33 protein-coding genes are annotated in these 43225 nt (G+C 47.1%); 18 read left to right on the plus strand and 15 right to left on the minus strand.

Annotated features, from left to right (window positions below):
- The first annotated feature begins 340 nt into the window (after positions 1-340).
- On the plus strand, positions 341-985 hold the full coding sequence (rpe, locus tag OCU21_RS08705) for a ribulose-phosphate 3-epimerase (protein ID WP_261807026.1): 645 nt from the start codon (positions 341-343) through the stop codon (positions 983-985).
- A 240-nt stretch (positions 986-1225) separates the two neighbouring features.
- Positions 1226-2161: a ribokinase gene (gene rbsK / locus OCU21_RS08710; RefSeq protein WP_261807027.1), complete on the plus strand. Its 936-nt coding sequence runs from the start codon at positions 1226-1228 to the stop codon at positions 2159-2161.
- 146 nt (positions 2162-2307) lie between these two features.
- On the opposite strand, the gene OCU21_RS08715 is transcribed toward rbsK, so the two are convergent.
- The 12 genes from OCU21_RS08715 to OCU21_RS08770 form a co-directional block, all read right to left on the minus strand.
- Entirely contained in the window at positions 2308-4017 is a 1710-nt protein-coding gene (locus tag OCU21_RS08715) for a lectin-like domain-containing protein (protein WP_261807028.1), read from the minus strand.
- 389 nt (positions 4018-4406) lie between these two features.
- Positions 4407-5006, minus strand: coding sequence for a WxL domain-containing protein (locus OCU21_RS08720; protein ID WP_261807029.1), 600 nt, complete (start codon positions 5004-5006; stop codon positions 4407-4409).
- A 144-nt stretch (positions 5007-5150) separates the two neighbouring features.
- A complete protein-coding gene (locus OCU21_RS08725) occupies positions 5151-7376 on the minus strand; it encodes an L-type lectin family protein (protein WP_261807030.1) in 2226 nt (741 codons plus the stop codon).
- Positions 7377-7954: 578 nt separating this feature from the next.
- A complete protein-coding gene (locus OCU21_RS08730; RefSeq protein WP_261807031.1) occupies positions 7955-8623 on the minus strand; it encodes a WxL domain-containing protein in 669 nt (222 codons plus the stop codon).
- Between the two features lie 495 nt (positions 8624-9118).
- The gene (locus OCU21_RS08735) at positions 9119-11326 is read right to left on the minus strand and encodes a lectin-like domain-containing protein (protein ID WP_261807032.1); all 2208 of its coding nucleotides are present in this window, start codon (positions 11324-11326) and stop codon (positions 9119-9121) included.
- Positions 11327-11597: 271 nt separating this feature from the next.
- Entirely contained in the window at positions 11598-13877 is a 2280-nt protein-coding gene (locus tag OCU21_RS08740; protein WP_261807033.1) for a WxL domain-containing protein, read from the minus strand.
- A gap of 79 nt (positions 13878-13956) precedes the next feature.
- Complete coding sequence (locus OCU21_RS08745; RefSeq protein ID WP_261807034.1) at positions 13957-15024, minus strand: WxLIP family cell surface protein; 1068 nt, start codon at positions 15022-15024, stop codon at positions 13957-13959.
- Positions 15025-15122: 98 nt separating this feature from the next.
- Positions 15123-15806 (minus strand): WxL domain-containing protein, encoded by a 684-nt coding sequence (locus tag OCU21_RS08750; protein WP_261807035.1) that lies wholly within the window; start codon positions 15804-15806, stop codon positions 15123-15125.
- A 31-nt stretch (positions 15807-15837) separates the two neighbouring features.
- On the minus strand, positions 15838-16440 hold the full coding sequence (locus OCU21_RS08755) for a WxL domain-containing protein (protein WP_261807036.1): 603 nt from the start codon (positions 16438-16440) through the stop codon (positions 15838-15840).
- A gap of 96 nt (positions 16441-16536) precedes the next feature.
- Positions 16537-17130, minus strand: coding sequence for a WxL domain-containing protein (locus OCU21_RS08760; RefSeq protein WP_261807037.1), 594 nt, complete (start codon positions 17128-17130; stop codon positions 16537-16539).
- A 16-nt stretch (positions 17131-17146) separates the two neighbouring features.
- Complete coding sequence (locus OCU21_RS08765) at positions 17147-17494, minus strand: EF2685/EF0750 family sortase-dependent surface protein (protein WP_261807038.1); 348 nt, start codon at positions 17492-17494, stop codon at positions 17147-17149.
- A gap of 356 nt (positions 17495-17850) precedes the next feature.
- Positions 17851-18843, minus strand: a complete 993-nt coding sequence (locus tag OCU21_RS08770; RefSeq protein ID WP_261807039.1) for a LacI family DNA-binding transcriptional regulator — start codon at positions 18841-18843, stop codon at positions 17851-17853.
- A 210-nt stretch (positions 18844-19053) separates the two neighbouring features.
- Between OCU21_RS08770 and OCU21_RS08775 the strand changes: the two genes are divergently transcribed.
- The 7 genes from OCU21_RS08775 to galT all read left to right on the plus strand — a co-directional run bounded on the left by OCU21_RS08775 (position 19054) and on the right by galT (position 28365).
- Complete coding sequence (locus OCU21_RS08775; protein WP_261807040.1) at positions 19054-20364, plus strand: ABC transporter substrate-binding protein; 1311 nt, start codon at positions 19054-19056, stop codon at positions 20362-20364.
- A 109-nt stretch (positions 20365-20473) separates the two neighbouring features.
- Positions 20474-21355: a carbohydrate ABC transporter permease gene (locus OCU21_RS08780; protein WP_261807041.1), complete on the plus strand. Its 882-nt coding sequence runs from the start codon at positions 20474-20476 to the stop codon at positions 21353-21355.
- Positions 21352-22194: a carbohydrate ABC transporter permease gene (locus OCU21_RS08785; protein ID WP_261807042.1), complete on the plus strand. Its 843-nt coding sequence runs from the start codon at positions 21352-21354 to the stop codon at positions 22192-22194. Before OCU21_RS08780 ends, OCU21_RS08785 begins: the two co-directional genes overlap by 4 nt.
- A gap of 4 nt (positions 22195-22198) precedes the next feature.
- Complete coding sequence (locus OCU21_RS08790; RefSeq protein ID WP_261807043.1) at positions 22199-24394, plus strand: alpha-galactosidase; 2196 nt, start codon at positions 22199-22201, stop codon at positions 24392-24394.
- 130 nt (positions 24395-24524) lie between these two features.
- Positions 24525-25517: a UDP-glucose 4-epimerase GalE gene (gene galE / locus OCU21_RS08795; RefSeq protein ID WP_261807058.1), complete on the plus strand. Its 993-nt coding sequence runs from the start codon at positions 24525-24527 to the stop codon at positions 25515-25517.
- 31 nt (positions 25518-25548) lie between these two features.
- Positions 25549-26736 (plus strand): galactokinase, encoded by a 1188-nt coding sequence (locus OCU21_RS08800; RefSeq protein WP_261807044.1) that lies wholly within the window; start codon positions 25549-25551, stop codon positions 26734-26736.
- Positions 26737-26859: 123 nt separating this feature from the next.
- Entirely contained in the window at positions 26860-28365 is a 1506-nt protein-coding gene (gene galT / locus OCU21_RS08805; RefSeq protein WP_261807045.1) for a UDP-glucose--hexose-1-phosphate uridylyltransferase, read from the plus strand.
- 206 nt (positions 28366-28571) lie between these two features.
- Here the strand turns inward: galT and OCU21_RS08810 are convergent, their stop codons facing one another.
- Positions 28572-29924, minus strand: coding sequence for an FAD-dependent oxidoreductase (locus tag OCU21_RS08810; protein WP_261807046.1), 1353 nt, complete (start codon positions 29922-29924; stop codon positions 28572-28574).
- Positions 29925-31077: 1153 nt separating this feature from the next.
- Between OCU21_RS08810 and OCU21_RS08815 the strand changes: the two genes are divergently transcribed.
- The 7 genes from OCU21_RS08815 (at position 31078) to OCU21_RS08845 (ending at position 35934) form a co-directional block, all read left to right on the plus strand.
- Entirely contained in the window at positions 31078-31791 is a 714-nt protein-coding gene (locus OCU21_RS08815; protein WP_261807047.1) for an MgtC/SapB family protein, read from the plus strand.
- A 17-nt stretch (positions 31792-31808) separates the two neighbouring features.
- Complete coding sequence (locus tag OCU21_RS08820; protein WP_261807048.1) at positions 31809-32321, plus strand: DNA-3-methyladenine glycosylase I; 513 nt, start codon at positions 31809-31811, stop codon at positions 32319-32321.
- A 58-nt stretch (positions 32322-32379) separates the two neighbouring features.
- Positions 32380-33075 (plus strand): NAD(P)H-dependent oxidoreductase, encoded by a 696-nt coding sequence (locus tag OCU21_RS08825; protein ID WP_261807049.1) that lies wholly within the window; start codon positions 32380-32382, stop codon positions 33073-33075.
- Positions 33075-33248 (plus strand): hypothetical protein, encoded by a 174-nt coding sequence (locus tag OCU21_RS08830; RefSeq protein ID WP_261807050.1) that lies wholly within the window; start codon positions 33075-33077, stop codon positions 33246-33248. The genes OCU21_RS08825 and OCU21_RS08830 overlap by 1 nt, the downstream gene beginning before the upstream one ends.
- Positions 33249-33337: 89 nt before the next feature.
- Positions 33338-34111, plus strand: a complete 774-nt coding sequence (locus tag OCU21_RS08835; RefSeq protein WP_261807051.1) for a MerR family transcriptional regulator — start codon at positions 33338-33340, stop codon at positions 34109-34111.
- Between the two features lie 314 nt (positions 34112-34425).
- Positions 34426-34746 carry a DUF898 family protein gene (locus OCU21_RS08840; RefSeq protein ID WP_261807052.1) on the plus strand — a complete coding sequence of 107 codons (321 nt, stop codon included), beginning with the start codon at positions 34426-34428 and terminating at the stop codon, positions 34744-34746.
- Positions 34747-34800: 54 nt separating this feature from the next.
- Positions 34801-35934 (plus strand): YdcF family protein, encoded by a 1134-nt coding sequence (locus tag OCU21_RS08845; protein WP_261807053.1) that lies wholly within the window; start codon positions 34801-34803, stop codon positions 35932-35934.
- 381 nt (positions 35935-36315) lie between these two features.
- Here the strand turns inward: OCU21_RS08845 and OCU21_RS08850 are convergent, their stop codons facing one another.
- Entirely contained in the window at positions 36316-39579 is a 3264-nt protein-coding gene (locus OCU21_RS08850) for a bacterial Ig-like domain-containing protein (protein WP_261807054.1), read from the minus strand.
- A 1192-nt stretch (positions 39580-40771) separates the two neighbouring features.
- Between OCU21_RS08850 and OCU21_RS08855 the strand changes: the two genes are divergently transcribed.
- Both OCU21_RS08855 and OCU21_RS08860 read left to right on the plus strand, forming a co-directional pair.
- Entirely contained in the window at positions 40772-42298 is a 1527-nt protein-coding gene (locus OCU21_RS08855; protein WP_261807055.1) for an ABC transporter permease, read from the plus strand.
- Positions 42299-42342: 44 nt separating this feature from the next.
- The gene (locus OCU21_RS08860) at positions 42343-43002 is read left to right on the plus strand and encodes an ABC transporter ATP-binding protein (RefSeq protein ID WP_261807056.1); all 660 of its coding nucleotides are present in this window, start codon (positions 42343-42345) and stop codon (positions 43000-43002) included.
- Here the strand turns inward: OCU21_RS08860 and OCU21_RS08865 are convergent.
- A partial coding sequence (locus tag OCU21_RS08865) for a hypothetical protein (protein WP_261807057.1) occupies positions 42970-43225 on the minus strand: 256 nt, incomplete at its 5' end. The genes OCU21_RS08860 and OCU21_RS08865 overlap by 33 nt on opposite strands.

Here is a 43225-nt window from a genome sequence, read left to right on the forward strand (position 1 = left end):
TTGAGATTCGCGTACTTGGCGAAGCTCAAAGTGACGCCCACAGCGAGCTCACCCCGAACCACGCAGTGGAAGTTACGACCAAGATACAGGAGCCGAAGCACAGCGAGCTTGCCCGCCACACGCAACGCAGACCGCGGCCAACAGCCATCACAGCAAGCTCACCCCGAACCACGCAGTGGAAGTTACGACCAAGATTGAAACGGTACAATTGCCCGCAGCCAATATGTGTCAAAATCAGTTGTAACCAACCAATATTTTTTCAAAAAGCGCTTGCAATTGACCGCTGAACTAGCATAAGCTGAGAGTAGTTCTTTAACTTTAGTTTGATGGAGGAATTATCATGCCAATTATTTCACCTTCATTGCTGGCCGCCGACCTTTTTCAGATCGGTCAGCAGATCAAAACGATCGAACAAACGGATGCGCGCTATTTACACGTTGATATCATGGATGGTCATTACGTTCCGAATATTAATTTCGGTGATAAGATCGTTGGCGAATTGAAGCAACATACCGACTTGACGCTGGATTGCCATATCATGGTCGATCGTCCGGAGCAGGTAATTGTTGATGTGGCAGCGGCTGGCGGGGATCTTTTGACCTTTCACCCAGAAACTTCGCAACATCCTTATCGTCTGATCCAAGAGATCCATCGTTTGGGTAAAAAAGCGGGGATCGCTTTTGATCCGGGGATCGCGTTGGACACTTACGCGGATTTGTTACCATTGGTCGATCAAGTGCTGGTGATGACCGTCAGTCCGGGATTTGGCGGGCAACATTTCTTGGCGCCGATGGTCGATAAGGTTGCGGCGGCCAAACAGATCCGTGACGATCGTGGTTATCATTATGATATCGAGGTCGATGGCGGCGTCAACGCGACCACCGGACAACAATGTGTCGCGGCCGGGGCCAATGTTTTAGTCGCCGGATCTTACGTTTTCAAAGGTGATATCAGCGCGAATATCAAATCATTAGCAGTTTTATAAAAAGAGTGCGTAGAGGTGCGATCAGACCGTGAGCATTAATTTATCTGATTGACTAAGCCGCAAAGCGGATTGGGCAAGCAGATACTTTAAGGCGCAGCGGTCTGCACCTCGTAACACGTTTCAAATAAGAGCGCCTAAAATAAGGGGCTGGTGGCGGGGTCGAAATTGACCGCGCTTTTTGGTCAGAAGTGATTTTTGGCGTGATGAGCTTTGCGAATACGGGAAAATGAGGTTGGAGAGATGACGAATAGAGTAACGGTATTGGGCAGTATCAATGTTGATCGAATCCTGCACATCGAAAAACTACCGCGCCCCGGTGAAACGATCAAGATGAGTCAATTGGACTTAGCGGCTGGTGGAAAAGGGGCCAATCAGGCGGTGGCGGCGGCTCGTTCCGGTGCGGCGACCACTTTTATTGGCGCGATCGGTGCTGATGCCGAAGGTGAAATGATGTTGGCCAAATTGGCGGCCGAGAAGATCGACGTTACTCAGGTGGCCCAAGACGCGGACGCGGTAACTGGTCAAGCGTATATCTTGTTACAGGCTGGCGGACAAAACTCGATCGTCATCAACGCGGGCGCTAATGCCCAAGTCTCAGCGGCGCTGGTCGAGAAAAGTTCGGCGGCGCTCAGTCAGGCTGATTTCGTGATCACCCAATTTGAAACACCAGTAACCGCGGCGGTCGCTGCCTTCACGCAGGCACGGGCGCAGGGAGTGGTGACGATCCTCAATCCGGCGCCAGCTAGTGAACATTCCGAAGACGACCTGTTGCGTCTGACAGACGTGATCGCGCCAAATGAAACTGAAAGCGAACGTTTGACGGGGATCAAGATCACTGATGACACAACATTAGCCGCCAGCGCCGCTTACTTTCATCAGCGGGGTGTTAAGGCGGTGATCATTACCCTAGGCGAGCAGGGCGCCTTTTTCTCTTACGCCGGTCAGCAACAACACTTGCCCGCGTTCAAAGTTGCAGCAGTCGATACCACCGCGGCTGGTGACACCTTTATCGGCGCGATGGCGGCGCGGTTGAAACCGGATCTAAGTAATTTGCCAGCTGCGATGACCTACGCGAGTCAAGCGGCCGCGCTGACCGTTCAGAAATTAGGCGCGTTCCCCTCGATCCCGGCGACGGCGGCTGTCAATGCGTTCGCTGCCCGCCAAGGTGACTGCTGACTGATATGGCGTCATGAGCGCGTAGCTTCAAATCAATGGGATAAAGTCTCATCAACGTAAAAAACGCTGGTCAATGAATTGTGATCGTCCACAGCTCATTGATCGGCGCTTTTTAGTGTTCAATTTTTAGTGGTTATGGCGCGTGATCAAGGCGTATTGCTCAAAGTCCACGTGATCGTACTTTGATAATGGCCAGCGATCGCATTACTATTCAAATGCAGGAGGATACCTTGATCAGCGGCCCAATTCTGTTGCCATTGCCGCTCAGTAGTACTCACGATCGGCACGTTTGTATTTTCCAAGTTGGTGGTCATTCCGCTGTTAACAAAAACCAGATAGCCAGCGCTTCGGTTTTGACCATCAACGACGGGGGTCGCCTGAACGGCTAAAGCCCAACCAGTTGTGGCAAGGCGCCCATCAGTGACGGTGATCGTCCAAACACCACTACGCTGGACCAATTGAGAAGCGCCATTCAAGCGCGTGGTCAGAAAATTAACGCTGGGACTGACCACTAAACTTAATTCATTGGTCAAAACATTGATCGTGGTAGTTTCTGACGCGCTTTGATGACCGTAAGCATCGCTGATCGAATATTTTAGCTGATGTTGACCCAACGTTAACTCATCCTTAGGCAGCGTCACCGTAAAATCAGATGTTGAGGTCAACGGCACAGTTTGCTCAGCTTGCTTATCTAAGGCCCAATGCAAGGTCAAACCATCAGCCTCGTTGAAATCGCTGATCAGACTTGTCGGTTCGCCACTATTATCAGTACGTTGATAAGTGAAGCCGCCGTTTTCCGACCAATCCTGATTTTGCGCGACTTGGTTCGTTGCGGCTAAAGGCTTGGTGATCGTAAGTTTGCGATTGGTGTATTCTACGCCGGGCACGCTGATCAAGCGGATCTGGTTCTTCTGGTCGCCGGGCATGGCGCTGTTCGTCGCCCCAGTGAACCCCCAGTAGACCGAGGTGCCATTCAATTTGCTGGCGTCAATGGTATAAGAATTGGTAGTACTATTGTCAAGCGTTAGTGCCATAGTGCATTTACTAGTATCACTAGAATTATAAGTCCATTTTAGTTTAACATTATGCCAATTGCCATTGGTCAAATCGAGATTTCTAAAACGATTGCTAGCACCTTCAGCTGTTAGGGTGTTCGGAATAGTATTGCTAAAAAGAGCCATGAAGCTACTTCCAGTGGAAATGTCATTGACAGCTTGATAGACCTGAGGCCGTCCGGGGTAACTAGCCTCAAGGTGTTGACCGGCAGTACTAAATTTATAGTCAAGTGCAGCACGCTTAGTCATCGCGTTGTTGATCATTGTGTCAAACTCAAATGCCACAGAATTCTGGATAGCGGTTCCCGCCATCATGATTTGATCTTTGCTTAGGGAAGAGTCATATTCAAACTTATCGACCCCCCAAACGCCCAGCGATTGGCCGTCTAGTGTTTTCTCATAATGGGCGATGGCGTTGGCGCCATTGGCATCGTTTTGGAGGACGAAGGCCATGCCTTCATTGCCGCTGGTGCTCGTGCCGAAGTTGAGTTCGAATTCAAAAGTTTGATCTTGGGTCAAGTCGATTTTTTGGGTCGACCAGACAGCGCCGGTACTGCCGCCGTCAGTGTTGGTGTTGTTGGCGCCAGTGGTCAGCGCGATACTGTCGCTCTGAAAAGTCGCGTCATTGCTATGGCCAGTATCAGCCAAATTTCCCGCTTTTAGAAACGCGCTGGGATTGAGATAGTCGGTCGACGCGGCCTGAACGGGTCGGGCGACTAAAGCGGTCACTAATAGGGCGGTCCCCAATAAACCACCTAGAACGATGCGATAAAGTTGTGATAGTTTCTGTTGGTAGTGCATTGAACTTCCCTCCCCAAGGGTAATTCTGTCATCACACCTTAGTTCAATTATAAGGCAAGCGGCAATGATTGTTAAGAAATATCTGCTTACTTTTTGTATATTCTTTGAATAAAAATGGGCGAGTGGTTGCGCTGCCGGCTTTGCTAGACCAATTTATTTTTTTGCAATAAAAAAAGCGCCTGATCATTGATCGTGATGATCGACATCAGGCGCTTTACTAAATGATTGGTCGGGCGAAAAGTTATTTTGAGTTGGCAGCGCGCGCTGAGCCCTAGTTAGGGTCACAGCGCCACTGCTGGGGAGTTGTTTAAGTGAAGCAGTGGTGGTCTTGCTTGATCGGCGTTAGACTAAATTGTCATTGTCATTGATATTGACGATGTGGCGGCGTGTTAGTTGCCTGCTGGCGCTGCCGCTAAGGTCCAAGTGATCTGGGCGTTGTAATCGCCAGGAGTCACATTCGCTGGTAAGGTGATCGTCGCGCCGTTGCCAGTGTAGTCCGCGTTGAAGGTCCCGATACCGGTGTTGTCAGTCGCGAAGAAGACTTTCTCTTCAGCATCGTCCAAGGCGAATTCTTTGGCGTCCACAGAGATGTTTTGAATATCCGCAGTGTCAGCGGCGCTTTCACCGTACAATGCTGGTTTGTTGAAGCTTAACTTAGCGCCGGTCAATTCCTGGTCGCCGTTCATGAAAGCCGTCCGACTAGCAGATACCGACCAGCCATCGTTGAGTGAGACCCCAGCGTTGATCACTTGGAGGCTAGGTGTCACTGCCTTAGAAGTGAGGACTTGTTTCTTGCCGGTGATCTTAGCGCCAGAGAAAACGACGCTGGGTGTTTGGACCAATTGAACGCCGGCTTCATTTTTCTCCAGCTTGACGTTGGCCGTCGATTTGATATTTTGATCGGTCTCAGCGTGCGTCTTGGTGATACCCGCGCTCAAAATGCTAAGGCTCAGAACTGCTAATAAGGTAATTGTTTTGCTGAATTTCATATTTTCCCCCAAATGGTTGTCGAGTTGCTAGTGTCATTTTTAAAAAAAATCAAGTGTCAGGACGAGTCAGTGGCGACCGGTGTGCAACCGTTACTGCTGAAGATCGGGCAATAGCGCCACTGACCAACGATAACAATAATGGTGCTATGATTCTAAACTGGGATCGTCTTGCAAAGTCCAGATGATCTGACCAGAATAACTGCCAGCGGCGGCGTTGGCTTGTAAGCGTAAAAGGATCCCTTCGTCGGCCGACCACTGATCGGTGGCGATATTGATCGCCTCACGTTGCTCCTGGATTTGTTTCTGCGCGACGACCAGAGGATCTTTGAGGCTTTGTTCAGCCTTATCCTGCCGATAGACCAACTCGCCGGCGAGCGCTTGACCGTCAGCGTCCTTCAAAGGGGTCGCTTGCGCCAATAATTGCCATGACGTCACCCGCTCACCTTGTTGGCGATCATCAAAGACCTCCAATTCCCAGTCAGGTCGCCGCGACACCGTTTGCTTGGCACCAGTCAAGGTCGTATCCTTGAAGGCGACCGTCTCGGCGATGGTGCCGAAACGAAGCTGGCCCGACATTAAGATCACTTTGATCGTTTTCACGGGACTGTGGTTCGAGAATTTATCAACGAGACAGTAATTGAATTCGTTGATGCCCAGCTTCAATTGACTGGTATCCAAAAACTCACTGGCTAACAGGAAGCGACCATTTTGCTGCGATTGTTCACTGACCGGTTCATAAGGTAAGACCTGTCCGTTTAACGTCCGTTTGATCGCGAAGTCACTGTTCTCAATCGGTAAAGGCGTGTTGGGATCGGTGGCATTGGCGTAGGTGAATTCTCCGTAGATCTTGGGGAGCGTGTCATTTTGTGAGACATAATACTCCAAAGCCGCGTCATCAGTTGTCGTGAGTACACGTTTTGGTTCCAATGAGAAACGAGGCGTCTCCGTGCGCAGGCGTAAATGAGGATTGTTGAAAGTGGCCAGCGCCGGTTCAACGGTAAATTCCGCTAAATGTGGGTCAGCACGCAATTTGATGCTGAGTTCCACCGTATGATTATCCGCAGTCAACGGCTCGATCAAAGCGAAGTCCAACCACTGCTCACCGCTATTACGGTCAATGGTCAGCCAATTTTTTTGGATCGGTCGCACGGTCCCATTGTTGTGCGTGATGGTGCTGCCGTCTAAAAGCTTGGTCGTTAAAGGCAGATCCAATTTGATCGTGATCTTTTCCCATGGAAGTTGACTAGGGAGGTAATTCAAGCGATATTTCGCGGTCAAAAGATCACCGCTGTGGACCGAAGCGTTGTTGAAAACTTGCTCGTTCCGCGTTTCGTTGAACAACTCACTGCTGACAGCGCCCCGGACACCACCAGGGACCCGGTCAAGCATCAGTTCCGTCCGTTGGTAATTTCTCGCGGAAGTCGTACCGGTAAATCCCCAACGGACCCGACCATTAGCGCTATTGAAAACACTGACGTCGATCGGGATCGCCTGACTTTTGAAATCTGGCTTCAAGGAGCCATCCAATTGTTGATCGTCCCAAGAGAAAGTCATCATTTTGGTCGTTGGATCCCAGACCAAGCTGACGTGCCGCCAATTACCATCAGCCATTGGCGGATCTTGAGCCAAGATCGTTCCGTGGTTCTGGCTGAAATAGTAATATTTATAGAAAAAAAGTGAGGTGTACTTGTGGGACTGATAACTTTCGTGACGCGCGGGATAATCAGCGGCGATGTGCCGACTGGCTTGCGTTGAACTGAGCCCGAGATCAAAAGAATTACCATTACCTGCTTTGGAACCAGAAGCGATATTGCCATGATTGTCAAACTCCAACGCCCAGCTCCGTTGGATCGCGGTCAAGGCCAAAATCTGCGGATCAAAGAGACGATCGTCCAGATCAGCGCTCCAGACCCCTAAACTTTGCCCACCGATCACCGGTTGCCCTTGATAACTAGTGATTGCCTGACTACCACGAGAATCGTTCTGTAAAACAAAAGCCAGACCTTCACCAGGCTGACGGGATAAAGATTTCCGATTTAGCCAAAAACCCAGATGCGTTTCTTGATTTAAATCAAAATAGGCATCGTCCGTTGACCAAACCGCGCCGGTCTGAGTTGGTCCAGTAGTCAGCGTGATCGTACTTTGCCGCTCAGCGGTCGTCACCTGCGCCTGATTGCCACTGAACGTCTGTGCTTGCCCGTTGATCAAGACCTGACTGAGATCGACGCCAGTCGGCTTGGTGACATTACTGGGCAAAGCCGCACCGCGAACGATCCGCTGCTTGATCCGTCCCAAGAGCAAAAGTCCCCCCAGCGCGATGAGCAAAATCAAACTGATCCGCAAATGCGTTCGATGTGTTTTTTTGAACATTGCCGCGACCTCCTTCAAATGATTGACTGTGGAAAATGATCGTCCCACTAACGAGCAGCAATAAGAATTATACATAATCGGACTAGACCTGTAAATAATTTTGCGTAAAATATTTTTTCTTTTAGTTACTTCACTAAAGCCTTTTTGATAGGTTATTGCTGACATAGCGGTATTTACTAACCGAACGAATGACAAATATGTGATTATCTAATGGATATTTTAACTAATAATTATACGTTTAAATATTCAAACCAAGCACAACTGATTTAGCGTTAATGCTCAAAAACCTTGCGGAGAAACATTGGGCAAATGTGAAAAATCAGAGTGTGAAGCGCAACGGGTTGACTTTAAGCATTAACCTAGCACTTGTTTTGAAAGCGCACCTTGCTTTCGGAACAATTGCGTAGTTAAGCGCAGAAAGTAGTCAGCGCAACACAGCGCAAAAAACACGAGACGCCGTTAGGCAATCTCGTGTAATGGGTTATGCTTTTATTTAAATGACGATCATCAAGTCTAAGTTATGGGAGTAACTAAACGGCGCGATCGCCAGTTAAAAACGAAATGATAGGTGGAACGAATTATTCGCCAGGAGTAGTGCTAGGCGTGTTCGTCAATTCCCAAGTGATATCTGCAGTATAGGCAGCAGCAGTCGCACTGGAAGGAACCGTTAAATGGATCTTGTCCAATCCGTAAGTTGCTGTATAGGTACCAACACCTGTTCCTGATGTGGCAGAAAAGATCAATCCATTCGCGTCACCTAGAGTAATACTGTTAGTTGTTACGCCCTTGTTGTTATCGAGATCTGGATTATTAACCGCTGTATCTGTATCTTTATTTTCAACAAGACCAGAATCAAAACTTAACGCCGCACCAGTGAGTGTCTTTGCTTTATCAGTAGTTTGAAAAGCACTAGCTTTAGCATATACATTCCAGCCACTAGTGAAACCAGGATTAATGACTTTGATTGGGCTATCTATTTCCTCGGCATTATATGTTTTGTTCGCACCAGTTAAAGCATTTGTCCCAAAATTAATCGTTGGTGCCGAAACCAGTTGGATAGTATTAGGTTTATCAGGATCCACGGGATCCTGCGTTGTCAATTCAATCTGAGCGGTTGTTTTATTCTCTGGAATTGAGCTGCTAGTACCAGGATTAGTAACATCCTCCGCATGAGTTGTTGCTACGCCGGTCGAGAGAACGCTAAGTGCTAAAACAGTTAAAAGTGTGATTGCTTTGTTGAATTTCATGGTTATTTCCCCCAATTTCTTTTGTCTGTCCAATAGTTGAATAAACTTGAAAGCTAAGTCAATCTTCACACTCGAGTACTTCTCATTCCCCAATAAGTTCAAAACCTAATCGAGTGATTCATTTGAATTAACTTTGTTGATGACCTGTTTTAAATCCTTACTTCTTAACTCACCTATACCATAACACATTCATTTAGAAAATGCACGCAAAAAAGTCATAATTACTTCACTTTTTACGAATTATTTTATTTAAAAATAGACAAAAGATGATTATGAACTATATATGAATAAATTGTGAACTAATTTAGACAAAAGGACACAGAAAGCCCATTAAAGCCCTTTTTTATTTAAAAAATATGGATAAACCGTTTACGTAAAAGTTGTATATTACGGCCTGAGACTATTCAATGAAACTAATTTGGAGCAAAAGTTATTGATCACAACGAAAACCAGCAAAAACGAGGACAGGTAAACCAATTTATAATGAGGACGCTTTTACGCGACGAGCCGACTTTCGGGACCGTCCTGCAATGTCCAAGTGATCTGCCCCGAATATTGACCGGCGATGGCGTTGCTGTGGACCTTGAGCAAAATACCATTATCGGCCTGCCACAGGTTTTGCGGGATCCGCGTTAATTGATTACCACTAGTGGTGGTGTTAGTGGCGACGATGGTGGGCGTACTCAGGGACTGCTCCTGATCGTTTGCTCGATAGACCAGTTCGCCAGGCAATCGTTGCCCGTGGTCAGTCGTCAGGGGTGTGGCTTGGGCCAACAATTGCCAGCCGATAGTGCCTTGGTTGAAGATCCGACCGTCGACCACTTCCAGCGCCCAATTGTCAGCGCGCACAGCCGTCTGAGTCTGGCCGGTCAGTCGTAACGGCCGAAAAGAACTTTGCTGCGCGATCAGACCGAAACGCAAGCTACCGGTCAAAGACGTGATCGTGATCTGTCGTTCGGCACTGTAGTTTTTGAATTTATCGGCCAGCCGATAAGTGAACGTGTTCTTCCCTAAGTGTAGCTGCTGTAAAAAGCCAGCGTCCGCCCACAGCTGATAATGTCCTTGGTTCCCACCATGACTAGGCAAAGTGATCGGCGGTAATGATTGGCCATTCAAAGTACATTCCATGAAGAAACCTTCATTACCTGCTAGCTGGCGAGGCTGGTCGGGCGTCTCGCGATTATAGTAGCCAAACTGACCTTGCACCGGAGTCAGCGGTTGCTCAGGGGTCACGAAATAACTGTCGGCAGCGGGATCACTCAGCTTAAAAAAGCGATTGGGATCAAGGATATAGGCGGGGATAACGGCATGCCGCTTTAATAAAGGCGTCTCGAAATCCGCGATCGCAGGCATGATGGCTCTTTCTTCCTCGAGACCTTCTACTTTGAGGTCGATCTTGATCGTGACTTGATCATTGCTTGAATCTAACTGCTGGGGCAAAACCAGGTCGAACCATTGAGTCTTGTCATTGTCATCAGTGTGCAGGGCTGTGGCTGGGAGCGCGATCGTCGTGCCATTGCGATAAATGATCTGTGCTTTTTGGAAATCAGCGTCAAAGGGTAAGTAGATGGTCGCGTGGATCTGCTGCCAAGGTAAGGTACCAGCTTCGTAAGTCAATTGGTGGGACAATTCCAGCAAGTTGCCACCGTGGACGGAGTCGCCATTATGAACGATCTTTTCCGTTGTTTGATTGACCAGTTGGCTGGTGACCTTGACGTGGAGACGCGGCGCTTGATCGACGATGATCTGGGTCCGCTGATAGTTACTACTTGGGTCAGTCGTACCGGTGAAGCCCCAGCGCAGATGACCGTCGCGACTATTGAATTTATGCGGATCGATCTTGATGGTTTGCGGTCGCAAGGGACCGGCTTGACCATGGTCATCCCAGAAAAACGCCATTTCGTTCGCATGCGGATCCCAGCGAAGCGTGACATGATGCCAAGCGCCATCAGCCAAATTCACTTTTTGTTGCAGGATCGGATCGTGTTTTTGGCCGAAGTAGTTACCGCTGCCGAGAAAATGAGTGTGCCTAACATAGGTGCTGGCTTGGGCGGGATAGTTAGCGGCGATATGATCATTACTCAAGTCAACGGTGTTATTGCTGTTTTGGCTCTGATCAGCGTTAAGATCAAAGGCGTTGTTACTGAAACCGCTGTTGGACTGACTATCGAACTCCAAGGCCCACGAGTTCTGGACCGCGGTTTTGGCGAGTAGGGTGGGATCGGTGATGCGGCTATCTTGATCCGCCGCCCAAACCCCTAGACTTTCACCACCACTCACTGGTTGATCATTGAAACTGGTGATCGCGTGGGCGCCGCGCGGATCGTTTTGGAGGACGAAGGCAAAACCTTCCCCGGCGGCGCTATAGAGTGAGAGATCCTGACAATTGAACCAGAAGCCGATCGTCGTCGCCTCATTGAGATCAAAATAAGCCTGATCACTTGACCAGACCGCGCCGGTTTGTTGCCGAGCGTCGGTCAGTGTGATCAGACTGGTTGGATCCGTGTCTGACCGCGTCGAGACACGAGCGCTATTGTTGGCAAAAGTCGCCTGCGGATCAGCAGTTAAGACCCTGTTGAGGTCGATACCAGTGGGACTTGTCGCGCCACGGACGACTTGTGCCTGCCCCCAGCCTAAATAAAACATCATCAGGAAAATCACACTGACGATCTGCTTGGCTTTTAAATTCGATTTTTTGATCATTTTTCTCCCTCCGGATCAATTCAGATTAAAGTTCGCCATGCTTTCGTTAGTGAGCTTATTTAACCATAGTATACAAGAAATCGGCGGTGGAAACGCTTAGTTATCAGCGATTGAACGTCTATTCTTGACGAATTTCCAGCAGAAAGAGACAACCAGATCGCGCCAGAAATGAACCTTGATCAGAGCGGGTGTTCGGAAGTAACGGGCCGGTCTGACGAGCGCAAAAAAACAACGCTAGTTAGAAACTAACGTTGTTAAAGATCGTGCTTCCTTAATTAGGCGTATCAGCTAAAAGCCATGTGATCGTACTACTGTAAGTACCGCCGACCGCCGCGGAACTGATCTGGGCTTTAATACCGCCGTCAGCTCCCCAAGCGGTAGAGATATCCTGACCTTCATCAGCGCTTGGCGAGGTGGTCGCGGCCTTAGTCGCGATCGTCAATGCCGGTTCTGTACCAGTGTTCGGCAAAATAGTTTGTTGCTCACCATTGATAAAAACTAGATTACCCGCATTGGCGCTCAAGGAACTCTCAGTTGGTTTAAGCGGTGTTGCAGTCGCGCTCAACTTCCAGCCTGCGCCGGTACCGCGCATATCGCTGACCACGACAGACCAATCATCAGCTCGATCGACCAACATCGTCGCCCCAGTCAAGCGAGCATCGGTAAAGGAACTGGCGGTATTGACTTTGAGTTCAAGAATACCATGGACAAAAATCTGTGTAGTTGCTAATGTTCCTATTCGTCCATCATCATCTTTAGCCGTGATTTTGAGAGTATAATTTCCTGGACTATCAAATAATTCTTTGGGGATCGTGATTTTGAATTCACCACTATCGCCGTTAGGTCCTTCATCCCAGACAATTTTATCTTCTGGGATCGCTTGATCTTTTCCTGTCGCATTGTTGTGCAAAACGGCGGAAAGTGTAAAGACATTATTAGTGATTTCTCCGACGGGATTTTCCTCATTTGGATAGTAGTAGCCAACAGCATAGCTTGGATCGAGATCGACCGTCACCGGAAAATCAACATTGAATGTTTTGGGAGTATTACTGAGAGGAATACCAAAAATTTTAATCTGTTTATCTTCGAGAATGGTGTATCGGGGTGCGGTGCTATTGGTCATGAAATTGGTGCCAACGAACTTATCATCTTGAGCAACGATAGTCGTATTAACCCCTTTAACAACACCCTTGAGTTCAATAGTTGCTCCTAACATTGTCGGACCAAGGTTTTTGGATAAGGAATGTTTTAAGGCTGTATCGGTGGTTCCATTATAGGTTAATTCACTAGCAGGGATAGACTCAACCGAGTTATCTGCGTAGGTGATTTTTCCTGAAGTGAATTGAATGTTTTTATTCAAAGTAATGCCAGTAACAATATTTTGCCAAGTCGTATTACCATGGTCATAGTCCAACTTGTAGGTGTAGGTCAATTCATCACCAGGAAGAACTGTGGAACCAGTAGAGATGACTTTATTGTTTTGAGAATCATCTGTGATTTTTAAGCCCGCGGTAGCATTGACCAGACTGGGTAGGGATTCAAAAATGACCATAGCTGTTTCAGATTTAGCACCAGTCGAACCTGTGAAGCCCCAAAGCATTTTTGATCCTATGGGCTGATCAGCCATTGTCCAATCAAACTTAGACGTTGTGGCAGAAATCGCTTTGCTAGGAGTGGGCAATCCCGTAACAGGATCTTTATCGTTGAAAGAATAAGTAAACTTTTGAGTAGTAGGATTCCATTCAAGAGAAAAATGGTGCCAGGTTCCATCGACAATTTGATTTTTAGGAATGCTGACTAAGTCTTCGTGTTTCATATAGAAATTCCAAGCTTCATCTCTGTTCCATCCTACCCATAATGGGTAACTATCTGCACGAATGAAAGAGCTCTCTCGATATGGATACGTTGTCGCAATATGTGGACCGGGCACGTTTGCGTTAATGTCAAAAGAATTCTCTCCACCTGTTGACACTGGAGCGCCTAAAAGACCAGCAGTTGTTTGTACATTGTTCAAGTTAGTATCAAATTCAAATGCCCAGCTATTCTGAACCGCTCCGGCTTTAATAACGTTGGATGCGGAGGTAGTCTGATCAACACCACTCCCATAAACACCTAATGATTGCCCTTTGGCACCAATTGCGCCGATACCACGAGGATCATTGTGGAAAACTATCGCCATCCCATCGGCAGGATCAGGATTACTACCAAAGAAAAGCCACATTGACGCTTTTTGTGGGGCGCTGAAGTCCCAGTAAGCGGTGGGGTTATCTGGATTTGACCAAATACTACCGACTTGGTTGAGTCCATTTGTTACAAGGACTGCTTGTGTTTGCTTGATAAGATTTGCGTTCTGAGTATCAACGATCTTTGCGATATTGGTTGTACCAGCAGGTTTGCCAGTACCCGTTTTAAATAAATCGCCATTTGCATCACTTAGCATAATACCTTGTGGCGCTGTTTTTAATGCGTTAGCGTAATCTGCAACATCATTATTTGTTGCTGCTCGTACTATCCGGCTGGTTACCCCCAATGGTAACAGGCCGGTGATCAACGCCGCGACACTGAGTAGGCTCAATAGGCGGCGGGTTGTTTTTTTCTGAAGTCGTTTCAAGCTGATCCCCCCTCATCGGTTACTTAGGCTCAGTCTGGTGTTTGTCGTCTTCGTCGTCCTTTTTCTTGCGGCGCATCAATAAGATGATCAGGAAGATCAGGAGGAGAATGATGATGACCCCGATCAAGATCAGCCAGATCGTGTAGTTTGGCTTCTCGGGTTCATCGACCGAAGTCTTATTCAACTTATTTGCTGCTGAGCTGGTGATCTCAAAATCTTTTTTGAAATTCCACTTGTATTTTTTGCTGTCAGCGGTGGCTTTCAAATAGAGTGTGTACTTACCAGGTTCAAGGCGGTAACTTTCATCGCCGATCGGTAAGGTGAAGTTACTATTTGGCGCCATGGCCATATTTTCTTTCTTGAGTGTTACGTATTTCTTGTCTTGGCCACGTTTGGTGATATAGGCGTTGACGGCGAAGTCGCGCATGATCGTTGGTTGATCATTCTGCAAAGTCGCGGTGATGTAGTTGCGATAATTGAATTGCTTGGGGCTGACCTTTAAGAGATGGAGATCAGGCTTGACCGCTTCTTGATCACTGTGTAACTGCAAACCGATCACATAAGCGAATTGGTTGGTGATCGTGACACCTTTCTTGCTAGTAGCTTTGTCATCGGTCTTCTGGGCGATGCGGACGCCACCAAGAATAACGCCGTTGAAAGTTTTAGCGGGACTTTTCAGCTTGATGTCGACTGTCGCGGAGGTGTTGGCCGGAACAGTGACTTTCTGTTTCGCGGAGACCAGATCCTCGATATTGTACTTCAGTGACTTATCCGCTTTGGCGCCATGATCGCTATAATCGATCACGCCGTTACGGTTGGTGCTGGCGCGATTGGTTTCCACGGTATAATCGTGGGCCTGACTATCTTGATTATTGATCCGTACTTGTAAGGTTTGTTCTGTATCCGGCTTGACCAATAGATCGAAGTAAGTCACTTTACTATTGGGCATTTGGTTGCTAGGCAACACCGCGCCAACATTGTATTTCAAACTCTCCGCCTGTGCTGTTTGCGCTTGTTGTCCGGTGACCCCCACGAAAGCCGCGAGCGCTAGCCCAATACTGAGCAAAACTTTCTTTACCTTCATCATGATTCTTTCCTCGCATTCCCCTGACTTTTTAAATACTATATACTTAATCTAACATAAAAAACGCAAAGTACCAGTGACGGCCACTTTGCGTTGCTAAATCAATTTGGCGCGTCTGATAAGGACCAATTCAAAGTACCAACATAATGGTCAGCTGGAACTTCTTGCGGTAGCGTCAAGTTTAATTTTGCAGGTTGTTTTTTATTACTGATACCTAGTACCCACAATCCGCGACCTTCAAGATCGCTGGCGCGGATCAGATTGACATAATCCCCGAGATAGATCTTCTGGGTGACGATCTGCGGCGCTTTACTAACGTTATCGCTGGTGGTTTTCAATGTCATCAAACTGCCTAAGTCTAGTTGACCACTCTTCAAAACAGTGCCGGTCTTTTCGCCAACGAGCAGGCCAGGCTTCAATTGTAAGACCCAACCCGTCCCGCTACCACGCTGATCCGTAACTTGGACCATCGCGTTCTGGTTGAGCAGGTCAGCGCTGATCGCGGTTTGCCGGTCTTTCTCACCGAAGTGAAGATTGCTGACGTAATCCAAGGAAAGTGATTCAGTGGAACCAGTACCCTTATTGCCAGGATCTTGATCGTCACCAGGGTAGGCCGTATCGGGATCTTGTGGATCGCGCGGATCAACGGGATCAGTCGTGCCACCACCAGATAATGGGATCGAAGCGTGACTATCAACGGCATCGCCGAGAACAGGACGCGGCGCCATCAAGAAGAGGGCGAAAACTGTGCCGAAAATCAAGAACAGTTTTGTTTTCCTAAGCATGTGTCGTCACCCTTTCGTGATCTGGTTGACTTTATTTAGCTGAGTCAGCTGAGTTGATCAGCGTCCAATTTAAGGTCGATTTGTAACTACCAGGCACGTTACCACCGAGAATGTATAAGGAAGCACTCTTGTCAGCCGTGAAAGATGTGTTCCATGTTCCGATACCATTACCAGCAGCAGCCTTAAAAATGGTGGTAGCCGACTCGTTGATCTTACCGTTAGTGAAAACAGGTTTGTTTTCATTATCAGCGGTACCAGTAGCAGGTGCTACCACCCCGTTCAAGGAAAGTTCTGCACCTTTTAATTCAGTGCTACCATTGAGAAATGGTGAACCACTCACTTGCACTTGCCAGCCGGCAACGTAACCAGGGTTAAGCACTTGCAAAATGCCTGTGCTGGTTGTATAAAGCGTTTGGTCACCACCATCAAGTTTGTTGGCGGCTCCAAAATCAAAATCAGGCGCTTCAGTCAGCTTCAGCGGATTGGTGTCCGTATCAGTTTCAAGCCCAACAGTTGCAGTAGTAGTGCCGCCTTTTCCATCTTCATTGATATCTGCGTGAGTCACTGCGCCTGAAGTCAAAGATAAACCAAGAAGCAAGGCGCCGATCGTTGTTAAAGTTTTGCTGAATTTCATGATTATTCCCTCCATAATCTTGAATGATGTTTTATGATTTTACGCTGATCCTTCCCCAAGGATCAGTTTTTGTTACCTGAAAATAATGGCTCATTACTATTGGTCAGGCGAGCTTTCCAAGGTCCAAGTGAGGACGGCGGTGTAGTCACCAGCCAAGTTGCCAGCTGGAATGCTAAGCGCGACTTGATCAACAGTATGATCTAATTTGAAAACACCGATCCCAGAGCTGGCCGGCGCGCTCATGATCAAAGCATCTTGGCTATTGACCGTGACCGGATAACTACCGGGCGCTCGAGAAACAGTTTCATTAGGCGTGATCGTCCCAGCGGCTAACGCTAGCGAAGCGCCTTTTAAAGTTAACGGGATCTGATCCGCGGTTTTGAATGTGGAAGCCCGTACTTTCACACTCCAACCATTAGGAATCCCGGGATTCTCGACGACCAACGAGCCGCCAACGTTACTAGCGTGATAAGTCTCGCCAGTAGCGCTAAGCTGTTGCGCATTGAAATCGTAATCGGGAACCTGGATCAACTTAATGGCCGCCGTTGAGTCTAGGTATAAGCCAACGCGCGCTGTTGAAGTTCCGCTTTGCCCATCAGCGGCGATGTCCGCGTGAACAGTCGCCGTAGTGGCAAGCAACAAACCGCTAAGCAAGGCGCTGGCCCAAACAATAAATTTATTCGCTTTCAAGTCGATCCCCCCTCGGTTATTTGCGTTCAGGGTGTCGGCGTTGATTGAGCTCGTGACCGATCCAAATCAGTAATAAGATAATCAGCAACAATCCCCAAAATAACATTGCTTGTTGCCGTTGTTCACTGGTCTGCGGCAAAATGATCCCGGACCAATCGATACCGCCATTTTGATCTGATGACGTGGTGCCACCATGATCAGTATCCGTTGTTGTGCTCGGTTTCTTCGAACCTTGCTCATCAGTCGCTGTGATCGTGATGTCATAATGACTTGTTGCCACATCAGCCTGCGCGATCTGACTAGTCGTAAAAATGATCCCCAAACAAAACATTAATAGAAGAAGCACAAAATTTCTTTTTCTCACACGACCCCCTCCTGTGAGTTTTGATAACTCTTTGCTAAATCAATCATAGCATATGTTCGCAAAAAATACACGTAAAATTCACTTTTTGTCGACATAAACCAATTTTATTTTTTTATTGATTCGATCAACGCCGCTTTATGGGCAATTGTGACTAAAACGTGACTATATAACGACTTATTTTAGCAAAGCCACTTCAAAAAAAGTGATTTCTCACTAAAAAATTAAGCCGGACCAATTCGATAACATTTATGTATATAAAAAGCGCTACGATTATGCATAAATCGAATAGCGCTCAAAAATAATTGGTTGAAAAATGAATTTTAGATTGGTTATTATCAGATCGGCGCGTTTACAGCTCAGCGCGAACTGGCTCGCAAAATCAATTTAGTGCCGACATTCAAATTGATCGGCGTTTCTCGCTCAGTTTCCAAACGATCCAGCAGTAATTCGACGCTTTTCTGGCCCATTAATTTGGTATCGACTTGGACGGAGCTGACTTGGGGACTAAAGTAACGCGCGATCGTGGTGTCATTAAAGCCGATGATGCTGACCCGTTCGGGGACTGCGATCTGCGCCTCTTGCAACGCGTGCAGTGCGCCGATCGCCAACGCATCATTAGCGGCAAAGAACGCATGGGGGAGATCCGCGCCTAAGTCTTGGATCGCCTTAGCCATCAATTGATGCCCAGAATCCACACTAAATGGTCCTTTCAAAACGAAATCAGGTCGCAACAATTTACGATCGCGCATGATATTGCGGAAGGTATTCAAACGTTGATCGGTCAATTTGAGGCGGCGATCACTGGTCAATTCTTCACCGGCGATCATGCCGATATCTTTGATGCCCAGATCGAGAAAGTGTTCGATGATTTTTTTGACCGGATAATGTAAATTAGGCGTCACGCTGTCGAAACCGAAGTTCAATGTATTGAAGTCCACGAAAACAGTGGTCAGCCCCGTTGCTTTGATCGCGACGATCTGTTGCGGGCTAAATTTACCGATCGCGATCATACCGGCGAAGTCCTTGGAAGCAGGCAGTTGTTGCTCCCGCGTGATCTGCTGCACCGCATAACCAGCCGCTTGGATCTTCTCCTCCGCGCCCATGCGGATCGATAGGTAGTAAATATCATTAAGTTCTTCTTGTTCGTTATACCAAGTCAGTAACGCGATTTTTTGTGGTGCTTTTTCAATGTGGCGTTTCTTCTTCGCGTAGTTCAGCGCTTCAGCGGCGGCAAATACCCGTTTTTTGGTTTCGTCAGTCACCGACAGATCTTGATCGTAGTTCAATACACGTGAGACCGTTGCTGGGGAAACGCGAGCACGTTCGGCGATATCTTTGATCGTTGCCATTATAAACCCCTCGCTTGTAGCATTTTCTTCATTATATAGTTATTTAGTAAATAATACAACCGTTGCAACCACAAGCGTTACCCCAAATAAATAATTTACTAAAATAAGTTGACAGCGCTTGCATGTGGGGTGTATAACTATGTTAGTAAATATTTACTTTATATTTTACTGGTGTACGACAATTCAGCTTTTGAAAGGGAGTAGTTTAAGGTGAAAGTTTGGGTAAAACGTGCTTTATTAGGCATCAGTGCAGTAGCATTGGCCGCTATTCTAGGAGCTTGTGGCAATAGCAAGTCAACTAGCTCATCAGGTACAAGTTCTAAGAAAGATGATTCTTTATTAGTTTGGTGCTGGGACGAAACTTATAACACTAAAGCAGTTAAGGATGCAATCAAGGTCTACAAGAAAGAGAACGGTGATCAAAAAGTTAAAGTCGTGACCATGTCACAAGATGATATCGTTCAAAAACTGAACACGGGCTTATCATCTGGTAGCACTAAAGGTTTGCCAAATATTGTTTTGATCGAAGATTATCGGATCCAAAGTTACTTGAAATCATATCCTGACGCATTTGCAGATTTGACGAGCATTTCTAAGAAGTCAAAATTCTCCGCTTATAAATCAGCGGTCAACCAAGTTAGTGGTAAGACTTATGGCGTGCCATTCGATAGTGGTGTTGCCGCAATGTTCTACCGGACAGATTATTTGGAACAAGCCGGCTATAAGGCCAGCGACTTGCAAAATATTACTTGGGAAAAATACATTGAGATCGGTAAAAAAGTTAAAGAGAAGACTGGTCATACCATGTTATCCCAAGATCCTAGTGATTTAGGGACTTTACGGATCATGATGCAATCAGCTGGTAGCTGGTATACCAAGAGTGATGGTAAGACCGTCAACCTTGAGAACAACAAGGTCTTGAAGCAAGCAATCACTGTTTATAAAGATATGATGGATTCTGGTATCGTTACTAAGGTTTCTGGCTGGGATGCCGGTGTTGCTGCTGTTCAAAAGGGTACTGTCGCTTCTGCACCAACAGGGGCTTGGTATTCAAGTACGATCCAAGGTGCTAAGGATCAAAGCGGGAAATGGGCGATCGCGCCAATTCCTCGGTTAGGTGCTAATAGCAAGTCTGTCAATGCATCAAGTATTGGTGGCGCAGGCTGGTACGTTTTGAAGGGTGTCGGCAATGTTAGTGGTGCCAAAGACTTCTTATCAAAGACCTTTGCATCTAGCGCGGATCTAATGAACGATTTGGCTAAAGATATTGGCGCTGTCAGCACTTTGAAGACGGCTAAGCAAGGTAGTAACTATAAAGCAGAATATCCATTCTACTCTAATCAAAAAGTTTTTGAAGACTTATTGAGCTGGTCAAACGAAGTGCCAGAAGTTAACTATGGTTTGAGCACTTATCAAATCGAAGATGTTATGAAAGATCCTGTTCAATCTATTTTGAAGGGTGAGAGTATTGATTCAGCACTGAAGCAAGCACAATCGCAAGCTGAAACAGCAGTTCAATAGTAATTTAAACTTTTAGTGGGACTCATCTTTAAAACAGTTTAACTCAATCCTTAGGAGTTACATTGTGATAAGGTGAGTCTTTTATTTAAAAATCTTGAGGTGATTTTCAGTGAAAGCAAAAACAAAAAAAACGCGTTTGGAGAAAAGTGGTTGGGGTTTCGTGACCCCAAGTGTGATCCTGATTACGTTGACGGTCTTCATTCCAATGATCCAAGCGTTGATCACATCCTTCCAAAGCGGTACACCAGCCAATATGCATTTTGTCGGTTTCCAAAACTATGTCACGATGTTTCATGACGCGACTTTTAGATCAGCGGCATTCAACACCTTGCTGTATTTAGTTGTTCAAGTGCCGATCATGATCTTCTTGGCACTGATCATTTCTTCGTTACTAAATGACCATCGGTTGAAATTCAGAGGATTATTTCGGACTGCGATCTTCTTACCATGTATCACGTCATTAGTTTCTTATTCATTATTGATGAAGTCGATCTTCTCTCCTGATGGCATTATGAATAAGATGCTCTTGTCGATCCATTTGATCAATGTGCCGATCCAATGGTTGACTGATCCGGTCTGGGCCAAAGTCTTGATCATTATTTCGATCACTTGGCGTTGGACTGGTTACAATATGATCTTCTTCCTATCCGGTCTGCAAAATATCGATGATTCGATTTATGAAGCGGCCGAAATGGACGGCGCTTCGAAGATCCAGAGTTTCTTCAAAGTGACGATCCCGATGTTAAAACCAATCATTTTATTTACAACGATCACTTCCACGATCGGGACGTTGCAATTGTTCGATGAAGTCAACAACATTACTAAGGGTGGTCCTGGTAATGCGACGACGACCTTATCGCAATATATCTATAATTTGAGTTACAAATATACGCCTAACTTTGGCTATGCCGCGGCAGTTTCCTTTGTCATCGTGATCGCCATCGTTATCTTGTCATTCTTGCAAATGAGATTAGGGAGAGAAAAACAATGAAAACTAAAAACCGAATCAGTAATTTCTTTAAATATTTGATTTTGATCGTTCTCTCGGTTATCTCAATTTTTCCTTTTTATTTCATGATCGTCGGCATGACCAATAAGACCATTGATATCAATACGGGTAAATTAACTTTTGGTGGCAACCTGATGACCAATCTACACAGCTTATTTGGAAGTGAGTTGGATTTCCCACGGGCTTTGTTGAACTCGGCGATCATTGCCATTGCAGTTACACTGTTGTCGTTAGCCTTATCATCACTAGCCGGTTACGGTTTCGAGATCTATCGGACTAAGACGACGGAAAATGTCTTCAATATTCTTTTACTCTCCATGATGGTACCTTTTGCGGCGTTGATGATCCCGTTATATCGGATGTTCAGTAAGTTAAGTAATACGCCGTTTCAAGTGGTGGGGATCAACACGTTCTATGCGGTCATCATTCCAACGATGACTACCGCGTTTCTGATTTTCTTCTTCCGCCAAAACGTTAAGTCTTTCCCAATAGACTTGATCGAAGCGGCCAGATTAGACGGCTTGAATGAATTCCGTATCTTTACGCGGATCTATGTTCCGGCTTCCAAGAATACGTATTCGGCTGCTGCCATCATTACATTTATGAGCGCTTGGAATAATTACCTTTGGCCATTAGTTGTTTTACAATCGCCAGATAAGCGGACGATCCCGTTGGTCCTGTCCGCGATGGGCGCTTCCTACACACCAGATTATGGCATGATGATGTGTGGTATCGTTATTTCGACATTACCGATCGCGATCCTCTTCTTCTTCATGCAAAAGAATTTCGTTCAAGGTATGTTAGGTTCGGTCAAGGGATAAGCAGATGATAAATTACGATGAGAAAAACAAAATTTTTCACTTGAGTAATGGCTCGATCAGTTACGTTCTGGGTGTTGATGAACATGGAATCTTGGAACATTTATATTTTGGCGCCGCCATTAAGGACTATCATGGATTACGAACTTATCCACGCGTAAATCGTGACTTTTCTCCAAATTTGCCTGATAGTCAAGATCGTCTATTCTCTTTAGATACAGTTCTTCAGGAATATCCGACTGCTGGAAATGGTGACTTTCGCGCGCCGGCGCAAAGTGTCCAGTTTGAAAATGGCTCGACCGTTACTGAGCTACGTTATGATCATTATCGGATCATTGCCGGTAAGCCGGGATTATCAGGTTTACCAGCAACATTCTCCCAAGAAAATGGTGATGCGCAGACTTTGGTCGTGACACTGATCGATTCTTTACAAAAGTTAGCTGTTGACTTGAACTATACGATTTTTAAGGATTCAGCGGCTTTGGTCCGTTCAACTAAGATCCGTAATCAAAGCGGACAGCTCGTCAAACTGAAACGAGCGCTTAGTATGAATCTTGATTTGCCCACAGCTAGTTATGATCTGATCCATTTGCGGGGTGCTTGGGCGCGGGAACGCAATATCGAGCGGGTTGCATTGCCACTAGGAACGGTACGTTTAGGCAGTAACCGAGGCGTTTCCAGCCATCAAGAGAATCCTTTCTTCGCTTTAGCTGAGAAGAAAGCCGATGAGCGTTCTGGCGCGGTTTATGCGGTCAATTTCGTTTACAGCGGTGATTTCGAGGCGACGATCGAAACTGATCCATACAAGCAATTGAGAGTTCAAATCGGTATTGATTCGGAACAATTTGAGTGGCCGCTTGAACCTAGTGCTAGTTTTCAGACACCAGAGGTCGTCATGGTATACAGCGCCACTGGTTTAACGACAATGTCACAAACATTTCATCAGTTCTACCATGATCATTTGATTCGGAGTCCCTATAAAGATCAAGAACGACCGATCCTATTGAACAACTGGGAAGCAACTTATTTTGACTTTAATGAGGCCAAACTGTTGGATTTAATGGATGCGGCCCAGAAAGTGGGTATCGAGTTATTTGTTCTTGATGATGGCTGGTTTGGCCAACGTGATAGTGATTTCACTTCATTGGGAGATTGGTTTGAGAATCGCCAGAAATTGTCTCATGGATTAAGTGGTTTGGCCGCCGCTGCGCATCAGCGTGGTCTGAAATTCGGTCTTTGGGTCGAGCCAGAAATGATTTCGCGGCAAAGTCGATTATTTGAGCAACATCCTGATTGGTATTTCCATATTCCGGGTCGTGGGGCGGCCTTGAGTCGGAGCCAGTACGTTCTGGATCTTACTCGTCCTGAAGTGCGCGCCAATATTTATGATCAGATAGAAGCACTTTTGAGTCAGGGCTTTATTGATTATTTGAAATGGGATATGAATCGGCCCTTAACTGATGTCTTTTCAAGCCAATTACCGGCAGATCAGCAAGGGACGCTCAAACATCGCTATGTTTTAGGACTTTATGAGTTGATGGAGCGTCTGATCAGTCAACATCCAGAGATTTTATTTGAAGCTTGCGCAAGTGGCGGCGGTCGTTTTGATCCTGGGATGCTTTATTATATGCCTCAAGTTTGGACCAGCGATAATACTGACCCAGTCGCTCGGTTGGCGATCCAGACAGGAACAAGCCTAGCTTATCCATTGAATACGATGGGTGCACATGTTTCTGCGTCACCGAATGAACAGACAGGGCGGCGGACTTCTTTGAACACGCGCGGTAATGTGGCCTTCTTTGGTGATCTGGGGTACGAGTTAGATTTAACTGAGCTTAGTACGTCCGAACTTGCTGAAATCAAGACTCAAATCAATTTTTATAAAAAATACCGTGCCCTTTTCCAAAGCGGCAAGTTTTATCGCTTAGATGGTCTGGATCCTGAAGATAATTATTATGCTTGGCAAGTGGTTTCCGCAAATCAAGAAAGTGCCGCAGCTCAAGTGACTAGAGTTCTAGGCAGCGCCTCAGAACCGTTCGCGATTTTGAGATTCCGTGGTCTAAATCCCAACTGGCGTTATACCCTAGATTCGTCAGAAACGGTTTATAACGGGGACGAATTGATGAATGCCGGAATTTATTTGAACTGGGTCAATAACGGTGATTTCGCAAGCAAATTATTTATGATCCAACGATTCTCGTAGAAAAAGCACTGAGATCAACAGCGATAGGCAAGAAATCGGAGTTGACCGGTTTGCATTTACTGCGGAAACGTGGTATAAAATATTTAGTAAATATTTTATTGTTTACTAAAACAATATGAGGTGATTGATGATGGCAATTATGGTAACAGGTGGCGCTGGGTATATTGGGTCGCACACGACTGATCGCTTGATCGAACAAGGTCAAGATGTTGTGGTCGTTGATAATTTGTTGACGGGGCATCGTGCGGCGATCAATCCTAAGGCCCGGTTCTATCAAGGCGATTTGCGGGATCATGACTTCCTCGATGGTGTTTTTGAACAGGAACAGATCACAGGTGTGGTTCATTTCGCCGCTAGTTCGTTAGTGGCCGAATCAATGGCACAGCCTTTGAAGTATTTCGATAATAACGACTATGGTTTTATCGTCCTATTGGAAACGATGATCAAGCATAATGTTAAAAAGCTGGTCTTCTCATCAACGGCGGCAACATTTGGTGAGGCTAAGGAAATGCCGATCACTGAAACAACGCCACAGGTACCAACGAATCCCTATGGTGAAAGTAAATTAGTCATGGAAAAGTTCGCGCATTGGGCTGATGTCGCTAATGGGCTTCGCTGGGTCGCGTTACGCTACTTCAATGTTGCCGGCGCCAAAGCGGATGGTTCGATCGGTGAAGATCATCGTCCCGAGACGCATCTGATCCCGATCGTTTTGCAAGTTGCGAGTGGCAAACGAGCGAAACTACAGATCTTTGGCGGGGATTATCCGACACCAGATGGCACGAATGTTCGTGACTATGTTCATGTGATGGATCTGGCCGACGCGCATATCTTGGCTTTACAATACTTGAATGCGGGCAATGATTCGAACGCATTCAATTTGGGTTCAGCGACAGGATTTTCAAATCTAGAGATCGTCCAAGCGGCTCGGAAAGTAACCGGCGCGCCGATCCCTTGTGAGATCGCTGGCCGGCGTCCTGGGGATCCTAGTACATTGATCGCGTCTTCGCAGAAGGCTCGCGACATTCTACATTGGGCACCAAATTATGATGATATCGAGAAAATTATCGCGACAGCTTGGACTTGGACGCAGAGCCATCCTGAAGGTTACGGAGACAAGTGACCCAAGTTGTTACGGATACGAGGGGTTTGAAATGAAGTTATCAGAGATCAATCAAGATTTTGCCAGTATCTTTTCTGAGGCGGTAGTGGCAAATTATTTCGCGCCAGGACGGATCAACCTGATCGGCGAACATACGGATTATAATGGCGGTCATGTTTTCCCAGCAGCGATCAGCTTGGGGACTTACGCGGCGATGGCGCCGCGTCAGGACCAGACTTTGCACCTTTACTCGGCAAACTTCAAACAAGAAGCGGTGCGAGTGATTGCTTTAGACAAATTGGCTTTTGCCAAGGCAGATGGTTGGACGAATTTCGTCAAGGGTGAATTCGCGTTATTACAAGAAGCTGGGCACAAATTCGATCATGGTTTGGATATTTACTTTTACGGGAATTTACCGGCGGCATCAGGGTTGTCTTCATCAAGTTCGATCGAGTTGTTGACTGGTGCGATCATCAATGATGTTTATCAGTTGGGTATTTCGCAATTGGACCTGATCAAGTTAGGCCAACAAGTCGAAAACCAATACATCGGGGTCAATTCTGGGATCATGGATCAATTCGCGATCGGGATGGGCCGTAAAGATCAGGCGATCTTTTTAGATACGAATAGTTTGGCTTATCAGTATTACCCGCTGGACCTGCAAGACTATCGGGTCGTGATCATGAACACGAATAAGCCACGGGCGCTGAGCGACAGCAAATATAATCAGCGGCGTGCCGAGTGTGAAGCAGCCTTGGCAGAGTTACAACGAGTAGTCAAGATCACGACCTTGGGTGATCTCAGCGCAGAAACGTTCGACGAATATAGTTACGCGCTAGATGATGAAATTCTGTTGAAACGGGCGCGCCATGCGGTCTGGGAGAACCAACGGACGATTCGCGCGGCACAAGCGTTAACGAATCATGATCTTGCTGAATTCGGTCGTTTGATGAACGCTTCCCACGTTTCCTTGGAATATGATTATGAAGTCACCGGACTTGAATTGGATACGTTGGTCCATACGGCTTGGCAACAAGCAGGGGTGTTCGGCGCGCGGATGACTGGTGCTGGCTTTGGCGGTTGTGCGATCGCTCTAGTCAAAAACGATCAGATTCCTAGTTTCATCACCAGCGTGGGGACTGTTTATGCTGAAACTGTTGGTTATGAGGCTGGTTTCTTCGTGGCTCAGATCGCAGATGGTCCGCATAAAATCACCGAGACAGAATTAACGATCGAATAGATCGCATAGAACTGGTACTCGGCGCAACCGCTACACCACGCGACCAACAACTGTTGCTTGCTGTGGCGGCAGCGTCGTGGTCGTTGATTGGAATTTTATTGAGGGAATGGGAGTTTTGACGTTATGGCAGCAACAAATTTGATCTCGGCTTTTCTGAATTGGGTCTTGAAATACAATTCGCAATATCAAGATCTTGATCGCGTTTACTTACAAAATCATATTTTGACCTTGATCGGTGGGACGGATCCGGCCAAGGTGAACGGGGTGACCGCTGCAAGCCCGATCGCGCTGGCCAATGCTTTAGTAGATTACGCGGTCGAACAAGGAACGATCGGGACGACTTTGCCTGAACGTGATATCTTAGCCGCGCAATTATTAGATTTGCTGACGCCACTGCCAAGCGCGGTCAATCAACAATTTTGGCGCCGCCACGATCAGCAATCTCCTGAGGCGGCCACGGAATACTTCTACCAACTTTCAACGGCCAATGATTACGTCAAAACCGCCCAGATCGCTAAAAATATCAAATATTCGGTCGCAACTGACTATGGTGACCTTGAGATCACGATCAATCTATCTAAGCCGGAGAAAGATCCCAAGGCGATCGCCGCAGCCGCCAAAAAAGCACCGGCCACTTATCCAGCCTGTCAGTTGTGTATCGAGAATGAAGGCTATCTGGGTCGTTTGGATTACCCAGCACGCAGCAATCATCGGATCGTTCGTTTTGATCTGGCCGGTAAAACTTGGGGCTTCCAATATTCACCTTATGCTTACTTTAATGAACATTGTATTTTCTTAGACGCGAAGCATGAGCCGATGCATATTTCACGGCAGACTTTCGTTAATCTATTCTCGATCATTTCACTGTTTCCGCATTACTTTGTCGGCAGTAACGCGGACTTGCCGATCGTCGGCGGTTCAATGTTGAGCCACGAACATTATCAAGGTGGTCGCCATACCTTTGCCATGGCTCAGGCGCCAGTAGAGCGACACTTTGACTGGGCTGCGTTTCCTGATGTTTCTTTGGGCGTGGTCAAATGGCCAATGTCTGTCTTACGATTGGAAGGTAAGGATCAAGCTAGTTTGATCGATGCGGCCAGCGTTATCTTGGCGACTTGGCGGCAATATTCCGATCCGAGCCAACAAATCAAGGCCGTTGAAGCAGATGGTACTTTGCATCACACAGTCACACCGATAGCCCGGTGTTTAAAGACCGGCGAGTATCAGCTTGACCTGGTTTTGCGAGATAATCAGACTTCCGCTGAGTACCCAGATGGTATTTTCCACCCACACCAAGATGTTCAACACATCAAACGCGAAAATATTGGTCTGATCGAAGTAATGGGGCTGGCGATTTTGCCGGCACGATTACTAACGGAATTGCAAGAGGTCGAGAAGTATTTGCTGCAACAACCCAATGAGATCGCGGACTATCATCGCGCGTGGGCTGATGAACTTCAAGAGAAATATAGTGGCCAACTCAATGAGGAAAATGTTGAACGGCTCGTGCGCGAAGAAGTAGGTCAAGTTTTTGCGCGAGTATTGGCGGACGCTGGCGTCTTCAAACGCACTGACGCAGGCCAGACTGCTTTCGATAAATTCGTGCAACATGTTTTGGCCGCGAATTAAGGTTGCTACTTGAGCATCATTAGCATCAGTTAAATCAGAGGGATCCACCGCACTGAGTTGAAGTTGATTCAACTTAATGCGGTGGATCCCGTTTTTAGAAAATTGGCTGATCGTCGTCAAAAAAGAGGTAACGCCAGCATCGTGGCATTACCTCTTTTGATATTGCGTTATGACAAAATAGTTTCAGCTCAACTTATTTTGTCAACTTATTTTGCGCCAACCGTCTCGGCTGCTTTTGCCACAGCAGCGCCAGCCAAAGCATTGACATAGTTGATCGGTTGATCGAAGTTTGGTTGGAAGAACATGTCGACCATCGACAAGGTATCGATCGTCATTTCGGTTTGGATCGCCAAGGAGATCACGTTAGCAGATTGCGCGCAATCATATGAACTAAAGAAAGCACCGCCCTTGACCACTCGAGTTTCTGGATCCCAAGTCAATTCCATTAGGATCGGGGTCGTGGTCAACATGAATTCTGGACGATAGTTTTGTTCTAAGACCACGTGATCGACGACAACGCCGCGTGCTTTTGCGCCTTCAACAGTTAGACCAGAGGAAGCCACAGTCTTGCCATAAAGTTCAACGGCAGAGGAAGCTTGCGTGCCTAAATACTTCTCAGTTGGGCCAGCGATGTTTTTACCAACCAGGATACCTTGACGAACAGCGTTGGTCGCCAAAGGAATATAATCATCCTTGCCAGTTGGGTTGTAATGCACGACCGAGGAGTCACCAGCCGCATAAATGTCCGGATCACTGGATTGCATATATTCGTTGGTAATGATCGCGCCATTGCCGATCATCTCGACCTTACCCTTCATCAAGCCAGTATTAGGCCGGAAGCCGGCCGCCATGATCGCGATGTCCGCAGTATAGCTACTGTGATCAGTGGTTACAGTGATCTCATCAGTGCCACTGAATTTAACGACCTTCTCGCCCAGCGCTAAATGAACACCATGGTCGCGGTAATCTTGTTCGACCCGAGCGGTGATCGTTTCGTCAAAATTCTTTGCTAAAACGCGTGGTAACGCATCGATCAACGTCACTTTTTTGCCTAACAAGGACAATTGCTCAGCTAATTCCGCGCCGATATAGCCGGCGCCGATCACGATCGCTGAATTGATTTTCTTGGATTCTTCCTTGATTTGAGTCGCATGGGTCCAATTCTTGCAAAGTTGAACTTTCGGATCATCAATGCCCTCGATCGGTGGGATCACCGGTGCCGAGCCAGTTGTTACGACTAATTTATCATAAGTGTCAGTTGATTCTTCCCCAGTTTTCAAATCTTTGACACGAATCGTTTTAGTAACAGTATCAACATCAAGCACGTCATGTTCCATCTTCATCGTCGCGCCTAAACTAGCCAACGCCTCTGGACTTGAATAGAACATTTTCTTCGGATCAGAAACATGACCGCCGACCCAAAGCGCGATGCCACAGGATAAGAACGAGAGATTATCATTGCGTTCGTATACCGTGACTTGCCAGTCAGGATGCTCAGTTAAAATTTGTTGTGTTGCAAAAGTGCCGGCATGTGTGCAGCCAATAACAATAACTTTCATTAGGACTTCCTCCGTTTATTTGGTTTTTCCAATAATTTTGATACAGACTACAATCTAATTGTAGCGAATCGTCTAGTAATGTCAACGCTTTCAACTCGCTTTTCGTGGCGCACAAAGATAACCTGAACGGCAATAAGGTGTCGCGTGATCTTTGTGAACAACGTGGGCAATAGCTGGAAAATGGCGTTTCTGTATTTACTTCTCCGCCTGATTGCAGATGTAGTTGGGCTTGGGTGGTGACGCAACCGCCTCAGGGCGTTTTTGGTGGCTGGAACGCAGTGGGCATCGTTTGAAGCCAATCCGCAAAGGACGCGGCTTGTCTCAAAATCAGGTCTTTGTCTAAGTGGCAAAGCCACAAAGACAAATTTCACTGCTGAAACGTGTTCGCCGACCTAACTTCTTCCGCTTAGCTACGCTCTTATTCTGGAAGCAAGAAACGCTTCCAAAATAAGAGCTAGGCTAATGCTCAGAAGCTGCCCAGGTCGGCTCACACTCTGAATAGAGCCACACGCCCTGAGGCGGTTGCTAGGCAGAATTGCGCCTATCTGCAATCTGGACGAAGGAGTTTGCGAAGTGTTTTTGCTAGTGTGGTGGACAAAATGCTATCATTTCATTTTGTAGGCAAGGTCTTGTCAGCTGTTTGACCAGAGTTGCTGGGGTTCATCTAGTCAATTGTTACGATGTCACTATCAGTGCGAACTTGTGACCACTAGCCATGGTCATCAATTGCGTTGCGATTTGCCATTTTGCACGAGCAGGTGAGGTGGCGTGGCAGCTTAGTCTGCTTAAAACGGTTGAGCGGGCGGAGTGGAGTGTGGCGGGTAAGATCGCCGTGTCGTTATTCTTAGCGGCTTTGCCGCTTAGAATAAGGCTAAGCTTTGAGATTCGCGCACTTTGCGAAGCTCAAAGTGATGCCCACAGCGAGCTCACCCGCCACACGCAACGCAGCCCGCGGCCAACATTAGAACGGAACAGCCGCCCACAGCGAGCTCGCCCCGAACCACGCAATGGAAGTGACGGCCAAGATTGAACCGGTAGCCCCAGAAAGCCAAACAAGTTTGCGACAACATAGACAAGAACCGTAGTAGCACGAACAGTCGCACTAGTGCGGAACATGTTATCATATAGAAGATAATGATCGTGATTTGGGGGAATGATTTTGAAGTTATCAGTAACAACAGTAGAAATTTTGATTCGCTTATTAGCAGCCGTTTTGATCTCCGGTTTGATCGGCTATGACCGTGAACAAAAAAATCATCCTGCGGGGATCCGCACCCATATCCTTGTTTGTGTTGGCGCCTGTGTGATCGCGATGATCCAGCAGGAGATCGGGTTTCAGGCGCTGGCTTTTGCTAAGGCGCAACCGCAATTCGCTGGCGTCATTCGCGCTGATGAGGCGCGTTTGATCGCTCAAGTCGTGAGTGGGATCGGTTTTTTGGGCGCGGGGACTATTGTTGTGACCCATCGTGCGGTAACTGGTTTGACGACGGCGGCCTCTTTATGGGCCACGGCTGGCTTAGGTTTGGCGGTGGGGATGGGTTACTATCGGATCGCCGGGCTCAGTGCTCTTGTCGTTTTAGCGGTCCTAGCGCTTTTGAAAAAAGTGATCCGAGTACATCCGGCGTTCAAGCGCGTTGAAATCCAATATACGGATAAGGCGGCGACGCGGGCGTTGATCCAGACATACTTTGCCGAGAAAAAAATCAAGATCGAGCGCGTCAGTTTTAAAGCGGCGTGGGTCGATGATGAAGAGATCTATACCAATGTTTATACGATCGAGCTGCCCCATGATCTTAGTTATGCGCAATTAGTCGATGACCTTTCGGCGGCGGATCAGATGCGGCAGGTGCGGTTGATCAATGTTTGAGTCAAGAGGAGACGGCGATGTCAGCTGGTGTGCAAGAATATGAGCGTCTGTTTGGTCGCGAGACACATGATGAAAAAGTATTATTTGAATTATTGGTCGTGGCCGTTTTTCAAGCGGGTCTAAGTTGGCAAGCGGCGGCTAGTAAGTTGCCTGCTTTTCGGCGCGCTTTTGCGGATTTTGATCCTCAGGTAGTCGCTGGGTTTGACGAGCCGGAGATCGAAAGGTTTTTAGCTGATCCGGAATTGATCCGCAATCCACGTAAGCTGCGAGCTATTGTGGCCAATGCACGGGCGATCAGGCTATTACGTCCGGAATTTGCAAATTTCGGAGAATATCTATGGCACTTTACAAATAAACAACATTGGGTCATGATGATTGCGCCAGGAGCGCCCCTAAATCAGCAGTCTAGTCTAGGGACTCAGGTTGCTCAGGATATGAAACGACGCGGATTTAAATTTGTCGGACCAACAACAGTGCAGTTGTTTTTGTTAGCCGCAGGGGTGATCCAGCAACAAGAGAGTGAAAACTGACCTGTTCAGCTCCTGAGTTGGTCAGTGGCTAAAGCCATTTTTAGAAAGGGAGTTATCTATGCGAACTTTGATCTTAGTAGCGCATCCGGAAGTGGCGAATTCGCCGACACAGCAGTTTCTTAAAGCAAGTTTACCGGGATCGGCGGAGTTGATGTGGCATGACTTGAGCGCAAGCGTGGGTCCTGATGGCCGTTTTCAGCGGGAGGCGGAGCTGGCCTTGGTGCGAAATGCTGAGCGGCTCGTCTTGCAGTTCCCCTTTTATTGGTATAGCGCGCCGTTTATCTTAAAACAGTGGCAGGAACAGACTTTTACCGGTGAGGTCGAACAATATCATGATTTGGCTGGTAAAGAATTAGTTGTGGTCCTATCCTTGGGTCAAGCGGAGACCACTTATCAGGCTGGTGCCAGTGAGCGCTTTAGTTTGAGTGAGTTGTTGCGACCTTATCAGGCTTTTGCTGAGAAGCTGGGGTGGCGCTATTTGCCGCCGCTGGTGATCGGGCAGTTTTCTTATCTGGCCGAAGCGGAGAAGCAACAACTCTTGATCCAGTATCAACAATTATTGACGTTGCCGCAGCCAGCGAGTTTTAGTGAGCGGGGGATCTGGTTGGCCCAATATTTACGAACCTTGCGCTTAACTGATCCGCAACAACAACAGCAATTGGCGCTAGTCGCGACACAATTACAGGAGCAAGTGGCTGAGTATCAGGATCTTCAAGAACAGTTACGGGAGATCCGCGCAGGAGAACGAGATTGATGGATGAACAATGGTTGCAACAGACTTTAGCAGAACTAAGTAGTAAAATGCCCCAATATCAAGATCGTGCACTTTTAGCGGCGACGCAGATCTATGTGACGGAATTAGCGCAGCGTTTGACTAATGGTCAAGGTGAATTGGATGGTCGGATCTGGAACCATGAACAGTGGTGACGTTTGGTCAAGATAGGCTTAAAAAATTATTTTCGCTTGACCATGACGTAACGTCAGCCTGTATGCTGAAGAAGTCAGGAGGTGGCAAGATGAAATATCAGACGAGCAAATTGGCTCAGTTAGCTGGTGTCAGCCAACGGACGATCCGCTACTACGAAAATGAAGGGTTATTGGTAGCGCAACGTGATCCGGTGAATAATTATCGTTGGTTTGATGAGACGCAGGTCGATCGGCTCCAACAGATCCTTTTTTATCGGGAATTGGCCTTGCCTTTAGCGCAGATCAAGCAGATCTTGCTGGCTCCTGATTTCAATATCGTGCAGGCGTTACAGCAACAAGAAGAGGCGTTGTTGGCCCAACAAAAGCGGCTGACGCAGTTATTGGATTTGTTGCAACGAACGCTGCAACATCATAAGGGGGCGCTCGCAATGAGTGATCAAGAAAAATTTACCGCATTTAAGGCCGCGCAGGTCGAGGAAAACGAACGGCTTTACGGCGCGGAGATCCGTCAAAAATATGGCGATCAACAGGTGGCACAGGCTAATCAACAGTGGTTGAAGCGATCGGCGGCAGCAGTGACACAATTACAGGCACAGGAGGAAATCGTTTTTTCAGGCTTGCGACAATTATTGATGGAACAGTCACCAGCGCTCGAATCTGACTTGGCTCAACAAGTTTTCAGCGCGCACCAAGATTGGTTGCAACTAGCCTGGGGCGCGGCAGTGACTTATACACCGGCGGCTCATCGCGGCTTAGCGGCATTATATGCCGCCGATCCACGTTTTAAAAAGTATTATGATCAGGCCGCGGGTCCCGGAGCAACCGAGCTATTAGTCGCGATCATTGAAAAATATGCGTTGTAGGGTTTTGAGTGCGGAGCGTAACGGGTTGACTTGGTTGAGCGTCGCAATGGTTGTGATTGAATAAATGGTTCTTTGGATAATTGGGTAGGAAGGCAGTCAGCCTTCCTACCTGTTTTTTGAAATGGGCTTCACACAACTGACTTCTGCGCCGATACGCACTTTGTCACAGATTGTCTGCGCCAATCAGCGACAAATCGCTAGTCGTGCTCGCAGTCACCCGTTGTGTTGCGCCCTCTTTTTATGGTTAAATGCCGAAACTGGCGGGAAATTATGGTAAAATGTAGACAATCTAATCACAATGATGGGGTGGGAAAATGGAAACACGAAATGGGGAAACATCGTTTTTCGACGGTGGGTTATTACAGTTCATTGGGTGGACACTTTTAGGTGGTTTGGTCACAGCGGTCACTTTGGGGATCTGTTATCCTTGGGCACTGACGATGATCTACGGGTGGCGGATCAATCACACGGTGGTCGATGGTCATCGGATGCATTTTGATGGCACCGCGGTGGAATTGTTTGGTCAATGGTTGAAGTGGCTGGTTTTGTCGATCATTACCTTGGGTATTTATGGGTTTTGGGTCAATATCAAATTGATCGATTGGAAAACACGCCACACGTTTTTTGTGAATTGAGTAGGTTTGGTCGTTGGTAATGATCGAAAAGTTGATGGATTTGGGGAATAAGTGATGGCAGTAGCGAATTGGTTGGATCAGGCGACGCTTTATACTGGTCTGGCAACTCTGGTTTTATTGGGAATATTTCTATGGTCGTGGTTGGCTGAGCCGCGGCGATTGATCAATGGAATCTTGTTTACCGGTTTTTTTGTTGTTTTCTTGCTAGAGCTGGCCTTTCTGATTTTTTGGACTAGGAATATTGTCTTTATTACGATCATGGGTTTTATTTTTATTATTTTAGTATTCATGATCGTACTGGTTCTGGCTTTTCTCTGGGCGTTACTATTATGGAACGCGATCTTGGTCTGGAAAAGGGAGAGTCACACATTATCGAATATGTTGACGCTGTTTCTGGGTATCGGTTTGGTCTTGCTGTGGGTGGTCAACCTGGTTGCGGTCAATCGCTTCCTGCCGAATTGGTTGAACATGATTTTGACCGTGCTCCCGTTCGTCGGCTTTTATCTGGTCGTTTGTAGCTATAACTTCTTGGTCAACACGGTCTTATACCAATTCGTGCCGCGTCATTATCGTGCTGACTATTTGATTGTTTTAGGCGCTGGGCTGATCGATGGCAAAACTGTTTCACGTTTGTTAGGCAATCGGATCGAGCGGGCCTTGCGTTTTGCGCAAAAGCAACAAAGGAAAGGGCGACCAGCGCCAAAAATCATTTTTTCGGGGGGCCAAGGTCCTGATGAACAATTGTCGGAGGCCAAGGCGATGGCTGATTACGCAGTGGCCCACGGGTGGGATCCACGCTTGGTTTTATTGGAAGATCGCTCGACGACGACTTTGGAGAATATGACCTTCTCCAAGCAACTGATCCAGCGTGATTATCACGGCTCGCGATCACAACCGCGGGTCAAATTCTTCACGAATAATTATCACGCTTTTCGTGCTGGCCTATATGCACGGCAAGCTGGCTTGGCCGCTAATGGGGTCGGCGCGCCTACACGGCTGTATTTTTTGCCGAACGCTTTGATCCGAGAATTCGTCGCGATCTTGATCATGAATAAGCGCCGTCACTTCTGGATCTTGCTGACGATCGCGATTTTGATCGTTGGTCTGGCTGGCTTGGTCTACGCGCTGAATAATTCTAGCGGTTTTCAGCAAACCGTGGTCGATTTCTTTAAGCAGATCAACAAATAGTTTTAGTTAATGACTTTGAGTAGCGTGAGCTGGCTCAAGGTCTTTTTTTGCGACGGGTTCACCACCTCCGACTGCTTGCGGTTAACTACGCAACGCTGCCGGAGGCATAGACCAGCCGCCAAAATCGTTGTTAGGTCGATGTTCAGAGGCTATCTGGGATGACACATACTCACGAACCTTCGATCCGAGTTTAGACTCAGATCAAGGGCAGTTGCGCCGCTATCAATGTGGAGCGGTTACGCCTAACACGCCTAAAAATGGCCATGAAAACAGCGGCAAGAACGCGTTGAGCGCACTTGCCGCTGTTTAGGTCAGCATCGTTATCGTTATCGTTATTTATTTGATTGCCGGTGGCGCGTTTTTAGCTAGTTAAGGAATAAGTTACGCCTGCCGCCGTTTTTTCAACGTGATCATACTACCAAGAATAATACTTGTCGCGCCAAGTAAAGCTAAACCGATCGTGATGATTCCTTTAGTGACCTGCTCATCGGTCTGTGGTAAAAGTAGTCCGTTCGCTTTGACTTTAGCCGTCTTGATCGACTTAGCTGTGTTTGTGCCTGTGATTGGTAAAATCACGTTATTCAGGTCGTTTGTTGGTTTATTTGGCTGCCCAGTTGTGTTCGGGCCGCTTTGATGACCAGTTTCGTTGGCTGAACCATTATTATTATCAGTCGCGCCACCATTGCTGTTATCAGGTACGGCCGCTTTGATCGTTAAGGTGACCGTGGTCAGCTGACCATCGCTAGTGGTGATCGTGACAGGGTATTGGCCGATTTTGTTCAAATCGGCTTGACTGAGATCAAGGGTGATGTCCGGCGCGTTCAAAGCGTTACCGTCAGAATCAGTTGCGCTGACTTGAAAATCGGTGATCGTTGGTGTGGTGTCACCACTGGTCATGGTGAAATCACTGGCGCTTAGTGATCGTTGATCAGCAAGTACGGTGACAACTGCCTTTTTTGAGATCACTGAGCCAGTTAGCTGATAAGTGTAGTTCACGGTATAGACACCTGGCGTTTTTCTCAAGGTGGTTTCAGGATCTGTTACCGTTCGACCCTGAGCATCAGTCACGGTGACGGTGTAATCCTTAGTCGTTAAAGCCGTTTTAGTTTCGGGATCTTTACCGGGGATCAGGTTGGTGGTCGTTGTCCAAGCTTTGGCCGCGGCGCTACCGACTCTAAATTCGGAGTCAGTCGTATCGAGGACGCGGATCAATTCGATATACTGCTGTTTGTTTTGCGTTGAGCCGGGATAAGAGCCATCGGGATTAGTCAAACTAAAACTATTACTGGTCCCAGTACGATAAGTGTAGGCCGCGACCTGACTACCGTTAGCGACGACAACAGAGAGTCCTTCAGAGTTGACTGCTGCTTTGACCCGAGTAAGATCGACCTTCAAGCTACCAGTCGTATAATTACCGGTGGCTTTGTCAGCGTATCCGATGAAATCATTGGTGTTGGCAACATAATTCTTAAAGCTGAGATCAGGATCGATCGGGCCTAGATCAGCCAGCAATGATTGGACCGCGTCATCAAAAATGACATAATTTTTGCCACTGGTCAAATATGTGGCGAGGTAGCCTTGAGTGAATGGTTTGACTGGCAAGGCGAAAAGTACGCCATTATTGACACCTGAATCGGCGTAAGTGGTGTAACTACTTAATTTTCCAGTACTGCTATTGATCGTTGCTGTTGGATTTGAAAAGGCATAGGTGTGACTTGAAAAGGTCAATGCCTTGCGTAATGTGGAAGTCAGCGCCTGATCGTCATTGTTGTTGATTTTGAGGATTGCTGTGGTCAGGTTGGTCCCACTATCATTACTGACGGTCAAAGGTACCGATAATTGGAGCCCTTGTCCCCTGTGTAAGGTTCCGTCGACAAGAATAAGCGCGATTTTACTGTAATCGTTGTTGTTCTCACTGAGAAATTCCGCTAGTGGGAAATAGCTACCATCGCCATTGCTATAATAAAGCGAAAGTCCTTTGGCAGAACCAGCGACCGCTGTGGCGCCTGCAGACGCTAAGGCGTAGAGCCGTGTTTTAGCATCGTTGGTCCAAGCCGCCGGTAGGGAAAAAGCAGTCCGGATCCGAGTAGAATGATCAGAAGTATTCTTGATCGTGGCGAGCAAGGCTAAACTCTTGAACTGAGCGGCATTGACGATCGCGTTGGGGGTGGTCCCAGTATCGTTTGAAAGCGGCGAATAAGCAGTCGCGCCGGTGGTGTCGGTGACCGCGAACTGCGCGTAATGCTGATAACCGCCGAGTTCGTTAGGCGTTGCGGAAGTATTGCCTTCACTATCTAACCCAGCACTATTGATCGTGGAAGTATCAAGCAGATCACCAAGGTCATTAAAACTTTCAACGGTGATCGTCGCTGTTTTCGAGATCGTACTCGTGCCTAAACGATAGCTGTAGGTGACATGATAAGTGCCAGCTTTACTGGTGTCAACGGTGCCTGTAGTCGTAACTTGGCCGCGGACATCGGTGCCGTTGACCGGTGAAGTCGCCGCAATCAAGTTATTTTCTGGCAGCCAAGGATCGCCAACTGCTAAGGTACTATTCTCAGTAGCCAACACCTTGATCAGCTGAATATCCAAAGCGCCGCTCATATTGTTTGAAGTTGGATAGGTGTAGGTCGCGCGTTGATCACCAGTACTATCAAGCGCGACACTATAACCTTCAGGATTGACCGCAGCCTTGATCCGACTCAGATCAACGGCAACGTTACCAGTCGAGAATAGGGCAGTTCCCGTTGAGCCGCCAGCAAAATCTAGCCCAGAAATATCAGCGCTAGGAATCAGTCCACTTATTAAATTTTGGGTGGCGCTGTCCCAATCACTGGTCGCGCGACCACTACCTTGAACAGTATTGTAATTTGAATAAGTCGCGTTCAAAGCATCAGCAAACCAAATCTGACCATTTGTGATCAATGTTCGATGACCGTTTGTTGAATAATTGAAGGTGCTGGTCTTTAGCATCGTGTTCGTATTTTTGGTTAAATCCGCCGTACTTAATCCGGTGACAGTGAAAGGGGTCGTGATCTGCACAGTTTGTCCTGACGCTAAAGCGCCTTTGACCTGGAGTGCTTTTAGTTCGCTCCAGGACTGACCTGAGGCCTGATAGGCGGCTAGCGTTAAATATTTGGAAGCAGTACCGCGGTAATAAATCGTCAAACCAGTCGCGCCAGTGATCGTCGGTGCGGCATTAGCGCTGGCCGTAATTGTTGAGCCGTTCTGTGGCGAGCTATTTGGTAAATTGAAAATAGTGTTGACAGTTTGAGTTGTGCTAGTCGTATTACGCAAGGTACTAAGGAGCCCGAGACTGGCAAACTGGGTCCGGTCGATGATCGCTTTCATTATCGTTGCGCCACTTTGTTCAGCGGGACCAGTTACTGTGGTCCCCGCAGTCGTGGTGACTTGAAACTGTGAGTAAGGTTCGATACCCGCGTCAGTTGGTATTGCTTCACTGATGCTGGGATCAGTCGTGATCGGCGCTACCGCTGTGGCGCTGTTGGCAGTCGTGGTACTAGTCGCCGCTGCGACCGAAAGAACAGGAATGACCGGCGCAGCTACGCCTAGTCCTAATATCGTAACTCCAATAAGCGCAGTGCTTTTGAGTAATTTACTGAAATGCGTTCCTTGATTTACCATGATCTTTCCCCCAATGAAAGATTTATTTAGATTTGTTGATCGCGCCGCGTCAACACAGTGCACAACTGGTTGCAAGAGGCCGATCGGTATCAGGTAGTCTCAATTAGCATCATTCTAAGCTCTTTAAGCCTAGTTCGGAAAAGGAATCTGTTCCAATCGTTCCTAAAAAAGAGCAAAAAACGCAATTGCCCGTTTGGTAAGCAATTGCGTTCAAGGTCTGATCAATACAAATAGCGATCAAAAAGAAGGCCTTCCCGAAACCTGACTTAAACTTGATCTCAAAATGCTGTCGTCAATGAATTATTATTCCCCAATAATTAATTCATAGTCATAATAAGACCGAATGAATAAATTGTCAAGAATAAACTAAAGCTAAAGTAACGGTCTGTATTTACTGAATTGCCTGATTGCTGGTGTAGTTGGGATTGGTGGGGACGCAACCGCCTCAGGGCGTTTTTAGTGGCTGGAACGCAGTGGACGCTGTTTTGAGCCAATCCGCAAAGGGCGCGGCTTGTCTCAAAATCAGGTCTTTGTCTAAGTGGCAAAGCCACTAAGACAAATCTCACTGCTGAGCCACACGCCCTGAGGCGGTTGCTAGGCAGAATTGCGCCTATCTGCAATCGAGGCGAAGGAGTTGACGAAGTGCTTTTGCAAGTGTAGTGGTCAAAAGGCTATCACTTTAATCGGTGAAAAGTCTCTGACTAGTTAACTCAATTGATTGCTACGATATGACTATCGGTACGAACTTGTGACCACTGACCATGGTCGTCAATTGCGTGGGGATTCGTCAGTTTAAATGAGCAGCTAGAATGGCGTGGCAGCTTGGTCTGCTTAAAACGGTTGAGCGGGCGGAGTGGAGTGTGGCGGGTGAGCTCGCCGTGTCGTTATTCTTAGCGGCTTTGCCGCTTAGAATAAGGCTCAGCTTTGAGATTCGCGCACTTGGCGAAGCTCAAAGTGATGCCCACAGCGAGCTTACCCGCCACACGCAACGCAGCCCGCGGCCAACATTGAAACAATATAGTTGCCACAGCTATGATGGAACTAGATTTTGATCACAGAGTTCATAAAAATTTCTAACTTGTTTATAAAAATTCAATTTTTGCCCGTTTTTTTTGTGGATTTGATTCATAAGATAATCCTTTTTTGCGCTTAGAGTTAAGAAGTTATTGATTGATCCTAAAGGAGGATTTCTATGAATTTTCTAAAGCGGGCCTGGCTGAATTTGATCGCCAAAAAGGGCCGTTCAATCTTATTGATTTTAGTGACATCAGCAATTATGTTATTTGTCTTAGCCGGTCTCTTGATCAAAAACGCCGCAAATACGGCAACGGAGAATGCTAAGAAAAGTGTTGGCGCTACTTTGACGCTTTCCGCGAATCGCGAAGCGGCTTTCAAAAAGATGCGGGCCAGCGCGTCAAGTCAAAGTGATGCCACGGCAACGGACTCTAGTAGCTCGGAGTCAACGACCAAGCCACAATTGACGATGGCTGCAGTCAAGTTGAGTGATGTCAAACAGATCGCGGCGCTGGCCAACGTGAAAAGTTATAATGTGACGGCAACGACTTCTGTTAATGCCCAAGGTTTTGACGCGATCACCTCAACGACTAGTGTGATGCAAGGCGGCGGTTCCGCTAGTTCTGATTCCACTAGCGATTCTGGTAATGCGGGACCTGGCGGGAAAGGCGGTTTCGCTAATGAAAATAGTGGCGACATCACGGTGACCGGCGTTTCCGCGACCAGTGACGCAACTAATTTCACGGACGGCAGTTACAAGATCACTAAAGGCCGCGGCATTTTGGCCAGCGATGCTGGTACAAATAATGTGGTCATCGAAAAGGAATTGGCCGCGCAAAATGATTTGAGCGTGGGTGACACGATCAAGGTTGAATCCACTGATGGCGCAACGACGTATCAACTCAAGATCGTCGGGATCTATAAAGCCAGTTCAGCGGCCAGCAATATGCAAATGGGACCTGGCGCCAGTGATCCCTCTAATTCGGTTTATACCTCATACACCCTTGCCAACAAAATCAAAGGGAGCAAGTATAAAAATACAGCTGATTCGGTCACTTTTACGATCAGTGATCCGGCCAAAGTCAACTCAGTCAAAAAGGCTGGTAACAAGTTGATCAATACCACGACGTATTCATTGTCAGCAAACGATGCTAATTATCAAAGTGTCAAATCATCGATGAACAACGTCAAATCCTTCGCCGATAAAATCGTTTGGCTCGTAGCAATCGCCGGCACGGTGATCTTGGCGTTGATCGTGATCTTGATGATCAGAGAACGGCGTTATGAGATCGGGGTCTTACTGTCTTTAGGTGAGGCCCGTTGGAAAATCATTGCCCAATTCTTTGCGGAAATGTTAGTTGTTCTATTGGTCAGCATCGGGATCGCCGGCGCCGGTGGTCAATTTGTTGGTGACAAATTAGGTGATCAACTGGTCGCCCAGCAGACCAGCTCCCAAACTTCAACAAGTAACAGCAATCAACAAGGACAAGATGGCCCCGGTGGTCAAATGGGTGGCGCTGGCGGCCCTGGTGGAAACATGAGTAAACAACAAGCCACACCGACGAAAACTGAATTAAATGTTCAAGTGACCGCCGCAGATCTCGGTGAACTAGGCGGTTTAGGCTTAGCCATTGTCTTTGTTTCGATCACGATCGCCTCCGTGGGGATCTTACGTTTACAGCCACGGAAAGTTTTGATCGAGTAAACAAGTGACTGAACAACTTGCAGACAAGATATTAGGAGGTTTCTATGCTAACTGTTAAAGACTTAGGCTATTGGTACGATCAACAAGAAAATAGCCTCTTCGAAAATGTTAATTTGAGTTTTTCATCTGGTGCATCCTATGCCATCGTTGGTCAAAGTGGTTCTGGCAAAACCACATTTCTTTCGTTGATCGCGGGACTGGATAAACCTAAGGCCGGCACGATCAGCTGGGAAAATCAAGCCATCAATAAGATCGGACTGACCAATTATCGGCAAAAACATGTGGCGATCGTCTTCCAGTCATATAATCTATTGACTTATATGTCACCTTTGAATAATTTATTAACAGCGATGGCAATCACCAAGTCAGAACATCGCGGTGACAAAGAATTTGCCAAGAAGATGTTGCGACAATTGGGGATCACGGATGAACAGATGACCAAAAACGTGCAAAAGTTATCTGGTGGTCAACAACAACGTGTGGCGATCGCGCGCACGATGTGTTGCGACGCCCAGATCGTAGTCGCTGATGAGCCCACGGGTAATTTGGACGAACAAAATACCGAAGATGTGATCCGCCTGTTTCAAGAGATCGCTCATCAGCAAGGAAAATGTGTGATCATTGTGACGCACGAGTCTGAAGTTGCTGCGTCCTGTGATCATGCCTATCGTTTAGCCCATCATGTTTTCACCGCGGAAAAGTAATGGATTATCTTCTTTGCTTGAATGGTATTTTGCTAAACTAGTTGATAAGTGCGGGGTGTGCTCAGCCCCGCACTTTTTTGCGAGAAGTACCGTTTCTGTATTTACTGCTTTGCTTGATTGCAGGTGTGGTCGGGTTTGGTGGTGACGCAACCGCCTCAGGGCGTTTGTAGTGGCTGGAACGCAGTGGACGCTGTTTTGAGCCAATCCGCAAAGAGCGCGGCTT

The organism is Lapidilactobacillus luobeiensis, assembly GCF_024345205.1.
GTDB classification, from domain to species: Bacteria; Bacillota; Bacilli; order Lactobacillales; family Lactobacillaceae; genus Lapidilactobacillus; species Lapidilactobacillus luobeiensis.

Bases quoted from the DNA above. Each gene is read 5' to 3' on its own strand.
- galE (WP_261807058.1), top strand. From the start codon at position 24,525: ATGGCAATTATGGTAACAGGTGGCGCTGGGTATATTGGGTCGCACACG.
- OCU21_RS08830 (WP_261807050.1), top strand. From the start codon at position 33,075: ATGGATGAACAATGGTTGCAACAGACTTTAGCAGAACTAAGTAGTAAA.
- OCU21_RS08790 (WP_261807043.1), top strand. From the start codon at position 22,199: ATGATAAATTACGATGAGAAAAACAAAATTTTTCACTTGAGTAATGGC.
- OCU21_RS08825 (WP_261807049.1), top strand. From the start codon at position 32,380: ATGCGAACTTTGATCTTAGTAGCGCATCCGGAAGTGGCGAATTCGCCG.
- OCU21_RS08800 (WP_261807044.1), top strand. From the start codon at position 25,549: ATGAAGTTATCAGAGATCAATCAAGATTTTGCCAGTATCTTTTCTGAG.
- galT (WP_261807045.1), top strand. From the start codon at position 26,860: ATGGCAGCAACAAATTTGATCTCGGCTTTTCTGAATTGGGTCTTGAAA.
- OCU21_RS08770 (WP_261807039.1), bottom strand. From the start codon at position 18,843: ATGGCAACGATCAAAGATATCGCCGAACGTGCTCGCGTTTCCCCAGCA.
- OCU21_RS08735 (WP_261807032.1), bottom strand. From the start codon at position 11,326: ATGATCAAAAAATCGAATTTAAAAGCCAAGCAGATCGTCAGTGTGATT.
- OCU21_RS08745 (WP_261807034.1), bottom strand. From the start codon at position 15,024: ATGATGAAGGTAAAGAAAGTTTTGCTCAGTATTGGGCTAGCGCTCGCG.
- OCU21_RS08715 (WP_261807028.1), bottom strand. From the start codon at position 4,017: ATGCACTACCAACAGAAACTATCACAACTTTATCGCATCGTTCTAGGT.
- OCU21_RS08845 (WP_261807053.1), top strand. From the start codon at position 34,801: ATGGCAGTAGCGAATTGGTTGGATCAGGCGACGCTTTATACTGGTCTG.
- OCU21_RS08720 (WP_261807029.1), bottom strand. From the start codon at position 5,006: ATGAAATTCAGCAAAACAATTACCTTATTAGCAGTTCTGAGCCTTAGC.
- OCU21_RS08725 (WP_261807030.1), bottom strand. From the start codon at position 7,376: ATGTTCAAAAAAACACATCGAACGCATTTGCGGATCAGTTTGATTTTG.
- rpe (WP_261807026.1), top strand. From the start codon at position 341: ATGCCAATTATTTCACCTTCATTGCTGGCCGCCGACCTTTTTCAGATC.
- OCU21_RS08750 (WP_261807035.1), bottom strand. From the start codon at position 15,806: ATGCTTAGGAAAACAAAACTGTTCTTGATTTTCGGCACAGTTTTCGCC.
- OCU21_RS08840 (WP_261807052.1), top strand. From the start codon at position 34,426: ATGGAAACACGAAATGGGGAAACATCGTTTTTCGACGGTGGGTTATTA.
- OCU21_RS08730 (WP_261807031.1), bottom strand. From the start codon at position 8,623: ATGAAATTCAACAAAGCAATCACACTTTTAACTGTTTTAGCACTTAGC.
- OCU21_RS08820 (WP_261807048.1), top strand. From the start codon at position 31,809: ATGTCAGCTGGTGTGCAAGAATATGAGCGTCTGTTTGGTCGCGAGACA.
- rbsK (WP_261807027.1), top strand. From the start codon at position 1,226: ATGACGAATAGAGTAACGGTATTGGGCAGTATCAATGTTGATCGAATC.
- OCU21_RS08855 (WP_261807055.1), top strand. From the start codon at position 40,772: ATGAATTTTCTAAAGCGGGCCTGGCTGAATTTGATCGCCAAAAAGGGC.
- OCU21_RS08815 (WP_261807047.1), top strand. From the start codon at position 31,078: ATGATTTTGAAGTTATCAGTAACAACAGTAGAAATTTTGATTCGCTTA.
- OCU21_RS08835 (WP_261807051.1), top strand. From the start codon at position 33,338: ATGAAATATCAGACGAGCAAATTGGCTCAGTTAGCTGGTGTCAGCCAA.
- OCU21_RS08785 (WP_261807042.1), top strand. From the start codon at position 21,352: ATGAAAACTAAAAACCGAATCAGTAATTTCTTTAAATATTTGATTTTG.
- OCU21_RS08860 (WP_261807056.1), top strand. From the start codon at position 42,343: ATGCTAACTGTTAAAGACTTAGGCTATTGGTACGATCAACAAGAAAAT.
- OCU21_RS08810 (WP_261807046.1), bottom strand. From the start codon at position 29,924: ATGAAAGTTATTGTTATTGGCTGCACACATGCCGGCACTTTTGCAACA.
- OCU21_RS08755 (WP_261807036.1), bottom strand. From the start codon at position 16,440: ATGAAATTCAGCAAAACTTTAACAACGATCGGCGCCTTGCTTCTTGGT.
- OCU21_RS08850 (WP_261807054.1), bottom strand. From the start codon at position 39,579: ATGGTAAATCAAGGAACGCATTTCAGTAAATTACTCAAAAGCACTGCG.